The organism is Actinomadura sp. J1-007 (assembly GCF_009793335.1).
GTDB classification, from domain to species: Bacteria; Actinomycetota; Actinomycetes; order Streptosporangiales; family Streptosporangiaceae; genus Spirillospora; species Spirillospora yumaensis.
In genome coordinates this window covers 848,850-906,307 of record NZ_WING01000002.1, presented here as the reverse complement: position 1 = coordinate 906,307, position 57,458 = coordinate 848,850, and the positions used below count along the sequence as shown (strand labels likewise).

The 57,458-nt window shown below is 74.7% G+C and carries 48 protein-coding genes and 5 pseudogenes (2 of these 53 cut by a window edge); 21 read left to right on the top strand and 32 right to left on the bottom strand.

Annotation, left to right across the window (positions count from 1 at the left end):
* Both GEV43_RS38125 and GEV43_RS38120 read left to right on the top strand, forming a co-directional pair.
* Positions 1–471, top strand: the 3' portion of a protein-coding gene (locus GEV43_RS38125) for a hypothetical protein (protein ID WP_160825541.1). It extends 126 nt beyond the left edge of the window; 471 of the gene's 597 nt are visible here — the last part of the coding sequence; the start codon falls outside the window, past its left edge; the stop codon is at positions 469–471.
* An 88-nt stretch (positions 472–559) separates the two neighbouring features.
* The gene (locus tag GEV43_RS38120) at positions 560–1,453 is read left to right on the top strand and encodes an oxygenase MpaB family protein (RefSeq protein WP_160825540.1); all 894 of its coding nucleotides are present in this window, start codon (positions 560–562) and stop codon (positions 1,451–1,453) included.
* Positions 1,454–1,562: 109 nt separating this feature from the next.
* On the opposite strand, the gene mshC is transcribed toward GEV43_RS38120, so the two are convergent.
* The 11 genes and pseudogenes from mshC to GEV43_RS38070 form a co-directional block, all read right to left on the bottom strand.
* A complete protein-coding gene (mshC, locus tag GEV43_RS38115; protein ID WP_160825539.1) occupies positions 1,563–2,792 on the bottom strand; it encodes a cysteine--1-D-myo-inosityl 2-amino-2-deoxy-alpha-D-glucopyranoside ligase in 1,230 nt (409 codons plus the stop codon).
* 126 nt (positions 2,793–2,918) lie between these two features.
* A complete protein-coding gene (locus tag GEV43_RS38110) occupies positions 2,919–3,863 on the bottom strand; it encodes an ABC transporter permease (protein ID WP_160825538.1) in 945 nt (314 codons plus the stop codon).
* A gap of 6 nt (positions 3,864–3,869) precedes the next feature.
* Entirely contained in the window at positions 3,870–4,832 is a 963-nt protein-coding gene (locus GEV43_RS38105) for an ABC transporter permease (RefSeq protein WP_160826080.1), read from the bottom strand.
* Positions 4,829–5,907 (bottom strand): annotated as a pseudogene (locus GEV43_RS38100) (ABC transporter ATP-binding protein). Before GEV43_RS38100 ends, GEV43_RS38105 begins: the two are co-directional and overlap by 4 nt.
* Before the next feature lie 457 nt (positions 5,908–6,364).
* A pseudogene (locus GEV43_RS38095) lies at positions 6,365–7,258 on the bottom strand (ABC transporter ATP-binding protein); the annotation flags it as partial.
* Between the two features lie 109 nt (positions 7,259–7,367).
* Positions 7,368–8,951: an ABC transporter substrate-binding protein gene (locus GEV43_RS38090; RefSeq protein WP_241684196.1), complete on the bottom strand. Its 1,584-nt coding sequence runs from the start codon at positions 8,949–8,951 to the stop codon at positions 7,368–7,370.
* Positions 8,952–9,016: 65 nt separating this feature from the next.
* Positions 9,017–9,142, bottom strand: a complete 126-nt coding sequence (locus GEV43_RS54255) for a hypothetical protein (RefSeq protein ID WP_302931355.1) — start codon at positions 9,140–9,142, stop codon at positions 9,017–9,019.
* Positions 9,143–9,417: 275 nt separating this feature from the next.
* Complete coding sequence (locus tag GEV43_RS38085) at positions 9,418–10,188, bottom strand: NRDE family protein (RefSeq protein WP_160825537.1); 771 nt, start codon at positions 10,186–10,188, stop codon at positions 9,418–9,420.
* Positions 10,189–10,263: 75 nt separating this feature from the next.
* Positions 10,264–11,064: an SCO1664 family protein gene (locus GEV43_RS38080; RefSeq protein ID WP_160825536.1), complete on the bottom strand. Its 801-nt coding sequence runs from the start codon at positions 11,062–11,064 to the stop codon at positions 10,264–10,266.
* A gap of 48 nt (positions 11,065–11,112) precedes the next feature.
* Complete coding sequence (locus GEV43_RS38075) at positions 11,113–11,664, bottom strand: DUF3090 domain-containing protein (RefSeq protein ID WP_160825535.1); 552 nt, start codon at positions 11,662–11,664, stop codon at positions 11,113–11,115.
* 10 nt (positions 11,665–11,674) lie between these two features.
* Entirely contained in the window at positions 11,675–12,409 is a 735-nt protein-coding gene (locus tag GEV43_RS38070) for a histidine phosphatase family protein (protein WP_160825534.1), read from the bottom strand.
* Positions 12,410–12,493: 84 nt separating this feature from the next.
* Here GEV43_RS38070 and GEV43_RS38065 point away from each other — a divergent pair, with 84 nt between their 5' ends.
* A complete protein-coding gene (locus GEV43_RS38065; RefSeq protein WP_160825533.1) occupies positions 12,494–13,465 on the top strand; it encodes a magnesium and cobalt transport protein CorA in 972 nt (323 codons plus the stop codon).
* A gap of 58 nt (positions 13,466–13,523) precedes the next feature.
* On the opposite strand, the gene GEV43_RS38060 is transcribed toward GEV43_RS38065, so the two are convergent.
* Together GEV43_RS38060 and GEV43_RS38055 are read right to left on the bottom strand one after the other, a co-directional pair.
* On the bottom strand, positions 13,524–14,114 hold the full coding sequence (locus GEV43_RS38060; protein WP_206681572.1) for a hypothetical protein: 591 nt from the start codon (positions 14,112–14,114) through the stop codon (positions 13,524–13,526).
* A gap of 177 nt (positions 14,115–14,291) precedes the next feature.
* A complete protein-coding gene (locus tag GEV43_RS38055) occupies positions 14,292–15,107 on the bottom strand; it encodes an undecaprenyl-diphosphate phosphatase (RefSeq protein WP_160825531.1) in 816 nt (271 codons plus the stop codon).
* A 283-nt stretch (positions 15,108–15,390) separates the two neighbouring features.
* Here GEV43_RS38055 and GEV43_RS38050 point away from each other — a divergent pair, with 283 nt between their 5' ends.
* Entirely contained in the window at positions 15,391–16,344 is a 954-nt protein-coding gene (locus GEV43_RS38050; protein ID WP_160825530.1) for an aldo/keto reductase, read from the top strand.
* Between the two features lie 241 nt (positions 16,345–16,585).
* On the top strand, positions 16,586–18,298 hold the full coding sequence (locus GEV43_RS38045) for a helix-hairpin-helix domain-containing protein (protein WP_160826079.1): 1,713 nt from the start codon (positions 16,586–16,588) through the stop codon (positions 18,296–18,298).
* A 19-nt stretch (positions 18,299–18,317) separates the two neighbouring features.
* Here GEV43_RS38045 and GEV43_RS38040 read toward each other — a convergent pair whose 3' ends face one another.
* The gene (locus GEV43_RS38040) at positions 18,318–18,734 is read right to left on the bottom strand and encodes a hypothetical protein (RefSeq protein WP_160825529.1); all 417 of its coding nucleotides are present in this window, start codon (positions 18,732–18,734) and stop codon (positions 18,318–18,320) included.
* 99 nt (positions 18,735–18,833) lie between these two features.
* Here GEV43_RS38040 and GEV43_RS38035 point away from each other — a divergent pair, with 99 nt between their 5' ends.
* A complete protein-coding gene (locus GEV43_RS38035) occupies positions 18,834–19,052 on the top strand; it encodes a hypothetical protein (RefSeq protein WP_160825528.1) in 219 nt (72 codons plus the stop codon).
* 138 nt (positions 19,053–19,190) lie between these two features.
* Here GEV43_RS38035 and fabI read toward each other — a convergent pair whose 3' ends face one another.
* Positions 19,191–19,991: an enoyl-ACP reductase FabI gene (fabI, locus tag GEV43_RS38030; RefSeq protein ID WP_160825527.1), complete on the bottom strand. Its 801-nt coding sequence runs from the start codon at positions 19,989–19,991 to the stop codon at positions 19,191–19,193.
* Positions 19,992–19,996: 5 nt separating this feature from the next.
* The gene (locus tag GEV43_RS38025; protein WP_160825526.1) at positions 19,997–20,701 is read right to left on the bottom strand and encodes a beta-ketoacyl-ACP reductase; all 705 of its coding nucleotides are present in this window, start codon (positions 20,699–20,701) and stop codon (positions 19,997–19,999) included.
* Positions 20,702–20,844: 143 nt separating this feature from the next.
* Between GEV43_RS38025 and GEV43_RS38020 the strand changes: the two are divergent.
* Together GEV43_RS38020 and GEV43_RS38015 are read left to right on the top strand one after the other, a co-directional pair.
* Positions 20,845–22,343, top strand: a pseudogene (locus GEV43_RS38020) (TldD/PmbA family protein).
* A 5-nt stretch (positions 22,344–22,348) separates the two neighbouring features.
* Positions 22,349–23,749, top strand: a complete 1,401-nt coding sequence (locus tag GEV43_RS38015; protein WP_160826078.1) for a metallopeptidase TldD-related protein — start codon at positions 22,349–22,351, stop codon at positions 23,747–23,749.
* Positions 23,750–23,940: 191 nt separating this feature from the next.
* On the opposite strand, the gene GEV43_RS38010 is transcribed toward GEV43_RS38015, so the two are convergent.
* Positions 23,941–24,153 (bottom strand): dodecin, encoded by a 213-nt coding sequence (locus tag GEV43_RS38010; protein ID WP_160825525.1) that lies wholly within the window; start codon positions 24,151–24,153, stop codon positions 23,941–23,943.
* A gap of 66 nt (positions 24,154–24,219) precedes the next feature.
* Here GEV43_RS38010 and GEV43_RS38005 point away from each other — a divergent pair, with 66 nt between their 5' ends.
* The 3 genes from GEV43_RS38005 to fabG all read left to right on the top strand — a co-directional run bounded on the left by GEV43_RS38005 (position 24,220) and on the right by fabG (position 27,016).
* A complete protein-coding gene (locus GEV43_RS38005) occupies positions 24,220–24,552 on the top strand; it encodes a DUF3099 domain-containing protein (protein WP_175250984.1) in 333 nt (110 codons plus the stop codon).
* 550 nt (positions 24,553–25,102) lie between these two features.
* Positions 25,103–26,254, top strand: a complete 1,152-nt coding sequence (locus GEV43_RS38000; RefSeq protein WP_160825524.1) for an acyl-CoA dehydrogenase family protein — start codon at positions 25,103–25,105, stop codon at positions 26,252–26,254.
* Between the two features lie 3 nt (positions 26,255–26,257).
* Positions 26,258–27,016 (top strand): 3-oxoacyl-ACP reductase FabG, encoded by a 759-nt coding sequence (fabG, locus tag GEV43_RS37995; RefSeq protein WP_160825523.1) that lies wholly within the window; start codon positions 26,258–26,260, stop codon positions 27,014–27,016.
* Positions 27,017–27,063: 47 nt separating this feature from the next.
* Here the strand turns inward: fabG and GEV43_RS52210 are convergent, their stop codons facing one another.
* The 5 genes and pseudogenes from GEV43_RS52210 to GEV43_RS37975 all read right to left on the bottom strand — a co-directional run bounded on the left by GEV43_RS52210 (position 27,064) and on the right by GEV43_RS37975 (position 32,769).
* Positions 27,064–28,215: an acyl-CoA dehydrogenase family protein gene (locus tag GEV43_RS52210; protein WP_241684195.1), complete on the bottom strand. Its 1,152-nt coding sequence runs from the start codon at positions 28,213–28,215 to the stop codon at positions 27,064–27,066.
* A complete protein-coding gene (locus GEV43_RS52205) occupies positions 28,212–29,378 on the bottom strand; it encodes an acyl-CoA dehydrogenase family protein (protein ID WP_241684194.1) in 1,167 nt (388 codons plus the stop codon). Before GEV43_RS52205 ends, GEV43_RS52210 begins: the two co-directional genes overlap by 4 nt.
* A gap of 253 nt (positions 29,379–29,631) precedes the next feature.
* A pseudogene (locus tag GEV43_RS56685) lies at positions 29,632–30,624 on the bottom strand (MFS transporter); the annotation flags it as partial.
* Positions 30,625–30,784: 160 nt separating this feature from the next.
* Positions 30,785–31,942 (bottom strand): CaiB/BaiF CoA-transferase family protein, encoded by a 1,158-nt coding sequence (locus GEV43_RS37980; RefSeq protein ID WP_206681570.1) that lies wholly within the window; start codon positions 31,940–31,942, stop codon positions 30,785–30,787.
* A 5-nt stretch (positions 31,943–31,947) separates the two neighbouring features.
* Positions 31,948–32,769: an enoyl-CoA hydratase-related protein gene (locus GEV43_RS37975; protein ID WP_309240149.1), complete on the bottom strand. Its 822-nt coding sequence runs from the start codon at positions 32,767–32,769 to the stop codon at positions 31,948–31,950.
* Positions 32,770–32,860: 91 nt separating this feature from the next.
* On the opposite strand from GEV43_RS37975, the gene GEV43_RS55490 reads away from it, so the two are divergent.
* Positions 32,861–34,039, top strand: a complete 1,179-nt coding sequence (locus GEV43_RS55490) for a helix-turn-helix domain-containing protein (protein WP_160825521.1) — start codon at positions 32,861–32,863, stop codon at positions 34,037–34,039.
* 27 nt (positions 34,040–34,066) lie between these two features.
* Here the strand turns inward: GEV43_RS55490 and GEV43_RS37965 are convergent, their stop codons facing one another.
* On the bottom strand, positions 34,067–34,876 hold the full coding sequence (locus tag GEV43_RS37965) for a helical backbone metal receptor (RefSeq protein ID WP_309240148.1): 810 nt from the start codon (positions 34,874–34,876) through the stop codon (positions 34,067–34,069).
* Positions 34,873–38,118 carry a fused isobutyryl-CoA mutase/GTPase IcmF gene (gene icmF / locus GEV43_RS37960; RefSeq protein ID WP_309240147.1) on the bottom strand — a complete coding sequence of 1,082 codons (3,246 nt, stop codon included), beginning with the start codon at positions 38,116–38,118 and terminating at the stop codon, positions 34,873–34,875. Before icmF ends, GEV43_RS37965 begins: the two co-directional genes overlap by 4 nt.
* 57 nt (positions 38,119–38,175) lie before the next feature.
* On the opposite strand from icmF, the gene GEV43_RS37955 reads away from it, so the two are divergent.
* The gene (locus tag GEV43_RS37955) at positions 38,176–38,712 is read left to right on the top strand and encodes a MarR family transcriptional regulator (protein WP_309240146.1); all 537 of its coding nucleotides are present in this window, start codon (positions 38,176–38,178) and stop codon (positions 38,710–38,712) included.
* Positions 38,713–38,720: 8 nt separating this feature from the next.
* Here the strand turns inward: GEV43_RS37955 and GEV43_RS37950 are convergent, their stop codons facing one another.
* Complete coding sequence (locus tag GEV43_RS37950) at positions 38,721–40,193, bottom strand: methionine--tRNA ligase (RefSeq protein ID WP_160825520.1); 1,473 nt, start codon at positions 40,191–40,193, stop codon at positions 38,721–38,723.
* Between the two features lie 289 nt (positions 40,194–40,482).
* On the opposite strand from GEV43_RS37950, the gene GEV43_RS37945 reads away from it, so the two are divergent.
* Positions 40,483–41,316 (top strand): lysozyme, encoded by an 834-nt coding sequence (locus tag GEV43_RS37945; RefSeq protein ID WP_160825519.1) that lies wholly within the window; start codon positions 40,483–40,485, stop codon positions 41,314–41,316.
* 338 nt (positions 41,317–41,654) lie between these two features.
* Here GEV43_RS37945 and GEV43_RS37940 read toward each other — a convergent pair whose 3' ends face one another.
* Entirely contained in the window at positions 41,655–42,758 is a 1,104-nt protein-coding gene (locus tag GEV43_RS37940) for an alpha/beta hydrolase (RefSeq protein ID WP_160825518.1), read from the bottom strand.
* 150 nt (positions 42,759–42,908) lie between these two features.
* Between GEV43_RS37940 and GEV43_RS37935 the strand changes: the two genes are divergently transcribed.
* From GEV43_RS37935 to GEV43_RS37915, 5 genes are all read left to right on the top strand, one after another.
* Complete coding sequence (locus GEV43_RS37935; protein ID WP_160825517.1) at positions 42,909–43,472, top strand: VOC family protein; 564 nt, start codon at positions 42,909–42,911, stop codon at positions 43,470–43,472.
* Between the two features lie 4 nt (positions 43,473–43,476).
* Complete coding sequence (locus GEV43_RS37930) at positions 43,477–45,051, top strand: class I adenylate-forming enzyme family protein (protein ID WP_160825516.1); 1,575 nt, start codon at positions 43,477–43,479, stop codon at positions 45,049–45,051.
* 14 nt (positions 45,052–45,065) lie between these two features.
* Complete coding sequence (locus tag GEV43_RS37925; RefSeq protein WP_160825515.1) at positions 45,066–45,743, top strand: TetR/AcrR family transcriptional regulator; 678 nt, start codon at positions 45,066–45,068, stop codon at positions 45,741–45,743.
* A gap of 170 nt (positions 45,744–45,913) precedes the next feature.
* Entirely contained in the window at positions 45,914–46,714 is an 801-nt protein-coding gene (locus GEV43_RS37920) for a tryptophan 2,3-dioxygenase (RefSeq protein ID WP_160825514.1), read from the top strand.
* Entirely contained in the window at positions 46,704–48,227 is a 1,524-nt protein-coding gene (locus GEV43_RS37915) for an NAD(P)/FAD-dependent oxidoreductase (RefSeq protein ID WP_160825513.1), read from the top strand. Before GEV43_RS37920 ends, GEV43_RS37915 begins: the two co-directional genes overlap by 11 nt.
* Here the strand turns inward: GEV43_RS37915 and GEV43_RS37910 are convergent.
* Positions 48,149–49,954: an MFS transporter gene (locus GEV43_RS37910; protein WP_241684190.1), complete on the bottom strand. Its 1,806-nt coding sequence runs from the start codon at positions 49,952–49,954 to the stop codon at positions 48,149–48,151. The two genes, GEV43_RS37915 and GEV43_RS37910, sit on opposite strands and share 79 nt — an antisense overlap.
* A 71-nt stretch (positions 49,955–50,025) precedes the next feature.
* Here GEV43_RS37910 and GEV43_RS37905 point away from each other — a divergent pair, with 71 nt between their 5' ends.
* Entirely contained in the window at positions 50,026–50,268 is a 243-nt protein-coding gene (locus tag GEV43_RS37905) for a hypothetical protein (RefSeq protein WP_160825512.1), read from the top strand.
* Positions 50,269–50,315: 47 nt separating this feature from the next.
* Here the strand turns inward: GEV43_RS37905 and GEV43_RS56680 are convergent, their stop codons facing one another.
* Both GEV43_RS56680 and moaA read right to left on the bottom strand, forming a co-directional pair.
* Positions 50,316–51,239, bottom strand: coding sequence for an NTP transferase domain-containing protein (locus tag GEV43_RS56680; protein ID WP_160825511.1), 924 nt, complete (start codon positions 51,237–51,239; stop codon positions 50,316–50,318).
* Between the two features lie 5 nt (positions 51,240–51,244).
* Positions 51,245–52,233: pseudogene (gene moaA, locus GEV43_RS37895) on the bottom strand (GTP 3',8-cyclase MoaA).
* Between the two features lie 199 nt (positions 52,234–52,432).
* On the opposite strand from moaA, the gene GEV43_RS37890 reads away from it, so the two are divergent.
* Complete coding sequence (locus tag GEV43_RS37890) at positions 52,433–53,239, top strand: alpha/beta hydrolase (RefSeq protein ID WP_160825510.1); 807 nt, start codon at positions 52,433–52,435, stop codon at positions 53,237–53,239.
* Between the two features lie 214 nt (positions 53,240–53,453).
* On the opposite strand, the gene GEV43_RS37885 is transcribed toward GEV43_RS37890, so the two are convergent.
* The 3 genes from GEV43_RS37885 to selA all read right to left on the bottom strand — a co-directional run.
* Positions 53,454–54,650 (bottom strand): RtcB family protein, encoded by a 1,197-nt coding sequence (locus GEV43_RS37885; protein WP_160825509.1) that lies wholly within the window; start codon positions 54,648–54,650, stop codon positions 53,454–53,456.
* A gap of 131 nt (positions 54,651–54,781) precedes the next feature.
* Entirely contained in the window at positions 54,782–56,545 is a 1,764-nt protein-coding gene (gene selB / locus GEV43_RS37880; protein ID WP_160825508.1) for a selenocysteine-specific translation elongation factor, read from the bottom strand.
* Positions 56,545–57,458, bottom strand: partial view of an L-seryl-tRNA(Sec) selenium transferase gene (selA, locus tag GEV43_RS37875; RefSeq protein ID WP_309240145.1) — the 3' portion only. 466 nt of this gene lie beyond the right edge of the window; the window shows 914 of its 1,380 coding nt (coding positions 467–1,380); the start codon falls outside the window, past its right edge; its stop codon occupies positions 56,545–56,547. Before selA ends, selB begins: the two co-directional genes overlap by 1 nt.

Genomic DNA, 57,458 nt, shown 5'->3' with positions numbered 1-57,458 from the left:
GCGATGCTCGGCGGGTCCGAGGAGGACGGCCCGTCCACCGCCGTCCCGCCGCCGCCCGCTTCGCAGGTGCCGCCGTCCGCGTCGCCGTCCGCGTCCAGGCGGCACCACGGGACGGCCCGGCCGGGCGGCGAGCCGTCCTCGCCCGGCCGCGGGGAGGGCACGCCGACCCGCAACGCGCACGCGCCGGACGGCGGGACGCGCCCCGGCGGCGGGCGGCCGGACCCGACGGGCGGGCCGCCGCCGGCCTCGGTCGTGCTGGGCTCGCCCAGCCCGGCCCGGTACTGCGCGGAGCGCGACCGCAAGCCCGACTTCCGTTCCACCCAGTGGTACTGCGTGCCGGACGGCGGCATCGGCGTCGACACCTACATCACGATGGCGCAGGTCTGCGCGGAGCAGTACCCGGGCTCCAAGGCGCGCCTGAACGGGGACGCCGGGTCGCCGGGCGACTGGGACTGCTACGTCGTGAGGTGACGGAGCCCGGAAGCGGCGGCAGGGGTGTTGTGGTGGGACGGCGCCATGAGCAAGTATTCGCTTACCTCCCCCGACGGAAGGGTTGCCCGTGACCTCCGACGCCGACGCCCCCGCCCCGGCCGACGCCCCCGCCCCCGCCGCGCCTCCGCTCGCCGCCTCCCCGGCAGTGGACCGCCGGGTGCTGCGGCTGCTCGCGTCCGAGCCCGCCGTCATGCTCGCCGCCGGGCGCGCGCTGCTGCTCCAGGTCGCGCACCCCCGGATCGCGCAGGGCGTCGCCGACCACAGCGACCTGCGCAACCGGCCGCTTGACCGGCTGTTCGGGACACTGGACTTCCTCACCATCGTCGCGTTCGGCACCGAGGAGGAGGCCGAGCGGATGGGCCGCGCGATCCGCCGCATGCACGAGCGGATCACCGGCCCCGGCTACTCCGGCAACGACCCCGCCCTCCAGGTCTGGGTGAACGCGACGCTGATCGACGCGGCCCTGTTCGTCTACGAGGACGTCCTGCGCCGCCCGAGCGGCGACCTCGCGGCCGACTACATCGACCAGGCCCGGTTCGTCGCCGACGTGCTCGGCTGCCCGCCCGGCGCGCAGCCCGCCGACCTCGCCGCGTTCCGCGCGTACGTGGACGGCATGGTGGCGTCGCTGGACGTCACCGAAACCGGCCGGGAGGTCGCGCGGGCGGTGCTGTGGTCGCGCAAGCTGCGGTGGCTCGGGCCCGCGCTGTGGCTCAACCGGTTCATCACGACCGGCCTGCTGCCCGAACGGATCCGCGACCAGTACGGCCTGCCGTGGAGCGCCCGCAAGGACCGGATCCTGTGGTTCCTGCTCCGCACCGGCGCGTTCTTCTACCGGCTGGTGCCGGGCCGCCTGCGCCGCGCGGGCATCCCGCTGATGCTCTGGACATCGCGCCGCCGCGTCGCGCGGAGGGCGAGGAAGTTCGCCGCCCGCCCGGACGCGGGCACCGGCACCGGCACCTGACCGGCTAGCCTGACTCCACGGTCAAGTCACGCATCGGCACGGAGCCGTTACGGCGGTCCGTAACGACGCCGCGCCTGCGGCGAACCGGCACCCCGGACGGCGCGCGAGATCAGAGGGCCACGCCCAGCAGGGCGTCCGCCAGCGCGCGGATCTTGAGCGGAGCCCCCAGGTCGTCGCCCGGGAACGCCGCCCACGCGTCGACGGCCTCCAGCGCCTCGGGCGTGCGGAGGTCGTCCACGAGCGCCGCGCGGACGGCCGCGGCGACGGGGGCCGCGTCGGGGCCCGCCGGACGGTTCGCCGCCTCGCGCCACTTCGCCAGGCGCTCCTCCGCCGACGACAGCTCGGCCTTCGACCACTCCCAGTCGGAGCGGTAGTGGTGGGCCAGCAGCGCCAGCCGGATCGCCATCGGGTCGACGCCCTCCTGGCGCAGCCTCGACACGAACACGAGGTTCCCGCGCGACTTGGACATCTTCTCGCCGTCCAGCCCGACCATCCCCGCGTGGACGTACGCGCGGGCGTGCGGGCGCTCGCCGGTCGCGACCTGGGCGTGCGAGGCGCTCATCTCGTGGTGCGGGAACGCCAGGTCCGAGCCGCCGCCCTCCACGTCGAACGCCATCCCGAGGTACTCGATCGAGATCGCCGAGCACTCGACGTGCCAGCCGGGGCGGCCCTCCCCGAACGGGGAGTCCCAGCCGGGCTCGCCGGGACGCCGCGCGAGCCACAGCAGCGCGTCGAGCGGGTCGCGCTTGCCGGAACGGTCCGGGTCGCCTCCGCGCTCGGCGAACAGCGGCGCCATCGCGGAGCGGTCCAAGCGGCTCACCTCGCCGAAGTCGGGGTCGGCCGCGATCGGGAAGTACACGTCGCCGTCCACGAGGTACGCGGCGTCCTTGGCGCGCAGCTTCTCGATCATCTCGGTGACGAGCGGGATGGCCTCGACCGCGCCGACGTAGCGCTCCGGCGGCAGCACCCGGAGCGCGGTCATGTCGTCGCGGAAGAGCTGGATCTCGCGGTCGGCCAGCTCGCGCCAGTCCTCGCCGGTCTCGGCCGCGCGCTGGAGCAGCGGGTCGTCGACGTCGGTGGCGTTCTGGATGTAGTGCACCCGGTGCCCGAGATCGCGCCACACCCGGTTGACCAGGTCGAACGCCAAATAGGTGTTGGCGTGCCCGAGATGGGTCGCGTCGTAGGGGGTGATGCCGCACACGTACATCCGGGCCGTCTCGCCCGGATCGGTGGGCCGCACGCCGCCGCTCGCGGTGTCGTACAGGCGCAGCGGGCCGGCCGCGGCGGCCAGTCCTGCGTCGGTCAGTCTGGGGACTTCGGGAGCGGGCCACGATCGCATACCTGAGAGCTTATCCATGGCGGCTTGTCGTAATACGCGCAGGCTCGCACCGTTCCGCGAAGATCGTCCGCGGACCGGACGGGTGGTCGTCCGGGGCCCGCCGGGCACGGCCGCCCGGCGGGCCGGTCAGGCCAGGCGGACGCGCGGGTCCAGGAACGAGTAGCCGACGTCCACGACCAGGTTGGCCACGATCACGAACAGCGTCACCATCAGCGTCACCCCGATGATCACCGGGGTGTCGCCGAGCGCGATCGACTGGTAGACGAGCTGCCCGACGCCCTGGAGGCCGAACACCTTCTCGGTGACGATCGTGGAGCCGATCAGCGCGCCGAGGTCGATGCCGAACTGCGTCACGACCGGGGTCAGCGCCGACCGCAGCCCGTGCCGGTACACCACCCGCCGCTCGGTGACGCCCTTCGCGCGCGCGGTGCGGATGTAGTCCTCGCCGAGGACGTCCAGCATGGCCCCGCGGGTCAGCCGCGTGTACATCGCGACCATGAGGAACGCCAGCGCGGCCCACGGCAGGATCATCCGCTGGAAGAAGTGCTCCTGCAAGGGCGGCCCCGCCTCGAAGAACCGGAACCCCGCCTCGCTCAGCTTGGTCGAGAAGAGGAACAGCAGGATCAGCGCCATCACGAACGGCGGCGTGGACAGCCCGACGAGCACGAACACCGTCACGGCCCGGTCCCACAGGCTGCGGGCGCGGGTCGCGCTCAGCACGCCGGTCACGACGCCGCCGACGAACCACACCACCCCCGCGCCGAGCACCAGCCACAGCGTCGTCGGCAGCCGGTTGGCGATCAGGTCGGTGACCGGCGTCCCGTTGATGTAGGAGTCGCCCAGGTCGCCCTGGACGAGCCGCTTGAGGAAGTCCCAGTACTGGACGATCACCGGCTCGTCCAGGCCGAGGTTGCGGCGGATCTGCTCCAGGGTGTCGGTCGTGGCGCGGGGGCCGCCGATGACCCGTTCGACCGGGACCGGGGAGACGTGCAGGAAGACGAAGACCAGGGTCGACACCAGCCACAGCACGAGGATCGCGTACAGCAGCCTGCGGATGACGAAGCGCGTCATGGCGGTTCACTTCCTCCCGGCGACCCGGTCGCCGCGGGGGTCCAGGGCGTCCCGGATCCCGTCGCCGAGCAGGTTGAACGACAGCGTGGTCAGCAGCAGCAGGACGCCGGGCACGATGAGCAGCCACCACGCCGTCTGGAACACGTCGCTGCCCTCGCCGAGCATCGACCCCCAGCTCGGCATCGGCAGCCGCACCCCGACGCCGAGGAACGACAGCGTGGCCTCGAACACGATCGAGGTGGGGATCAGCAGCGAGGTCAGCACGGTGACCTGCGCGACCAGGTTGGGCAGCACGTCCACGAGCATGATCCGGACGTTGGAGGCGCCGAGCGACCTGGCCGCCTCGACGAACTCCTTCTGCTTCAGCGACATCACCTGCCCGCGGATGATGCGGCCGAACGCGGCGAACGAGAAGAACGCGATCACCAGGATCGTCATCGTCAGGCTCGCGCCGACCGAGGAGATCTGGAACGTGGTCGCCAGCATGATCGCGACCAGCAGGTACGGCAGCGCGAGCGTGATGTCCATCAGCCGGGCGAGCACCGTGTCCAGCACGCCGCCGACGAACCCGGCGAGCGTCCCGACCAGCACCCCGGCGATCGAGGCGAGCACGGCGGCGCAGACGCCGACGACCAGGGAGATCCGGGCGCCGTAGGCGGAGCGGACGAGCACGTCGCGGCCGAGCTGGTCGGCGCCGAGCCAGAAGTCGCCGCTCGGGCCCTTCGGCAGGCCGTCCGGGTCGAGGCCGGTCTTCGGGAACGTCTGGTCGTAGGGGTGCCCGGTCCAGCTCGCCCACACCGGCGCGAGCGCCGCGAACAGGACCATGAGGGCCAGCACGGCGATGGAGGCCACCGCCAGCCTGTCGCGCCGGAACCGGCTCCAGGCGAGCTGGAACGGGGTCCGGCCCTGCACCCGCACCGGCTCGGCGTCCGCCGGGATGATGTCGGGCTCCAGCTCGGAGTAGCTCATCGGTCGGCCTCCGGGAGGTCGGGCTCGGTGGAGACCTGGGCGATCACGGCCTGCCGGCCGGAGAGGCGCTCGCCCGGCTCCACCGGGAAGTGGCAGGCGGTGGGGTGGGACGGCGGGTCGCCCTCGCGGGGGACGAGCTCGGGGTCCTCGCTGACGCAGCGCTCGCGCGCCTTCGGGCAGCGGGGGTGGAAGCGGCAGCCCTTCGGGGGTCCACCGGGGACGGCACGTCGCCGATCAGCACGATCCGCTCGGCGCGCTCGGCCTCGTCGGGGTCGGCGACCGACGCGGCCGACAGCAGCGCCGCCGCGTACGGGTGCCGGGGCGCGCGGTAGAGGTCCTCGCCGTCCGCGGACTCCACGACCCGGCCGAGGTACATGACGGCGACGCGGTCGCTGACGTGCCGGACGACCGACAGGTCGTGCGCGATGAACACGTAGGTGAGGCCGAGCTCCCCCTGGAGGTCGTTCAGCAGGTTGATGACCTGCGCCTGGATGGACACGTCGAGCGCGGACACCGGCTCGTCGCACACGATCAGCTTCGGTCTCAGCGCGAGCGCGCGGGCGACGCCGATGCGCTGGCGCTGCCCGCCGGAGAACTCGGCGGGGAACCGGTTGTAGTGCTCGGGGTTCAGCCCGACGAGCTCCATCAGCTCCTGGACGCGGCGCTTGCGGTCGGCGCCGTCGGCGAGGCCGTGGATGGCGAACGGGTCGCCGATGATCGAGCCGACGCGGCGGCGCGGGTTCAGCGACCCGTACGGGTCCTGGAAGATCATCTGGACGTCCCGGCGGAACGCCTTGAGGCCCGCCTTCGACAGCCCGGTGATGTCGGCGCCCTCGAACAGGATCCGGCCCCGCGTCACCGGGTGCAGCCCCGTGATGCAGCGCGCGAGCGTGGACTTGCCGCAGCCGGACTCCCCCACGATCCCGAGGGTCTCGCCGCGCCGCACCTGGAGGTCGACGCCGTCGACCGCGTGGACGCGGGCGATCTCCCGCTTGAACACGATCCCCTGCCTGATGGGGAAGTGCTTGTAGACGCCCTCGACCGACACCAGAAGGTCGTCCTGCCCGCCGCTCACTCGCCGCCTCCGTCCGCGCGCGTCCAGCCCGTGCCGGGCTCCTCACCGGGTCCGCCGCCGCCGGGGCCGCCGGTCTCGCGGCCCCCGCCCCGCGGCCGCCGGCCTCCCTGCCGCCGCCCGGCTCGCGGCTCTGCGTGCGCCCGCCGGGCGCGCCGCCGGGCCCGCCGCCGCCCGGCTCCCAGCCGGGCCGCTCGCGCGGCTCGCCGCCGAGGCCGCCGGGCGCGCCCCGCGGCTCCTCGTACTCGGCGGGGACGCCGGTCTCGCCGAGGACGGTGGTGTCGGCCGCGCCGGTGTCGGACGTCCCCGGCGGGCGGGCGGCGGCGCCGGTGCGGCCGTCCTCGACCGCGCGGCGCCGCAGCGCCTCGGCGTCGTCGCCGCGGCCGAGCGCCTCGTCCGGCAGCCAGCACGCCGACACGTGCGCGGGGTCGTCGGCGACGGGGGCGAGCGGCGGGTCCTCGGTGCGGCAGCGGTCCATCACGTACGGGCAGCGGGGGTGGAACACGCAGCCGGACGGCAGGTTGATCAGGCTCGGCGGCTGGCCCGGGATCGGCTTGAGGCGCCGCCTGCCGCCCGCCGCGGACGGCACCGACTCCAGCAGGCCCTTGGTGTAGGGGTGGTGCTGCCGGTAGTAGGCGGAGCGGCGGCCCCCGCGCTCGGCGGGCCTGCCGCCGTACATGACCAGCACGTCGTCGGCCATGTCGGCGATCACCCCGAGATCGTGGGTGATCATGATGAGGGCGGTGTCGAACTCGCCCTGGAGCCGCCGCATCAGGTCGAGGATCTGCGCCTGGACGGTCGCGTCGAGCGCGGTGGTCGGCTCGTCCGCGATGATCAGCTTGGGGTTCAGCGCCAGCGCCATCGCGATCATCGCGCGCTGCCGCATCCCGCCGGAGAACTGGTGCGGGTACTCGTCGGCGCGGCGGGCCGGCTGGGGGATGCCGACGAGGCCGAGCATCTCGACGGCGCGCTTGCGGGCCTGCGTCCTGGAGGCGCCGCGGTCGTGCGCCCGGACCATCTCCTCGATCTGCCGGCCGACCTTGTAGAGGGGGTGCAGGCTGGACAGCGGGTCCTGGAAGATCATCCCGATCTCGGCGCCGCGCAGCGCGCGCATCGCGCGGTCGCCGAGGGTCAGCAGGTCGGCGCCCTCGAACAGGGCGGAGCCGCTCACCCGCGCGCCGGGCGTGAGCCGCATCAGGGTCTGGGTGGTGACGCTCTTGCCCGAGCCGGACTCGCCGACGATGCCGAGCGTGCGGCCCCGGTCCACCTCGAACGACACGCCGCGCACCGCGCGGACCACGCCGTCGGGGGTGGGGAAGGAGACCCGCAGGTCGGTCACTTCGAGAAGACTCATCGACGCCCCTTCGCGTCCGGGATGGGGTTCGTCCGGGCGCCTCGCCCCCGCGCGTGCGCGGCGTGCGGCCGCGCGGGTCCGTCCGCGCGGGGGACGAGGCGCCGCGCGGCTAGGAGACCTTGGCCTGGCTGAGGTCGTACGCCTGGTACGACGGCAGGTACAGCGCGTTCTTCACCCGGGACGAGTGGAAGATCGGGTACTTCTGGTTCATGAACGGCACCACGGCGGCGTCCTGCATGATCTTCTTGTCGGCCTGCGCCCAGAAGCCGGCCGCGGTGTTGACGTCCTTGGCCTTCAGCGCCTTGTCGATCAGACCGTTGACCGCCGGGTCGTCGTAGCCGCCGTAGTCGGTCGAGTTGGCGCCGTACTGCCGGCCGTCGAACAGCGGGACGATGTTGGTGCGGCCGTTGTTGCCGTACCAGTCGGGGATCCAGCCGGGCGCGGCGATGTCCCACTTGCCGGACTTGGCGTCGGCGGGCGTCACGAGGGTGGTGTTGTAGAACGTCCCGTTGGTGTCGGGCGTCGGGTTGGCGGTGATGCCGCACGACTTCAGGTTGGCCTGCACCGACTGCGCGATCTTGGAGTGGTTGCTGTTGGTGCGGTAGGGGAACTTCAGCGTGATCCCGTTCGGGTACCCGGCGGCGGCGAGCATCTGCTTGCACTTGGCGGGGTCCCCGCCGTTGTTCGGCGTCGGGTACAGGTTGAACGGCTGATGGCCGACGCTGCGCGGCGGGATCACCTGGTTGAGCGGCTCGGACACGTCCGGGCCGCCGTAGATCTGGATCAGCGCGGTCTTGTCGATCGCGTAGTTGACCGCCTGCCGCACCGCGGCCTTGCCGAGCGCCCCGCCGTTGTTGGGGCTGAGGGTGTTGAAGACCAGGTACGGGTTGTTGGTCGACCCGTCCATGATCTTGAAGTTGGGGTTGGACTTCAGGCTGGGGATCTTGGCGGTCGGGACGGTCTGGTCCCACGCCAGGTCGGCGGTGCCCTGCTCCATCTGCTGCTGGACCACGTCGGGCGAGTCCTGGCCCATCGTGATCTGGATGCGGTCGGGGTTCTGCGCCCGGAGCTGGTCGGTCTCCTGCTTCCAGGCGGGGTTCTTGTCGAGCACGTACTCCTTGTTGGGCGTGTACGAGGTGATCTGGTACGGCCCGTCGGAGATGGTGTGCCGCCGGAAGTCGGGGCTGTCGGGGATGTACCGGTCGTACTCCGCGGGCGCCGCCGCCGCGAACTGCATGCCGAGGATGTTGGTGAAATCGCTGGCGGGCTGCTTGAGCTTGACGACGAGCGTCTTGGCGTCCTTGGCCTGGAGGCCGGCGACCTGGTTGTCGTTCTGGTAGCGGGCGATCGCGGCGGCGCTCTTGGCGTCGGCCTTGTCGAAGCCCTTGCAGAACGCGTCCATCCCGACGATGGTCTCGCTGTAGTACGCCTTGCCGCCGGACGGCTTGGCGGGGTTGCAGACGCGCTTGATGCCGCGGACGTAGTCGGCGGCGGTGACCTCCCGGGGCGGTTGGGTGTTCCACTGGACGCCCTGCCGGATCTTGATGGTGTAGGTCCGGCCGTCCTTGCTGAGCCCGCCGTTGCCGGTCGTCGGGATCTCGGCGGCGGCGTCCGGCCGCACCTTGATCGCCTCGTCGAAACTGTCGGCGCCCTTGAAGCTGAACAGCGTGCGCGCGAAGTTGCGGCTCAGCATGCTACTGATCGTGGTGTAGCCGCTCGCGGTGTCGAGGTGGTCGACGTCGGCCGAGCCGACGACCTTCAGCGTCCCGCCGCGTCCGCCGCCGCCTCCCCGCCGCCGTCGTCCCCGCCGCCGCAGCCGGCCAGCGCGAGCGCCACCGCGCCCAGCCCGGCCGCCAGCGCCGCGCCCCGTCCTGCCACCGTCATCCCCATCTCCCCGGTTCCCCCGTCCGACGACCGATTCCTCGGGCGGTCCCGTGGCGCCGCCCGCGGCGCTCCACGAAGATCGCACTAGGTAGTCAAATTAGCACTCAGAGTCAGAGGCGCGTGCGCGGCGGCCCTCAAAGTGCCGGACGGATGTCAGGCGGCGATGCCGGGGCTCCCCCGGTCCGCGGACCGAGGGAGCCGGTGCGGTGACCGGTGCGGTGACCGGTGCGGTGACCGGTGCGGCGGCCGGTTCAGCGGCCGGTGCGGCGGCCGGTTCAGAGGACGCGGGTCCAGGCGTCCGCCGCGCCGGGGTCGGCGGAGAAGTCGTAGCGCGCCTCGGACGGCGACAGGGCGACCAGGCTGACCGAGGTGGTGCCCCACACGCGCCCGCCGCCGAGGTCGAGCTGGGGCAGCAGCGCGCGGTGGTCGAAGCGGGGCACGCCGCCGCCGTTCACGAGCGGCAGCCACTCGCCCCACGCCTCCGCGACGCCGTCCTCGCCGCCGGGGACGGGCAGGGGCCGGACGGCGCGCTCGAACCGGGGCCTGAAGTGCTCCAGGCGCGCCGCCATGTAGGCGTCCTCGGTCTGGCCGACCTGCTGGTCCTCGCCCTCCAGGCCGCTGTTGACGACGGCGTGCAGGCCGGGGCCGAGGTCGCGCTGGACGAGGGCCCCGCCGTTCCAGCTCCACAGCCGCACCCGGTCGGGCTCGGCGCCGATCAGGTGGAACGGGTCGTAGCGCGGCAGGTCGATCTCGCCGAGCTTGCCCTCCGCCGCCGTCAGCAGCGGCAGGCCGCCGCGGGAGAGGCGCTCGGGTTCGGGGGCCATCCGGCCGCGGCCGTTCAGCACGGTGGCGACGCGCGGCGCGACGGGGTCGACGGCCAGCCACGTCCCTCCGGCGCGCAGGTCGCGCCCGGCGACCAGGCCGGGGCGGTCGGGCCAGTGGTGGCCGGGGGGCTCCCACGAGCGGGCGAGGAACTCGTCCCGCACGCCGACGAGCAGGACGGGCACCGGGGAGGCGGGGTCGACGCTGACGATCGCCGTACACATGCCCCTTATTTGAGCATCATTCACAATCCGGGCGGACGGCGGGGGTGCCGCGAGGCCGGGCGGGCCCGAGCCCCGCTACAGCGGCGGCCACGGGATCGCGGGCCAGTCCTCCGGGGGGTACGGGTGGACGCGGTGCTTCAGCATCAGCTCGACGCGGCGGCGCGTCGCGTCGACCTCCTCGGCGGTGAGCAGCCCGCCGAGCCGCTCGCCGAGCGGACCCGCGCGCAGCCCCGCCTCGACCCGGCCGAGCGCCTCCACCGACTCGGCGGTCAGCGGCTTGCCGCGCCACTGCCACAGGACGGTGCGCAGCTTGTACTCCACCGAGAAGCACACGCCGTGGTCGCAGCCGTACACGTGGCCGTCGCCGGGGGGCAGCAGGTGCCCGATCTTGCGGTCGGCGTTGTTGACGACCGCGTCGAACACCGCCATCCGGCGCACCGCCTCGTCGTCCGAGCGCGACAGCGCGACCAGGTCGACGTCGGGGTCGGGCTCCACCCAGAGCTGCACCATGCCGGGCCCGTACGGGCCGTCGCGGTGCACCGTCGGCGGGACGACCCGTACGCCCATCGCCTCCGACACCAGGTAGGCGGCGACCTCGCGCTCGGCGAGGGTGCCGTCCGGGAAGTCCCACAGCGGGCGCTCGCCCGCGACCGGCTTGTAGACGCACGCGGCGCGCCTGCCGTCGTGCTCGATCGCGCAGTAGAGCGTCGCGTTGGACGCCTGGACGAGCCGTCCCTCCACGGTCAGGCGCCCGTTCAGCAGCAGCCGCTCGGCCGCCGCGACGTCGTGCGGGGGGACGGCGGGCGCGCCGCCCGCGCCGGAGCGCCCGGCGGGACCGTCGCCGGCGGGGGTGCGATCCCGGGAGGACTGCGTCATGCGCCCATTCTCCCGGTCCGCGCGTCCATGATCCAGCACGCCGCCATCTCAGCCCAGGTACCCGTTCTGGCGCGGGCACACGTGGCCCTCCTCGCCGAGCGGCAGTCCGCACAGCGGGCACGGCGGGCGGCCCGCCGCGACCACCTTCAGGGCCCGTTCGGCGAACGCGCGGGCCTGCGCGGCGGTGACCCGCACCCGCAGCACCGCGATCGCCGGGTCGTCGTCGCCGACCTCGGCGTCGTCGTCCTCGCCCTCGGTGACCTCCTGCGCCTCGATCACGACCCGCTCGTCCTCGGGGTCCCAGGCGAGCGCCATCGTGCCGACCTTGAACTCCTCCTCGACCGGCTGGTCGAGCGGCTCGTCGTCGTGCAGCTCCGACGGCGTCACCGCGGGGACCGGCGCGCTGCCGCCGCTGCGGCGCAGCACCTCGTCCAGGAGCTCCTCAAGGCGTTCGGCCAGCAGCGTCACCTGGAACTTCTCCAGTCCGACGCTGGTCACTCGGCGCCCGGACCTGGCCTGGAGGTAGAAGGCGCGGTCCCCGGGCCGCCCGACGGCGCCGGCGACGAACCGGTCCGGCAGTTCATAGGAGATGACGGGCATGACCACGACCCTACGCGCCGCCGCCGACCGGCGCGTCACTGCTCCCGCCGCCCGCGGGCGGCGCGTCCGCGCCGCCGTCCCCGGCGGCCGGGTCGGCGGGCTTCGGCAGCAGGCCCTCGGCGCCGCCGCCGGTGTCGTTCGTCCGGACGACGAACGGGCGCAGCTCGGTGTAGCGGATCGCGGTCAGCGACGCGGGGTCGGCCTGGATCCGCTGGAACTGGTCCAGGTGCAGGCCGAGGGCGTCGGCGACGACCGCCTTGATGATGTCGCCGTGGCTGCACACCAGGTAGGCGGCGTCCGGGCCGTGCTCGGCGGCGATCCGCGCGTTCCAGTCGCGGACGGCCCGGACCGCGCGGTGCTGCGCCTCGGCGAGCGACTCGCCCTCCTCGCCGGGGAACCGCGCCGCGCTCGGGTGCGCCTGGACGACCCGCCACAGCGGCTCCTCGGCGAGCTCCTTGAGGGGACGTCCCGTCCAGTCGCCGTAGCGGACCTCGCCGAACCGCTCGTCCACCTCGATCCCGCCGACCGGCTCGGCGTGTCCCGCCGCGACGGCCTCGGCGGTCTCCAGGCAGCGGTCCAGCGGGCTGGACACCACGGCGGCGAGCGGCACGGCGGCGATCCGCTCGGCGAGCGCGCGGACCTGCGCCCGGCCGCGGTCGTCCAGGCCCAGCCCGGGGGTCCAGCCGGCCAGCACGGGCCCGGTCATGGCGGTCAGGCCGTGCCGGACCAGCAGAAGCGTCGTCACGGCACGCACTCTACGAGATCCCCGCGCCCGCGGAGATCTTGGAGTCCGTCGTCCGCGCGGCCCGGATGTACGACAATGCTGGGTGTGATCGTGGACAAGGCCATTTACTCCGGTGCCAAGCGCCGCGACATCGACGGCGACATCAGCGACGCCTTCGACCTCGCCCGCGAGGACGGCGACTGCTTCGTGTGGATCGGCCTGTTCGAGCCGGACGAGGCGGAGTTCGAGCTGGTCCGCGACGAGCTGGAGCTGCACCCGCTCGCCGCCGAGGACGCGGTGTCGGCGCACCAGCGCCCCAAGCTGGAGCGCTACGACGACACCGTGTTCGTGGTGCTGAAGACCCTGTCCTACCTCGACGAGACCTCCGACATCGAGGTCGGCGAGATCATGGTGTTCCTCGGCCCGGACTTCGTGGTCACCGTCCGGCACGGCACGGGCAACCCGCTCGGGCCCGTCCGCAAGCGGCTGGAGCACGACCCCGCGCTGCTGGAGCACGGGCCCGCCGCCGTCCTGTACGCGGTGTGCGACGAGGTCGTCGACCGCTACGGGATCGTCGCGCACGAGGTCGAGATCGACATCATCGAGCTGGAGCGGGCCGTGTTCGACCCGTCCGGGCGCGACGTCACCGAGGACATCTACTCGCTGAAGCGCGAGGTGCTGGAGTTCCGCGGCGCCGAGGACCCGCTCGTCCCGGTCATGCAGGGCATCGTGCGGGGGCAGGTGTCCGCGTGCGAGGGCGTCCGCGACTACTTCCGCGACGTCCTCGACCACCTGCTGCGCGTGGACGGCCAGGTCGACGCGCACAACGAGCTGCTCAACAGCGCCCTCACCGCGCACCTGGCGCTGCTCGGCAAGCGGCAGAACGAGGACATGCGCAAGATCTCCGCCTGGGCCGCGATCATCGCCGTGCCGACCGCGCTGGCGGGCATCTACGGGATGAACTTCGACCACATGCCCGAGACCCACTGGGTGTGGGCCTACCCGGCGGCGCTGGCGGTCATGGTCGTGCTGTGCGCGGTGATCTTCCACCGGCTCCGCAAGAGCGGCTGGCTCTGAGGCCCCGTCCGGGCTCCCGGGGCCGTGGTTCCAGGGGCCGGGGTTCCAGGGGCCGGGGTCAGGCGTCGCCCGCGGAACGGCGCGGCGGGGCGGGCGCGAGCAGCGCGGGCCACAGGAGCGACTCGGCTCCCCCGGCCTCCAGGCGGCGCCGGATCCGTTCGACGCCTCCCCGCGTGGGCAGCGCCAGCCGCACCAGCAGCGGGTAGCCGACCGCGAACCCGGCCGCGAACACCAGCTCGCTGTGCCCGACCATCGCGAGCGGCAGCCCGACGAGGATGACCGCCTCGGTCAGCGCGAACCGCAGCAGGACCGCCGACCGGAACTGGAGCAGCGACGCCCGCGCGACGAGCACGCGCGGCGGCGCGGGCGGGCCGGCGGGACGCGGCAGCGCCCGCGGCGCGCGGGGCCCGACCAGCACGGCGGCGAGCGCGACGACGGCGAGCGGCGCGTAGATCCAGGGCGGCGCGCCGCCGAGCCGACCGTCCCCGTCCCGGACGATGAACGGCGAGATCGCGAGGATCGCGACCGGCGCGGCGAGGAGCACGAGCATCATGGCGCGCATCCGCCCGAGCACCGTCCCGGTCCGCAGCGAGCGCAGGTAGCCGGGGTCGTCGCCCGGCCCCGCGCCGAACACCGGCGCCACGTCCATCGCCCCGTGGTCCCGGGCGGACCGCGGATGCATCGGGAACGGGGGTTGCGCCATGGCTGCGCACTTTAGCCCCGTGACCGGGCACGGCAATAGAAGTCAGGCGATAACCCTTGTTGCGGACATTGCGCTTCCGCACACTGGCCGGACGCGCGCGGAACGGGTATGCGCGCCGCCGGGCTACGCCGAGATCGCGCCCGCGGCGAGCAGGCCCATGAGCATCCCGCCGACCGCGACCCGGTAGTAGACGAACACCATCATCGAGTGCTTGGTGAGGAACTTCAGCAGCCAGGCGATGCACGCGTAGCCGACGACGAACGACACGACCGTCGCGACCGTCGCGGGCATGACGGCCAGCCCGCCGTCGCCGACGTGCCGCATCTCGAACGCGCCCGACAGCACCACCGCCGGCACCGACAGCAGGAACGAGTAGCGGGCGGCGGCCTCGCGCGTGTAGCCGAGGAACAGCGCGCCGGTCATCGTCGAGCCCGACCGCGAGGACCCCGGGATCAGCGCGAGCGTCTGGAAGCCGCCGATGATCAGGCCGTCGCGCATGTTGAGGTCGCCCACCTCGCGCTTCCTGGCGCCCGCCCACTCGGCGACCATGAGCAGCAGGCCCATCCCGATCAGCGTGCCGGCGTTCAGCCACAGGTTGCGGGCCTGGCCCTCGATGAAGTCCTTGCCCGCGAGGCCGACCACGCCGACCGGGATCGTGCCGAGGCCGATGTACCAGCCCATCCGGGCGTCCTGGTGGCGGCGCAGCGCGGGCGTCCACAGGCTCCTGGTCCAGGTCGCCGCGATGTTGACCAGGTCGCGCCAGAAGTAGATGAGCACCGCGGCCATCGTGCCGAGCTGGATCACGGCCGTGAACGGGGCGCCCGGATCGTCCCAGCCGAGCAGCTCGGGCACGAACAGCAGGTGGCCCGAGCTGGAGATCGGCAGGAACTCGGTGAGCCCCTGGACGATCCCGAGCACGGTCGCTTCCACGACGTTCACAGGCGGCCGATCCCCTCACGCACGGGCCGCGCGGCGATGCGCGGCGCCCTACGAAGGGTAGCGGCCGGGCGCCCCGGGACGGCCGGAACCGGGCGCAACCGGAACGTCGCGCACGCCGCTGACCGGCGGCGACGCCGGGACCGGCCACCCGCGCGCCCGCGTCCCGCCGTCCCCCGGCCACGTCCCGGCCATCTTTCGGACACCTTCCGGCAACGCGACGGCGCGGGCACGGGCGGTGACGGCCGGACGGGTCCGCTCCGGCGGAACGCTACTGTGAGCCCTCATGAAGGAGCGTCACCTCGGGCGGAGCGGGCTGCTGGTGTCCCGGCTGGCCCTCGGCACGATGACCTGGGGCCACGACACCGATCCGGACGAGGCGGCGGCCCAGCTCGCCGCGTTCGTGACCGCCGGCGGCACGCTGGTGGACACCGCCGACGTCTACAGCGACGGCGACAGCGAGCGGATCCTCGGGCACCTGCTGCGCGAGACGGCCGACCGCGACGGCCTGGTCATCGCGACCAAGGCCGCGATCCGCCCGAACGGCCGCTACGACGGGTCCCGCAGGCACCTGCTCCGCGCCCTGGACGCCTCGCTCGACCGCCTCGGCCTCGACCACGTCGACCTGTGGCAGCTGCACGTGTACGACCCGGCGACGCCGCTGGAGGAGACGCTGTCGGCGCTGGACGAGGCCGTGCTGTCGGGCCGCACCCGCTACGTCGGCGTGTCGAACTACGCGGGCTGGCAGGTCGCGAAGGCCGCCGCGTGGCAGCGGGCGTGGCCGGGCCGCGCGCCCGTGGTGTCGGCGCAGCTGGAGTACTCGCTGCTGCGCCGCGACATCGAGCGCGAGGTCGTCCCGGCCGTGCTGGACGCGGACGCGGGGCTGCTGCCGTGGTCGCCGCTCGGCCGCGGGGTGCTGACCGGCAAGTACCGGACGGGCATCCCCGCCGGGTCGCGGGCCGCCGCGCCGCACTTCTCCGAGTTCGTCCAGCCGTACCTCGACGAGGAGTGCGGGCGGATCGTGGAGTCGGTGGTGACGGCCGCCGAGGGGCTCGGCGTGTCGCCGCTCAGCGTCGCGCTGAGCTGGGTCCGGGACCGGCCCGGCGTCGCCGCGCCGATCGTCGGCGCGCGGACCGCCGCGCAGCTCGCCCAGGCGCTGGAGAGCGAGACGCTGACCCTGCCGCAGGAGATCCGGGACGCGCTCGACGACGTCTCCGACATGTCCGCCGCCCATCCGTGACCGTCCGGGCCGTCCGTGGCACCCTCGGGACGGTCCGCGCACCTTCGAGCACCGAACCCGCCAGCACTGGACCAGCCGTACGGGAAGCCCGTGACCGACTCGAACCCTGACACCGTCCCCCAGACCGACCCGGCCCCCGCCCCGCCCCGGAGCCCCAGGCCGGACCGCCCCCGCCGGACCGCCCGCGGCCGGACCGCCGCCCACCGCAGCGCCCGCGGCGCCGGCGTCGCCGCTCGCCGAGCTGTTCGCCTCCGCGGGCGTGCCCGAGTCGTTCACCGCCCGCGCGGCGGCGCGGCTCGGGCCGGACGCGGCGGCGCGGCTGCGCGCCGACCCCTGGCGGCTGCTGCTCGTGCCGGGCGTCGGGCCGCGGCAGGCCGACCACTTCGCGCGGCGGGTGCTCGGCGAGGCCGCCCGCCCGGACGATCCGCGCCGCGGCGCGGCGCTCGTGACGCACCTGCTGACCGCCGCCGCGCGCGAGGGCCACACGGTGACGCCCGCCGCGGAGGTGCTGACCGCGCTCGAACGGGTCCAGGTGCCCGAGCCGCAGCGGGCGGTGGAGGCGGCGCTGGACGCGGGCGACGCGCTCGTGCTGACCGAGGAGCCCGAGTTCGACGAGGCGGCGTTCGAGGAGGACGCCGAGCCGCCCGAGCCGGAGGAGACGCTCGGGCTCGCGCGGTGGGCGATGGCGGAGGAGGCGGCGGCCGAGGGGTTCCAGCGGCTGACGCTGACCGCCGTGCCGCTGCTGGACGACGCGGCGGTCAAGGAGCTGCGGTCCGGGCTGCCCGAGGACCGGTCGCTGGCGTTCACCGCCGCCCTGCGCACCGGCGTGACCGTCCTGCGCGGCGTCCCGGACGACGTGGAGGACACCGCGCTCGCGATCGCGTCGGCCGCGGCGGCGCGGGGCCTGCGGGCCGCGCTCGTCCCGCCGACCGAGCGGGCCGCCGCCGCGCTCGCGGCGAAGGCGGGCGAGGGCGCGCCGCCCGTGGTCGCGCTGCACCGCGCGCTCGACCCGCGCGACGACCCGTCCGCCGCGCCGGGCGCGGTGGTGTTCGGGCGCGGCGAGCAGCGCCCGTTCGAGCTGGACCTGGTGATCGTGCCCGACGCGTCCGGCCTGGACGTCGAGCTGTGCGCGGTGCTGGTGGAGGCGTGCCCGGACGGCGCGCACCTGGTCCTCGGCGGCGGGCCCGGCGCGCCGCCGCCGGCCGGCCCGGGACGGCCGCTGGACGACCTGGAGGCGTCCGAGACCGTCCCGGTCGTGGAGCTGGACGCCGCGCCGCCCTCCGGGCCGCTCGGCACGCTCACGGCGGCCGTGCGGTCGGGCGAGCTCGTCGCGGTGGACGCGCCGGACCGCGAGGTCGTGATCGTCCCGGCGGCGAACGCGGGCGAGGCGGTGCACCGCGCCGTCCAGCTCGTCGCCGACTCCATCCCGCGCGCGCTCGGGATCGCGGTGGAGGACGTCCAGGTGGTCGCCCCGGCCGCGGGCGGCGAGGCGGGGACCGCGGCGCTGAACGCGGCGCTGAAGGCCCGCCTGAACCCCGGGCCGGGCCGGTACGCGGGGCTGGACCCGGGCGACCGCGTGGTGGTCGCCGCCCCGCTGCGCCAGGCCGCCGTGGGCGAGACCGGCGTGGTGACCGGCGCGGGCCCGCACGGGCTGGACGTGGCGTTCCCGAACGGCCCGGCGGTCGTCGCCCCCGCGGACGCGGCGCGGCTGCGGCACGGGTGGGCGGTGACCGTCGCGCTCGGCCGGGGCGCGCGCCGTCCGGCGGTGGTGGCCGTCATGTCGGAGCCCGGGGACGGGACCGTCCTGACCCGTCCGCTGGTGGCCACGGCGTTCGGGCTGGCGGAACGGCACCTGTCGGTGGTGCAGGCCGCGGGGCCCGCGCTGGCCCGGGGCGTGCGGGAGAACGGAGCGCCGGAGCGTCGCACCAGGCTGGCGCGCTTGGTGGTGCCTTGAGAAATCGGTGTGGCGCTGTTTACGGTTGACTCCCGGTGAGGCACGATGATCGTTGGCGCGACGTCAATAGGTTCATCGCCGGCAAGAGGAGTGAAATGCCCCAGCAGCGACGCTTCAGGCGGCTCGGTTCGGCCACGACGGTGTCGGCGGGCGCTCTGGCACTGCTGTTCCTCGGCGCCCCCGCCGCGTCGGCCTCCGTCGCGGGCGCGAGCGGCCAGAAGCCCTGCAAGAAGGGCACCGACCCCGCGAGCACCATCGACAACTGGAAGTGCCAGCTCGGCAACTGGCGCGACAGCCTCACGCCGAAGAAGCCCTCGACGTCCCCGTCGCCGTCCAAGAAGAAGCCGTCGGTGAAGCCGGGCACCAGCGGCAAGAAGAAGTCGTCGGCGCCCAGGCACAAGGCGAAGGCCCCGTCGCACGCGGCGCCGAGCGGCACCGTGGCGTCGGGAGGCGGGGCGGCCCCGCAGACCGCGCCCGGCGGGCTGCGCCCCTACTCCCCGGCGCCGCGCCGAGCGCCTCCGCGACTCCGCCGGGCGTGCTGCCGACGCCGGAGATCGCCGCCGACCCGCGCGGCTACCTGCCCGCGTCCGGCAACGGCGCCGTGCCGCAGACGCGGCTGATCTCGCCGATGGCCGCGTCGCAGCACGAGCAGGGAACCACGCTGTGGGTCGCCGCGGCGGCGGGCGCGGCCGGAGCCGTGGGCGCGCTCCAGCTCAGCGTGGTCACGCGCCGCGGACGCCGCGTCCGCCGCTGAACGACACGCGACACGCGGCACGCGTCGCGTCCAGGCGATGAGACGTGAAAGGCCCCTCCCCGGGATCGTTCTCCGGGGAGGGGCCTTCGCGTTCGCCCGCCGCGTTCGCCCGCCGCGTCCGGGCGGACGGTCAGCGCGTCACTCGGCGGTCTCGGCGGACGCGGCGCCGATCGCGTGCAGGCCGCCGTCCACGTGCAGGATCTCGCCCGTCGTCGCGGGGAACCAGTCGGATAGCAGCGCCGCGCAGGCGCGCGCGGTGGGCTCGCTGTTCTGGATGTCCCAGCCGAGGGGAGCCACCTCCGGCCACATCTCCGTCAGCCCGGCGAAGCCCGGGATGCTCTTCGCGGCCATCGTCGCGAGCGGCCCCGCGGCGACGAGGTTGACGCGGATGCCCTGCGGCCCGAGGTACTTGGCCAGGTAGCGGGCGCACGACTCCAGCCCCGCCTTCGCCACGCCCATCCAGTCGTACACCGGCCACGCCTTGGTCGCGTCGAAGTCGAGCCCGACGACCGACCCGCCGTCCTTCATCAGCGGCAGGCACGCCATCGTCAGCGACTTCAGCGAGTACACCGACGCGTGCATCGCCGTCGCGACGTCCTCCCACGACGTTTCGAGGAAGTTGCCGCCGAGCGCCTCCTGCGGGGCGAACGCGATCGCGTGCATGATGCCGTCGAGGCTGTCGAAGCCGTGGCCGCGCAGCGTCTCGGCGAGGCCGCCGAGCTGCTCGGCGTTGGTCACGTCCAGCTCCACGACCGGCGGCGGGGCGTCCGGCCCGGACGGGAGCCGCTTGGCGGTCCGCTGCGTCAGCGTCGGGCGCGGGTAGGCGGTGAGGACGACCTCCGCGCCCTGCTCCTGCGCGACCCGCGCCACGTGGAACCCGATCGAGGCGTCGGTGAGGACGCCGGTGACCAGGATGCGCTTGCCTTCGAGGATTCCCATGCCGTTCAGTGCCCCATTCCCAGACCGCCGTCGACGGGGATCACGGCCCCGGTGATGTAGGAGGCGTCGTCGCTCGCCACGAACGCGACCGCCTTGGCGACCTCCTCCGGCCGCGCGATGCGGCCGAGCGGGACGGCCGCGGTGATGCCCTGCTGCTGCTCCTCGGTCAGCGCGCGGGTCATGTCGGTGTCGACGAACCCGGGCGAGACCACGTTGACGGTGATGTTGCGCGACCCGAGCTCGCGGGCCAGCGACCGCGCGAACCCGACCATGCCCGCCTTGGACGCCGCGTAGTTGGTCTGGCCGGGTGAGCCCGACAGCCCCACCACCGACGACACCAGCACGATGCGGCCCTTCCGCTTGCGCATCATGCCCTTGACACCGCGCTTGGCGACGCGGAACGCGCCGCTCAGGTTGGTGTCGAGGACGGAGGTGAAGGTGTCCTCGCTCATGATCGCCAGCAGCGTGTCCTTGGTGATCCCGGCGTTGGCCACCACGACCTCGACCGGGCCCTGCTCCGCCTCGACCTTGCCGAACGCGGCGTCGACGTCCTCCATGCTCGTCACGTCGCACCGGACGCCGAACAGCCCCTCGGGCGGCTCACCGGAGCGGTAGGTGACGGCGACCGCGTCGCCGGCGGCGGCCAGCTCGCGCGCGATGGCCAGGCCGATGCCCCGGTTACCGCCGGTCACGAGGACAGAGCGACTCATCGTGTACCTCTCGTTGGGTTACCTCATAACAGCGACCGAGATTATCGGTCCCCGGCGTGCGGGAAGATGTGCCGAACCGACAAGATCCGTCGTCCCCGCTTTGTTCCGCGGGCGGCGCGCCGCCACGCGGTAGGTTCCGGAATGTGCATGACATCGATCCCGCCTTCACCGCGCTGCCGCTGCGGGCGCTCGCCGACGCGGCGCTGAGCCGGGCCCGCGAGCTCGGCGCCGAGCACGCCGACTTCCGGCTGGAGCGCGTCCGCAGCCAGACCCTGCGCCTGCACGACGCGGCGCTCGAGACCGCCTTGGACGACGACGACGTGGGCCTGTCGGTCCGGGTCGTCAAGGACGGCACCTGGGGCTTCGCCGCCGGCATCGACCTGACGCCGGACGGCGCGGCGGCCGTCGCCGCGCGGGCCGTCGAGGTCGCCGTCGTCGCCTCCGCCGTCAACCGCGAGCCGATCGAGCTGGCGCCCGAGCCCGCGCACGGCGAGCGGACGTGGGTGTCGGCGTACGAGACCGACCCGTTCGACGTGCCGACCGCCGACAAGGTCGCGCTGCTGGCCGGGTGGAGCCGCCGGCTGCTCGGCGACCACCGCGTCGACCACGTCGACGCGCACCTCCTCCAGGTCCGCGAGAACAAGTTCTTCGCCGACCTCGCCGGCAACGCGACCACCCAGCAGCGGGTCCGGCTGCACCCGGTGCTGAACGCCGTCGCCATCGGCGACGGGCTGTTCGACACGATGCGCACGCTCGCGCCGCCCGCCGGGCGCGGCTTCGAGTGGCTGACCGGCCCGCACTGGGACTGGGACGGCGAGCTGGCGCGCATCCCCGAGCTGCTCGCCGAGAAGCTCGCCGCGCCGACCGTCGAGGCCGGGACGTACGACCTGGTGGTCGACCCGTCGAACCTGTGGCTGACGATCCACGAGTCGGTCGGGCACGCGACCGAGCTGGACCGCGCGCTCGGCTACGAGGCCGCGTACGCGGGCACCTCGTTCGCGACGCCCGACCTGCTCGGCGAGCTGCGGTACGGGTCGGAGGCGATGAACGTGACCGGCGACCGCACCGCCGAGCACGGCCTCGCCACGATCGGGTACGACGACGAGGGCGTGCGGGCGCAGTCGTTCGACATCATCAGCGGGGGCTGTTCACCGGCTACCAGACCGACCGGCGCATCGCCCGGCTCACCGGCGCCGAGCGGTCCAACGGCTGCGCGTTCGCCGACTCGGCGTCGAGCATGCCGATCCAGCGGATGGCGAACGTGTCGCTGCGGCCCGCCGAGGGCGGCCCGTCCACCGAGGAGCTGATCTCCGGGGTGGACCGCGGCATCTACGTGATGGGCGACAAGAGCTGGTCGATCGACATGCAGCGGTACAACTTCCAGTTCACCGGGCAGCGGTTCTACCGCATCGAGAACGGCCGGCTCGCCGGGCAGCTCCGCGACGTCGCCTACCAGGCCACCACCACCGAGTTCTGGAACTCGATGGAGGCCGTCGGGGGGCCGCAGACGTACGTGCTGGGCGGCGCGTTCAACTGCGGCAAGGGCCAGCCGGGGCAGGTCGCGCCGGTCAGCCACGGCTGCCCGTCCGCGCTGTTCCGCGGCGTCAACATCCTCAACGCGCTGAAGGAGGCCGGCCAGTGAGCACGATCGGGCCGCAGGAGGCGGTCGAGCGGGCGCTGTCGCTGTCGCGCGCGGACGGCTGCGTCGTCATCGCCGAGGAGTCCGCCAACGCGAACCTGCGGTGGGCGGGCAACACCCTCACCACCAACGGCGTGTCGAACACCAGCCGGCTCACCGTCGTGGCGCTGCGCGGCACCGCCGACGGCGTCGCCGCGGGCGTGGTCTCGCGCACCGCGGTCGGGGCCGACGGCTTGGAGGACCTGGTCCGCGCCGCCGAGGCCGACGCGGCGGGCAACGAGCCCGCCGAGGACGCCGCGCCGCTCGTCGGCGCGTCCGGGGCGCCCGGGGCGGGTTCGGGCGCCGCGTGGGACGACGACCCGGCCGAGACCGGCATCGGCGTCTTCGGGGCGTTCGCTCCGGCGCTGGGCGAGGCGTTCGGCGAGGCGGCGAGCCGGGGCGGGAAGCTGTACGGGTTCGCCAACCACACCGTGACGTCCACGTTCGTCGGCACCTCCGAGGGCCTGCGGGCGCGGTACGACCAGCCGACCGGCCTCGTCGAGCTGAACGCCAAGCGCGGCGGCGGGTCGGCGTGGTCGGGCGCGGCCACCCGCGACTTCGCCGACGTGGACGCGGCCGCCCTCGCCGGGGGCCTCGCGCGGCGGCTGGACTGGAGCGAGCGCCGGGTCGAGCTGCCCGCCGGGCGGTACGAGACGATCCTGCCGCCGAGCGCGGTGGCCGACCTGATGATCTACCTGTACTGGTCGGCGGGCGCGCGGGACGCGCACGACGGCCGCACGGTGTTCAGCGCGCCGGGCGGCGGCACCCGGGTCGGCGACAAGCTCGCGAGCCTGCCGGTCACGCTGTCCAGCGACCCCGGCGCGGCCGGGCTGGAGTGCGCGCCGTTCGTCGTCGCGCGGCTCTCGGACCGCGAGTCGTCGGTGTTCGACAACGGCCTCGGCCTCGGCCGGACCGAGTGGATCTCCGGCGGCACCCTCGCGGCGCTCACCCAGACGCGGCACTCGGCCGCGATGACGGGGCTGCCGGTCACCCCGGCGATCGACAACCTCACGCTGGCCGGCCCGTCCGGCGGGGCGGGGGGCGCGTCGCTGGAGGACATGGTGGCGCGCACCGGGCGCGGGCTGCTGCTGACCTGCCTGTGGTACATCCGGGAGGTCGACTCGCAGCGGCTGCTGCTGACCGGCCTCACCCGCGACGGGGTCTACCTCGTCGAGGACGGCGAGGTCGTCGGGGCGGTCAACAACTTCCGCTTCAACGAGAGCCCGGTCGACCTGCTGTCGCGGCTCGCGGAGGTCGGCGGGACCGTGCCGACGCTGCCGCGCGAGTGGTCCGACTACTTCACCCGGACCGCGATGCCGGCGGTCCGGGTGCCGGACTTCAACATGTCCACGGTGTCCAAGGCGTCCTGAACGCCCCGGAACAGGCGGAGACGGACGGAGACGGACGGGGATCGGCGCGGGCCATCCGATGTGTCGCCGGCGCCTCCCGGGCCGTCTCCGCCACGCTCAGGGCCGCCCGCGCGCCGTCCAGGACGGCCGGGGCCCGCGGACCCGCCCGGCGGCGGGGACGCGGGCCCCTTCCGGCGCCCGGCTCCCGGCGCTCAGCCGTCCTCCAGGCGGAAGCCGACCTTCATGCCCACCTGGTAGTGCCCCACCTCCCCGTCGGTGATCTGGCCGCGGACCTCGGTCACCTCGAACCAGTCCAGGTGGCGCAGGGTCTGCCCCGCGCGCCTGATCCCGTTGCGGATCGCGCTCTCCACCGACTCCGGCGACGTGCCGACGATCTCGGTCACCCGGTACGTGCGATCGGTCATGACGCCCCTTCCCGAAACATTGCCCAACCTGGTGTCGCCTGCCGCATGCCATGGGCTTACCGTTGAATGGTGAAGGTCAATCCCCGCCGGCGGCCCGAGATCCACACGGTCACCGACGCGCCCCGGCCGATGTCCGAGGACATCGGGCACCGCCAGCGGCGCTACCTGATGTCCATGGCCATCCGCACGGGCTGCTTCGTCGGCGCGGTGGTGGCGGGGATGGCGGGCGCGCCGCTGTGGTGCGTCGGCATCCTCGTGGTGGGCGCCTTGTTCCTGCCGTACGTCGCGGTGATCGTCGCCAACGGCGGCCGGGAGCCGACGGCGTCCGCGCGGTTCGCCGAGCCGGTTAGCCCGCAACACAAGCCGATTTCCGGACAGCGACCGGAAATCGGGTCGTGACATTCTCTTGACTAACACCGGGGTGTTTCGGTGTACGATTTGTACCGGCGCTCTGGTCCCCCGTCGGAGCGCCCGTGCCGGTGTTCCGGGCCCCCGTCGGAACACCGATGATGCGGCGCCGGGTGGATTGCCCCCGTATCCACCCGGCGCCGCTTTTCATGTCCGCGGCCCCCGCGTTGCCCGCCCTTGCCGGACCGCCCGCCGCCACCAGCACATTCTCCGGGAAGCGCAAGGCCCAACGCTGGCCTGCTCCGGCCACGCGCCGAAATAACTCTTCACCGAACTTTCCGGGACGATTCACCGTCCCGCCGGCCGGGCCGGCCACCCGCCCGCCGGCCGGGCCGCGACGGGGTCCGACCACCGGGCGCCGGCCGCGCCCCCTCCCGCACGCCGCGCGGCGCCGCACAGCGCGCGGCCGGGCCGGGCCGGGTCCCGGGGACGCCGGGCGGGCCGATGCCCTCGACGTTGATTCTAGAATCGGATTCGAAGTAGCGTGGCGACCGCCGCCGGCGGCGGGAGCAGCAGGGACAGCAGCGAAAGGGGCCAGGCCGTGCGCCGTACCGTGTTCAACGAGGACCATGAGGCGTTCCGCTCGACGATCCGCGACTTCATCGCGGCCGAGGTCGTGCCCGTCTTCCCCTCCTGGGAGGAGGAGGGCCACCCGCCCCGGGACTTCTACAACAAGCTCGGCGAGCTCGGCGTCTTCGGCATCACCGTGCCCGAGGAGTACGGCGGCGCGGGCGAGACCAGCTTCAAGTACGCGGCGGTGATCTCCGAGGAGACCGCGCGGGCCGGGGTGAGCTTCGGGTCGTTCACCGTGCACGTCAACCTGGTGCTGCCGTACCTGCTGAAGTACGGGAGCGAGGAGCAGAAGAAGCGGTGGCTGCCGGGCTTCATGGCGGGCGACATGATGACCGCGATCGCGATGACCGAGCCGGGCACCGGGTCGGACCTCGCCGGGATGCAGACCACCGCGAGGCTCGACGGCGACCACTACGTGCTGAACGGCGCGAAGACGTTCATCACCGGCGGCGTCCTCGCCGACCTGATGCTGGTGGTCGCCCGCACCTCCCCCGCGACGCCGGAGAACCGCCGGGCCGGGCTGTCGATCCTGTGCGTGGACACCAGGAGCGAGGGCTACCGGGTCGGGCGCAAGCTCCAGAAGATCGGGCTGCGCACGTCCGACACGGCCGAGCTGTCGTTCAGCGACGTGCGCGTGCCCGTGGAGAACCTGCTCGGCGAGGAGGGCCGCGGGTTCGAGTACCTGACCCACAACCTCGCCGAGGAGCGGCTCGCGATCGCCGTGCAGTCGTACGCCTCGGCCGCCGCGGCGGTCGGGTTCGCCACCGCCTACGTCAAGGACCGCGTGGTCTTCGGCAAGAGCGTCGCCTCGTTCCAGAACACCAAGTTCGTCCTCGCCGAGTGCGAGACCGAGGTGGAGGCCGCCCGCTCGCTGGTGGACCGCGCGATGGACGCCCACGACCTCGGGGAGCTGACGCCCGCCGACGCCGCCAAGACCAAGCTGTTCTGCACCGAGGTCCAGGCCCGGGTGGTGGACAAGTGCCTCCAGCTCCACGGCGGCTACGGCTACATCCTGGAGTACCCGATCGCGCGGCTCTACACCGACGCGCGCGTGACGCGGATCTACGGCGGCACCAGCGAGGTCCTCAAGACGATCATCTCCAAGCAGATGGGGGTCTGAGCCGTGGCCGCGAGCGCGCGGGTCGCGATCGTCACCGGGGCGGCGCGGGGCATCGGCGCCGCGACCGCCGTCCGCCTCGCCCGGGAGGGCTTCGCGGTCGCCGTCTGCGACCTGGACGAGGCGGCCTGCGCCGGCACCGTCCGGGCGGTCGAGGAGAACGGCGGGCGGGCCCTCGCGGTCGGCGTGGACGTCGCCGACGCCGGCCTGGTGAAGGCCGCCGTCGCCCGCGTCGCCGCGGAGCTGGGGCCGCCGCTGGTCCTGGTCAACAACGCGGGGATCCTGCGCGACAACCTGCTGTTCAAGATGTCCGAGGATGACTGGGACGCGGTCATGTCCGTGCACCTGCGCGGCGCGTTCCTGATGAGCCGGGCCGCGCAGGCCCACATGACCGAGGCCGGGTGGGGGCGGATCGTCAACCTGTCGTCGGTGTCGGCGCTCGGCAACCGGGGCCAGGCCAACTACTCGGCGGCCAAGGCGGGCCTCCAGGGCTTCACCAAGACCCTGGCGATCGAGCTCGGCAGGTTCGGCGTCACCGCCAACGCGATCGCGCCCGGGTTCATCGCGACGGAGATGACCGCCGCGACCGCCACGCGGGTCGGCGCCGACTTCGAGGAGTTCAAGCGGGCGGCGGCCCGGCAGATCCCGGTACGGCGCGTCGGGGTCCCCGAGGACATCGCGGGCGTCGTGGCGTTCCTGGTCAGCGACGACGCCTCGTTCGTGTCGGGGCAGGTCCTCTACGTCGCCGGAGGGCCCCGCGCCTGACCGCCACGCGCCGCGCCGCGCCGGGCGGGGCGGGGCGGCCGGGCGGGTCAGCGGGGGAGGCCGAGGACGCGTTCGGCGATGATGTTGCGCTGCACCTGGTTGGTGCCGCGGGCGATGCGGCGGCCCCGGCTCTCCAGCATGACCCGCTGGAACGCGTCGATCCGGTAGCCGTCCCCCTCGGGGCGGACCAGGCCGGCCGGGCCCTGCGCGTCCAGCGCGAGGGCGCCGAAGTCGCAGTGGTGCTCCGACCAGTTGATCTTGTCGATGGCGAGCAGCGCGGCGGCGTCCCCGCCCGCCCGCAGTTCGTCGGCCGCCCGGCGGCCGGTGCACCGCATGAGCAGGACCCGGACGTACGCCTCGGCGAGGGCGCGGCGGACGCCGGGATCGGCGAGGCGGCCCTGCGAGCGGAGGCGTCCGAGCAGCGCGTCGAACTCGCGGCGGTAGCCGAAGTACTGGCTGGTGATCTCCCCGGCCCGTTCGGCGCCGAGGGTCGTCATCGCCACCCGCCAGCCGTTGTTCAGGCCGCCGATCACGTTGTCCAGCGGCGCGCACGCCCCGTCGATGAACTCCTCGCAGAAGCCGTGCCCGCCGGTGATCTGCCGGATCGGCCGCACGTCCACGCCGTCGCCGTCCAGCGGCAGCAGGACGTACGACAGGCCCTGGTGGCGGGGCGCGTCGGGGTCGGTGCGGCACAGGACGAACATCATGTTCGCGAGGCGGCCGTACGAGGTCCAGATCTTGTGGCCGGTGATCCGGACGGTGCCGCCCTCGACCACGCCGCGGGTGCGCAGCCTGGCCAGGTCCGAGCCGGTCTCCGGCTCGGAGAACCCCTGGCAGTAGACGTCGCGGCCGGACAGGATGCGCGGCAGGAGGCGGTCCTTCTGCTCGGGGGTGCCGTGCGCGAGGATCGCCGGGGCGACGAGCGTCTCGCTCATCCCGAGGCGGGGCCGCTCGACCCCGGCGCGGGCGAACTCCTCGTTCACCGCGATCACCTCCGTCTCCGACAGCGCCCGGCCGCCGTACCGCTCCGGCCACGACAGGCACAGCCAGCGGCCGTCGCGCAGGGCGTCCAGCCAGCGCCGGTCGTGCTCGTCCGGCGTGTGGTCGTGCGGGACGTGGGCGCCGCGCGCGGGCACGGCGGCGTCGCGGTGCGCGGCGATCCAGGCGCGGGCCTCGGCGCGGAGCGCGGCGGTGCTCATCGTTCGTCCTCCCCGAATCCGGCGCGGGCGGCCAGCGCGTCCAGGTGGCGGCCGGTCTCGCCGAACAGGAGCTGTCCGGACTTCGCGCGCTTGTAGTGCAGGTGCAGCTCGTGCTCCCAGGAGAAGCCGAGCGCGCCGTGGATCTGGATCGCCTCGCAGGCCGCCGCGAAGTACACCTCCGGGCAGTGCGCCTTGACGAGCGCGGCGAGTTCCGGGACCTCGTCCGCTCCCCCGGGCTCCGCGGCGGCCGCGGCAGCCGCGGCGGCATAGCGGACGGCGGAGCGGGCGGGCTCGACGGCGCGCAGCATGTCGGCGCACAGGTGCTTGACCGCCTGGAACGACCCGATCGGCCGCCCGTACTGCTCGCGCGTCCTCGCGTGCTCCACGCTGAGGTCCAGGCAGCGCTGCGCCCCGCCGACCTGCTCGGCGCCGAGCGCGACCAGCGCGAGGTCGAGTGCGCGGGCCAGCCCTGCGGCGGCCCCGGCGGCGACGGGCCGTCCCGGCGTGCCGCGGAACTCCAGGCGCGCCATCGGCCGGGTCAGGTCGAGCGCGGGCAGCGTCGTGCGCTCGGCGCGCGCGGCGTCCGCCTCGTAGACGGCGGTCCGGCCGTCCGGGCCGCGCGCGGTGACGAGGACCGCGTCGGCGATGTGGCCGTCCAGGACGTACGACGCCCAGCCGGTGAGGCTCCCGGACGCGGAGGCCGTCACGTCGCCGTACCCGCCGCCCCAGCGGGACGGGTCGTCGCCGAGCGCGACGGCCGTGATCGTCTCGCCGGCCGCGATCGCCGCGAGCCGTTCGCCCGCCGGGCCGTGCGCGTACGTACCGTGCGCGTACGTGCCGTGCGCCTCCGGGCGGGCGGTCTCCAGCAGGAGCAGCGGGGCGAGGACGGCGGTGGAGAACGACGGGACGCAGGGCAGCACCCGGCCCAGCTCCTCCTGGACGACGGCCAGTTCGGGCATGCCGAGCCCCGCGCCTCCGTGCTCCTCGGGGACGAGCAGGCCGGGCAGCCCGAGCTTGACGGTCAGCGAGGCCCACAGGTCGGGGTCGGTGCCGTCCGGGGTCTCCATCGCCGCGAGCACGGCGGGCGGCGGGCTGGACGCGGCGAGCAGGTCCCGCAGGGCCTCGCGCAGCGCCGCGCGTTCGCCGGTGACCGCGAGGTTCATCGGCCTTCTCCTTCCGTGCCGGGCGCGGGCGCCGCGCCGGCCGCGTCCGCGATCCTGCGGGCGTCGCGTTCGGGTTGACGAACGGGAGCGCGGCGAGCGCCCCGACGAGCATGATCACGCCGGTGGCGAGGAACCCGTGGCCGTACCCCTCGGCCTTGGTCGCGGCCGAGCCGACGAACGAGCCGAGCATGATCGGGGCCAGCACGCCGCCCATGCTGTAGACCGCGACGAACGCGCCGAGCGCCGTGCCGCGCTGGGCGCGCGGGACCACGTCCGACAGCGCGGACACGACCACGCCCCACGCGGCGGTGTTGAGCGAGAACGCCAGCGTCAGCACCGCCATCTGGAGCGGTCCCTTGCCGATCTGGGTGAACAGGACCATGCACGCCCCGGCCGCCGCGATGAGGCCGCCCGACAGCAGGCCGCGCGCGATCCGGCTGGACACGCCGCGGCGGACCAGCCGCCCCGAGTACCAGCCGACCGCGAGGGTGAGCGCGACCGCCGCCCCGTACGGCAGGGTGACCAGGAGGCTCGCGGTGCCGGACCGGTAGCCGAGGCCCTCCTTGAGGTAGAGCGGCAGCCAGCTCACCTTCAGCGTCGTGCTCATGTACGAGCAGAACGACATCGCCATCAGGCCGAGCACGGTCCCGGACGTGAAGATCATGCGGTACGGCACGCGGGCGGGCAGCGTCACCGCCGCCGCGGTCGCCTCGCCCGTCCCGGGCGCCCCCTCCGGGCCCTCCCCGCCGAGCGTCAGCCACAGCACCAGCCACAGCAGGCCGACGGCCGCGAGGACGAGGAACGCGGTGTGCCAGGAGTAGGCGTCGATCAGCCGGCTCAGCGTGGGGGCGGCGATCAGCGGGCCGAGCGACGCGCCGGTGATGACGACCGAGCTCGGCAGGCCGCGCTCGCGCGCCGGGAACCAGGTGTGCACGATCCGGTTGGCGAGGGCGGGCGCGGGGCCCTCGGCGAAGCCGAGCGTGGCGCGGCACGCGATGAGCACGACCAGGCCGACGCTCCCGGCGAGCGGCACCAGGCTGAGGCACCACAGCAGCATGAGCCCGGCGACGAGCCAGCGGGCGCGGATCCGGTCGCTGAGCCCGCCGACGGTGATCGCGCCGACCGCGAACAGCCAGAAGAAGCTGCTCTGGACGAGCCCGAACTCCTGCTCGCCGAGGCCGAGGTCGCGTTTGATCTCGACGCCCGCGAGCCCGGTGACGGCCTTGTCCGCGAAGTTGATCAGCATGAAGAGCAGGAACAGGACGGTGACCGTCCAGCCGCGCCTGCGCGTCGCCCGGACGTCGCGGCGGGCGCCGGGGCCGCGCGCCGGGGCGGCCTGGCTTTCCAGTGCCATGGGGCCTCCGAGGGGGTGGGGGTGAGGACCGGGGCGGGGGGCGGAGCGGGATCTACGCGGGGGCGCCGGGCTCGGGAGTGCCCAGCTCGGCGAGGACGGCGTCGTGGTGCTCGCCCAGGGCGGGGACGTGGTCGTTCGCGGCGGGACGTCCGTAGCGGGCCGACCGGTAGGGCAGCCCGGGGATCTCGTAGCCGGTGCCGTCGGCGGCGGTCGCGGTGACGAAGACGCCGGACGCGACGACGTCGGGGGCGTTCCTGACCTGGCCGTAGCCGCGGACGGCGCCCGCGACGATCCCGGCGCCGGCGAGCGCGGCCACGGCGCGGTCGGAGGTCAGGCGGCCGAACGCCTCGGACAGCGCGGCCAGCAGCGCCGGGCGGTTCGCGACGCGGGCGGGGTTGTCGGCGAAGCGGGGGTCGGCGGCCATCTCCGGCCGCCCGATCAGCTCGCACAGCGCGGCGAACTTCTCCTGGGTGTAGGCCGAGATGACGATGCCCCCGTCGGAGGTCGCGACGACGTCGGCGGCGGGCGCGGCGGTCGGCTGGCCGTTGCCCTTGCGAACCGGCTCGGCGCCGGTGATGCCGTACTCGCCCCAGTTGACCATCTGCATGTGGACGGCGACGTCCAGCAGCGACACCTCGATCTCGTCGCCCTCGCCGGTGCGGTGCCTGCGCAGCAGCGCGGCGAGGACCGCCTGCGCGACGACCAGGGACGTCGCGTGGTCGACGACGGGGAACCCGACGCGCTGCGGCTCGCCGCCGCCCTCGCCGGTGACCGTCATGATCCCGCTCTCGGCCTGCGCGGCGATGTCCAGGCCGGGCCGGGCGCGGGACGGGCCGTCCAGCCCGAAGCCGGAGACGGTGAGGTAGACGATGCCGGGGTTGACCGCGCGGACGTCGGCGGGCCCGAGCCCGAACCCGGCGAGCACGCCGGGCCGCAGGTTCTGCGTGACGACGTCGGCGGACGCGGCGAGCCGCAGCGCGGTCGCGCGGCCGGCCGGGTCCCGCAGGTCGAGCACCACGGCGCGCTTGCCGCGGTTGTAGCCGCGCATGATCGCCTCGCCGTAGGCGCCGATCGAGCGGGCCTGGTCGCCCGCCGGCGGTTCCACCTTGACCACGTCCGCGCCGAGGTCGGCGAGGGTCTGGGTGCCGCCGGGCACGGCGATGTACTGGCCGAAGTCGACGACCCTGATCCCTTCGAGGGGCGCGCTCACGCCGGTCACCGCCCCTCGAAGCGCGGGGCGCGCTTGGCGAGGAACGCGGCGGCGGCCTCGCGGGCGTCGGCGCTGTGCGCGCACCGGACCATCCGGTCGGCCTCCGACCTGAGGTAGTCGCCGAGCGGCAGGGCCTGCGCGTCGAGCAGGTCGCGCTTGGCGTCGGCGACGGCGAGCGGCGCCTTGGCGGCGAGCCGTCCGGCGATCCCGGCGGCGTGCGCGGCGAGGCCGCCCGCCGGGACGACGCCGTGGACGAGCCCGGCCGCCGCGGCGGCGTCCGCGCGCATCCTCCCGGGCAGCAGGAGCAGCTCGCGGGCGCGGGCGGGGCCGACCGCGCGGGTCAGGAACCACGCCATCCCGAGGTCGCCGGGCAGCGCGGCGTCCACGAACGCGGTGTTGAGCACGGCGGTGTCGGCGGCGTACCGCAGGTCGCAGGCCATCGCGAGCGACAGCCCGGCGCCCGCGCACGCGCCCGGGATCGCGGCGACGACCGGCTTCGGCATCTCGTGCAGCAGCACGGCGGCGCGGGTGCCCGCGATCAGCCGGGTCCGGTCGCCGTCCGCCGACGTTCCGGTCAGGGCGCGGGTCTCGGGGGCGCCCGCGAGGTCGGCGCCGACGCAGAACGCTCCGCCCGCCCCGGTGAGCACGGCGGCCCGGACGGCGCCGTCGCCCGCGGCGGCCTCGACCGCGTCGGCGAGGGCGCGCGACAGCTCGCGGGACAGGGCGTTGCGGCGCTCGGGTCGGTTCAGGGTGATCGTGGCGACGCCGCCGGCCACCTCGTACAGCACGGTCTCGGGCAAGGACGTGACCTCCTTCTGCGTGGTCACCAGGCTCGCGACGCGCGCCGCCCCCGGCCAGCAGGATCTGGCACAGCCGAACCCTCAATATGCTGTGACGACTCACAGAAACGGAGGGCGCGTGACCGAGCGCTACGCCGACGTCGTCCGGCGGCTGGAACCCCGGGTGCCCGCGCTGGCGCGCGCCGTGGTCGCGGGCTACGCCGAGGAGTCCCCGCTGTACGGCGGCCGGATCCCGCTCCAGTTGCAGACGGTCATGGCGAGCACGTGCCGGATGGCGCTGCGGCTGATGCTCGGCTCGCTGCTCGGCCAGGACCCGCCGGACGCCGACCTGCGGCTGATCCGCGAGCGCGCCCGCGAGCGCGCGGCCGAGGAGCTGCCGTTCCAGGAGTACGTGCGGGCGTTCCACGGCTGCCTCTACCTGCTGTGGGACGAGCTGGGCCGCGCCCTCGCCGGCGATCCGGGCGCGCTCGGGCCCGCGATGCGCCGCGCCCACGGCGTCTACGACTCGATCCAGGAGGCGGGCGCCGCCGGGTACGACGAGCACGCCCGCACCGCCGCCGTCGAGTACGACCGCAGCGGCGCCCGCGCCGTCTCCGCCCTCCTCGCCGGCGACCCGTCCCGCGTCGTCGCCCACTTCCAGGGCGAGGTGCCCGCCGTCCTCACCCTGGTCGTGCTCGAACTCCCCCCGTCCGGCGGCGCGGAGCCGGCCACCCGGCGCGTCGCGGCGCACCGGCGGGCGCGGCGCATCCTGGACGAGCTGGAGCGGCTCTACGGGGACGCGCCGCCCGCCGACCTGCGCTCGTCCGGCGGGGTGCTGCTGCTCACCGGCACGGTCGACCTCGCCGTGCTCGCGGCGCGGGTCGAGAGCGCGGCGGGCGGCCCCGTCACGCTCGCCGCCGAGACGGTCCGCTCGCCCGCGGACGCGCCGGAGGCGGCGTCGGCGGCGCGCCGCGTCCTCGGGATCGTGCGCGGGACGGGCCGCCCGCCCGGACCGTACCGGCTGGAGGACGTGGCGCTGGACTACCACCTCGGCGCCGACTCGCCCGCCGCGCCGGTCCTGCTCGGCGCGATGGCGCCGCTGCGCGGGCGCGGCGAGCTGTGGGACACGCTGCTCGCCTACTTCGCGCACGACTTCGACCGCCGCCGCGCCGCCCGCGCGCTCGCCGTCCACCCGAACACCGTCGACAACCGGCTGGCCCGCGTCCACGCGCTGACCGGCGTGGACGTGACCACGGCGGACGGGCTGCTGACGGCCGCCGTGGCCGTCGCCCACCGCAGGCGCTCCGCGGCCCCCTGACCGGTCCCGGGCCACCCGCCTCAGGCGTCAGACGGCGCCCGCGGGCCCCGTCCGGTGCGTGACGAGGTTCGCCGGGGCGAGCCGTTCGGCGAGGGCGCGGGGGGCGTCCGCCAGGGACGGGCCGTACCAGGTGAGGAGGCGGCCGTCGACGAGCGCGGCGGGGACGCCCGGGAACGCCTCGGGGCCGTCGTCGGCGGTGAACCGGTACGGCTCGTCCGGCAGCACGACCAGGTCGGCGCCGGACGCGTTCAGCTCGGGCAGCGGGATCTTCGGGTAGCGCTCCGCGTGGCCGGAGTACACGTTGGCGACGCCGAGCCGCGCCAGCACGTCCCCGGCGAACGTGTCGCGGCCGACGACCATCCAGGGCCGCCGCCAGACCGGGATGACGGCGGCGCGGCGGCGCGCGGGCGGCCCGACCGCCGCCCAGGCCCGCTCCGCCTCGTCCAGCCACGGCGGGGGCGGGACGCGGCACGCCTCGGCGAGCATCCGGCGCAGCGACTCCAGGGCCCCGTCCACGGTGCGGACGTCGGTCATCCAGACGGGGACGCCCGCCGCCCGCAGCGCCTCGACGTCCGGCGCGCGGTTCTCCTCGGCGTTGCCGAGGACGACGTCCGGGCGCAGCGCGGCGACGCGTTCGAGGTCGGGGTTCTTCGTGCCGCGCACCCGCGGGACGTCGAGCCCCTCCGGGTGCGTGCACCAGTCGGTCGCCCCGGCGAGCAGGCCGGGCGCGGACGCCGCGACGGTCTCGGTCAGCGACGGGACGAGCGAGACGACGCGGCGCACCCGTTCCGGGACCGGGACGGGCGCGCCGGTGTCGTCGCGGGGGACGGGCGTCACACGTTCCGCCGGTACTGCCCGCCGACCTCGAAGAACGCGTCGGTGATCTGCTGGAGGCTGCACACCCGGGCCGCGTCCATCAGCACCGCGAACACGTTCTCGCCGGAACGGGCGGCGTCCTTGAGCGCGGCGAGCGCGCCGAGCGCCTCCTCGCGGTGGGCGGCCTGGAAGGCGCGCACCCGGTCGAGCTGCGAGCGCTTCTCTCCCTCGGTCGCGCGGGCCAGCTCGATCGCCCCGCCCGCCTCCGCGCCGTCCTCCGGCCCGCGGAACGTGTTGACGCCGATGATCGGCAGCGACCCGTCGTGCTTGCGCCGCTCGTACAGCATCGACTCGTCCTGGATGCGGCCGCGCTGGTAGCCGGTCTCCATCGCGCCGAGCACGCCGCCGCGCTCGCTGATCCGGTCGAACTCGGTGAGCACCGCCTCCTCGACCAGGTCGGTCAGCTCGTCGATGACGAACGAGCCCTGGAGCGGGTTCTCGTTCATCGCCAGGCCCCACTCCCGGTTGATGATCATCTGGATGGCCAGGGCGCGGCGCACCGACGCGGCCGTCGGGGTGGTGACCGCCTCGTCGTAGGCGTTGGTGTGCAGGCTGTTGCAGTTGTCGTAGATCGCGATGAGCGCCTGGAGCGTCGTGCGGATGTCGTTGAAGTGCATCTCCTGGGCGTGCAGCGACCGGCCCGACGTCTGCACGTGGTACTTCAGCTTCTGGCTGCGCTCGTTCGCGCCGTACCGGTCGCGCATCGCGACGGCCCAGATCCGGCGGGCGACGCGGCCGAGCACGCTGTACTCGGGGTCCATCCCGTTGGAGAAGAAGAACGACAGGTTGGGCGCGAAGTCGTCCACGTCCATCCCGCGCGCGAGGTACGACTCGACGTAGGTGAACCCGTTGGCGAGCGTGAACGCGAGCTGGCTGATCGGGTTCGCCCCGGCCTCGGCGATGTGGTAGCCGGAGATCGAGACCGAGTAGAAGTTGCGGACCCCGTTGTCGATGAACCACTGCTGGATGTCGCCCATCATCCGCAGCGAGAACTCGGTGGAGAAGATGCAGGTGTTCTGGCCCTGGTCCTCCTTGAGGATGTCGGCCTGCACGGTGCCGCGCACGGTCGCCAGCACCCGCGCCCTGATCCGCGCCGCCTCCGCGCCGTCCGGCTCGCGGCCGTGCTCCTCGCGGAACGCGTCCAGGCCCTGGTCGATCGCGGTGTTGAGGAAGTACGCCAGGATCGTCGGCGCGGGCCCGTTGATCGTCATCGACACCGAGGTCGTGGGCGCGGCGAGGTCGAACCCGTCGTAGAGCGCCTTCATGTCGTCCAGCGTCGCGATGGACACGCCGGACGTGCCGACCTTGCCGTACACGTCGGGCCGCTCGTCGGGGTCGCGGCCGTACAGCGTGACCGAGTCGAACGCGGTGGACAGCCGCGTCGCGGGCTGCCCCTCGGCGAGCAGCTTGAAGCGCCGGTTGGTGCGGAACGGGTCGCCCTCCCCCGCGAACATGCGCGCGGGGTCCTCGTTGTCGCGCTTGAACGGGAACACCCCGCCGGTGAACGGGAACCGCCCCGGGAGGTTCTCGGCCCGCAGGAAGCGCAGCAGCTCGCCGTGGTCGGTGTAGCGGGGCAGCGCGACGCGCGGGATCCGGCTGCCCGACAGCGACTCGCGCGTCAGGGCCGTCCGCAGCTCCCTGTCGCGGACGCGCACGACCTGCTCGTCCCCGGAGTACGCCTCGACGACGGCGGGCCATTCCGCGATGAGCTCGGCGTTCGCCGGGTCCACGTCGCGGCGCGCCTTGTCGAGCAGGTCCCCGACCTCGCGCGCGGCGGCGTCCGACAGCTCGGCGCGGACCTCGTCCAGCCGCTGGACGCGCCGTACGGCCTCGGCCTGCTTCGCGGTCTCGGCGTGGTAGCCGCGCACGGTCGCGGCGATGTCGGACAGGTACCGCACGCGCGCGGGCGGGACGACCTGCGCCGCGCCCGTGGACACCTTGGTCCGCGCCTCGGGCAGCGTGCCCGGCTCCAGCGGCAGGCCGTGCTCGCGGAGGATCCCGGCGAGGTGCTGGTAGAGCGCGGTGACGCCGTCGTCGTCGAACGTCGCGGCGCTCGTCCCGAACACCGGCATGTCCTCGGGCCGCGCCCCGAACGCCTCGCGGTTGCGGAGGAGCTGCCGCGACACGTCCCGCAGCGCGTCCTCCGCCCCGCGCCGCTCGAACTTGTTGATCGCGACGACGTCCGCGAAGTCCAGCATGTCGATCTTCTCCAGCTGGGACGCGGCGCCGAACTCGGGCGTCATCACGTACAGCGAGGCGTCCGCCAGCGGGACGATCGCGGCGTCGCCCTGCCCGATCCCGGGCGTCTCCAGGATCACCAGGTCGTACCCGGCTGCCTTGCAGGCGGCGACGATGTCCTCGATGTGCTCGGGCAGCTCGCGGGCGCCGCGGGTGGCGAGCGACCGGAAGTAGACGTGGTCGCCGTCCAGGGCGTTCATGCGGATGCGGTCGCCGAGCAGCGCACCGCCGCCGCGCCGCCGCGTCGGGTCGACGGCGAGGACCGCGACGCGCAGCTTGTCCTGCTGGTCCACGCGCAGCCGCCGGACCAGCTCGTCGGTGAGCGACGACTTGCCCGACCCGCCGGTGCCGGTGATGCCGAGGACCGGCACCCGGCGCGCGGCGGCGGCCCCGGCGAGGGCCGCGCGGTCGGCCTCCGGCAGCCTCCCGGCCTGGAGCGCGGTGATCGTGCGGGCGAGGGCCCGGCGCTCCCCGGCGAGGACGGCCTCGGAGGGCGCGGGCTCGGCGGCGAGGTCCACGTCGCACTCGCGGACCAGCTCGTTGATCATGCCGGGGAGGCCGAGCCGCTGGCCGTCCTCCGGCGAGAAGATCCGCACGTTCGCCGCCGCGAGCCGGGCGATCTCCTCGTGCACGATCACGCCGCCGCCCCCGCCGAACACGCGCACGTGCTCGGCCCCGGCCTCCTTCAGGCTGCGCGCGAGGAACTCGAAGTACTCCACGTGGCCGCCCTGGTAGGAGCTGATCGCCACGCCGTGGGCGTCCTCCTCCAGCACCGCGTCCACGACCTCGCGCACGGACCGGTCGTGCCCCAGGTGGACGACCTCCGCGCCCTGGGACTGGAGGATCCGGCGCATGATGTTGATGGCCGCGTCGTGCCCGTCGAACAGCGCCGCCGCGGTCACGAACCGCACCGGGTGCTCCGGCGCGTGCAGCGGCGTCTCCCCCGGGCGTTCCGAGCTCGTCACGGGCGACCTCCGAAAAGACTCTTGGACATCCAATATTTGGAAGCTAAAGTAATTGCCGTGCGCGACCAGGTCAAGGGCCCCCAGTACGGTGGGGCCGTGCCCAGCCCCGACCCCCGCGATCCCATCGCCGAGGCGCGCCGCCAGTGGAGCGCCCGGTGGCCCGAGCACGCCGACCACATGGCCGCCGTGACCTCGGTGATGCGCGCCCAGCAGCTCCTGCTCAGCCGGGTCGAGGCCGTGCTCAAGCCGTACGGGCTCACGTTCGCCGCCTACGAGGCCCTGCGGCTGCTCGCGTTCGCCCGGACCGGCACGCTGCCGATGGGCAAGATGGGCGTGCGCCTCATGGTGCACCCCGCCTCGGTCACCAACGTGATCGGCCGCCTGGAGCAGCGCGGCCTGGTCGGCCGCGCCCCCTCCCCCGACGACCGCCGCGTCGTCCTCGCCTCCATCACCCCGGCGGGCCGCGAGCTGGCCGAGGAGGCGACGGCCGCCCTGCACGACGCCGACTTCGGCCTGCCCGGCCTCACCCGCTCCGAGGCCGCCGAGATCACCGGCGTCCTGCGCACCGTCCGCCACTCCGCCGGGGACCTCTGACCCCTGGGTCAGAGGTGGCGGCCGAACAGGGACTCCGGGGGCGGGAGCGCGCCGCCGCCGCGGTCGTCGAGCGCGGCGCGGGCGCGCGCCGCCCCGTCCGGCAGGAACGGCTCCAGCCGGACGGCCAACCCGCGGCACACCCCGATGAGCGTCGCCAGCGCCTCGTCGAGGTCGCGGCCCGCGCCCCGCCGCCCGGCCAGGTCCCAGGGCCGGACGCGCTCGATGTGGCGGTTGGCCTCCACGACCACGTTCCACAACGCGCCGGTCGCCGCCCGGAAGTCGGCGTCATGGAGCGCCGCCGCGACCGACTCGTCCACGCCCGCGAAGAACGGCGCGGCGTCGCCGTCCGCCGGGACGCGGCCGTCCCGGTGCCGGTGGACGAGCGTCACCACGCGCTTGACGAGGTTGCCGATGCCGTGGGCCAGCTCCCGGTCGGCGCGGGCGGCCAGGCGTCCGGCGGTGAAGTCGGTCTCGCCGACGCGCGCCACGTCGCGCAGCAGCCACCACCGCACCGCGTCCGTGCCGTACGCGCGGACCAGCTCCACCGGGTCGACCGCGGGACCGCCCGACTTGCTGATCTTGCGGCCGTCCACCGTCAGGTGGTCGTGGACGAGCACGTCGGTCGGCGGCGCCTCGCCCGCCGACAGCAGGATCGCCGGCCAGTGCACGGCGTGGAACCGCAGCACGTCCTTGCCCACCACGTGGACGCGCCGCCCGGCGTCCGTCCACCAGCGGCCGCGGTCGTCGCCGAGCGCGGTCAGGTAGTTGGCGAGGGCGTCCCACCACACGTACACCACCTGCCCGGGATCGCCGGGGACGGGGATCCCCCACCCGCGCGCCCGCGCCGCCGGGCGCGACACCGAGAAGTCCTCCAGCCCGCCGGCCACGAGGCCGAGGACCTCGCGGCGCCGTTCGGCGGGCTCGATCCTGAGCGCGCCGCTCGCGATCAGGTCGTGCAGCCGGCCGGTATGGCGGGAGAGCCGGAAGAACCAGTTCTCCTCCGAGACCCGTTCCAGCTCTGTGCCGTGCTCGGCGCAGCGCCCGCCCTTGGCGTGGAACGCCTCGCAGCCGACGCAGTACAGGCCCTCGTACCGCCGCCGGTACAGGTCGTGCGCGCACGCGCGCCACAGCCGCTCGACCCCGGCGCGGTGGCGCGGCTCGCTGGTGCGGACCACGTCGTCGGCCGAGACCGACAGGGGACCGTGCAGGTCCAGGAACGCCCGCGCGTTGCGGTCGACGAAGTCGCGCACCGGGACGCCGGCGGCCTCGGCCGCGAGGACGTTCTTCAGGGAGTTCTCGTCGGTGCCGGTCTGGAGCCTGACCGGCCCGCGTCCCGCGAGCCGGGCGTGCCGCGCGAGGACGTCGGCCTGCACCAGTTCCAGCGCGAACCCGAGGTGGGGACGGGCGTTGACGTACGGGATGGTCGTCGTCAGATAGGTCGGCGAGTCGTTCCCGGCGATGCCGGTCGGATCGGTCGTCATCGGAACCTCCGCTCCCCGGGGCTCCGGCACGGGCCCCGTCGTCAGGGCCTCGTGGACATGCGGCGTCAGCGACCCGGCGGGCCGCCCATCACCGCGAATCCGTTCATGCGGACGACCGTAGCAACGGGGAGCACGCCGCCTCCACCGGTTTTCCGTGCGATTCCCGGCAGGTGTCCGCAAGCCGTCTAAAGGATTTTGCCGATCCTTTTCCCAACATCCCCGAGTCAAAGCCGGGAAACGGAGATTTCGCGATGCAAGATCACCCCATTCGGCCAACGAGGGAGGGAACTTGTCTCGTTCACGAAATGTCGCGCTCGCCCTGACCGCGGTCATCGCCGCGACCGCGTTCACGGCGCTCGCGCCGGGCGCCGCGAGCGCGGCCCCGGGCACGGACCTGAGTCCGGGCGAGGGCTACGCAGGGTCGGGCGGCGCCGCCGGCCAAGGACGGCGTCCAGCGCACACCACCCGCATCCCGGCGGGCCACCTGGGCGGGCTCGACGTCAGCAGCTGGCAGGGCAACGTCGACTGGAAGAGGGCGCGCGGCCTCGGAGCCCGCTTCGCGGTGGTGAAGGCCACCGAGAGCACCGGCTACAAGAACCCGTATTTCGCCCAGCAGTACCGCGGCTCCCGCAGGGCCGGGCTGATCCGGGGCGCGTACCATTTCGCCCTGCCCAACAAGTCGTCCGGAAAGGTGCAGGCCGACCATTTCCTGGCCAATGGCGGAAAGTGGAGGCCCGACGGGCGGACGCTTCCCGGCGCGCTCGACATCGAGAACAACCCGTACCGGAACGGCCTGAACCGCTGCTTCGGCCTCTCCGCCAGGTCCATGGTCAAGTGGATCGGCGGCTTCACCGCCCGCTACCGCGCCCGGACGGGACGCCGCCCGCTCATCTACACCAACTACCACTGGTGGAAGGACTGCACCGGCGACACGAAGGCGTTCAGATCGCATCCGCTCTGGATGGCGCGGTGGCGCACCGACCTGCCGAGCCCGCTGCCGGGCGGCTGGAGGAAGGCCACCATCTGGCAGTACGACGACGCGGGCCGTTTCGTCGGCGACCAGAACGCCTACAAGGGCACCCCGAAAAGCCTCACCGCGTTCGCCACCCACCCCACCCGCTGATCCCCAGCACCGCGCAGCATGGCAATCGCTCGTGCGCCTGGGTCTTGGGTGGCGGGAAGACCTATCGCGTCGAGCATGTCCTCAGGCGTCCGGACGGCACGGTCGCCGCGGAGGTGAGTCACGTGAGCGGCCTCATCGACCTGGAGTCGCGCCGCCTCGTCGCCGACCCCGCGCGGCGCTGGCGCGAGCGGGTCTTGCGGCCCGGTCTTCTGGGGTTCGCGTCTTGAGGTGCGGGGGCCGAGACGGGGTGGGTTTGCGGGTCCGGCTCGGCGTCACCGCGCGGACGGGACTCGGCGCCCCGCCGCGGGGCTTGGCCGCGCGGCGGGGCGGGGGGCGGGTCAGTGCTCGGCGACCCAGGCGGCGATCATGTCGGCCACCTGGGGGCGGCTGTCGAGGACGTAGTGGCCGTCCTTGACGAACTCCAGCCGCTTGTCCTCGGCCGCGATCGCGCCGAAGACCGCGCGGGCGTCGCTGTCGTACACGCACTCGTCCGCCGTGGCGTGGATGACCAGCGACGGGACGGTGATGCGCGCCAGGTGCGGCGCGGCGATGCACTGGGACGTGCGCAGGCTCCACATCGACAGCCACGTGCGCAGCGTGCACAGCGCCCCGATGCCGAAGACGCCGTAGTTGGCCTTGGCGGGCTCGCCCTGGTAGCACCAGTTCGGCCTGCGGTCGGAGGGCTCGATCGTCGGGTCGATCATCCGCAGGTCCGCCCACGTCCGGTTGAGGGTGAAGACCCGGTCGCGGGCGCGCGTGCCCTTGAGCGCGTCGAGCCGTTCGAGCGCCCAGTCGGTGATGCGTTCGTTGCGCGCGCGCTGTGCTGCGCGGTAGCGGGCCTGGAACTCGGGGCTGTAGGGCGGGCCGTGCTCCGGGTTGAACGGGTCGAGGTCCGGGTCGACCGAGAGCACGTCGTTCTCGTCGGTGACGGACGGGTCCATCCAGGCGGTGAGCACCTCGGGACGGCCCGAGTGCGCGGCGAGCGCCACGTACAGGTCGGCGGCGGGCAGGTCCTCGATCGCGGCGACGGGGCGCATCCCGGCGACCGGCGTGACGTTCGGCTCGACGGCCTGGGACTGGTAGGCCGACATGAGCGAGCCCCCGCCGGAGTTGCCCAGAAGGACCACGCGCTCGACCCCGGCGTGCTCCTTCAGCCAGCGGACGCCGACGCCGATCTCGGCGAGCGCGTGGTCGAGCAGGAAGTACGCCTCCGCGCCGCGGAAGCGGGTGTTCCAGCCGAGGAAGCCGTAGCCGCGGGCGGCGAGGTGCTCGGCGAGGTAGTGCTCGGAGAAGTCGATGTTGTAGTGGGCGGCGATGAACGCCGTCTTCGGCGGGTTCCCCGCCGGGCGGTGGTAGACGCCCTGGCACGGGTGGCCGCCCGCGCCGGCCCTGCCGATCAGGGGCGACGGCAGCCCCACGAACTCCCTGACGACCTCGGTCATCGCGGCCTCCTCAGTCTCTGCGACGGGCGCACGCCGGCCCTGGACGGCCCCTCGACGGTACGCCGACCGAATCCGGTTCGCTTCGCAGGCTAGCGTAAATCAGAAACTGAGTTTAGATTCAGTTATAGCGATCCGACTGGGAGGTACGGCATGGCGTGGAGCAACCGGGAGTTCGAGCTCGGCGGGGTGAACCACCTCGCCCTGGTCTGCTCGGACATGAAGCGCACGGTGGAGTTCTACACCGGGGTGCTGGGGATGCGCCTGGTGAAGACGATCGACCTGCCGGACGGCGGGCAGCACTTCTTCCTCGACATGGGCGGCGGCAACCTGCTGGCGTTCTTCTGGTTCCCGGAGGCGCCCGACGCCGTCCCCGGCCTGACGACCGCGCAGACCTCGCCCGGCATCGGCGAGTTCACCACGGCGGTCGGCACGATGAACCACGTCGCGATCAGCGTCCCCGAGGAGCGGTTCCTGGAGTACCGGGCGAAGCTGAAGGCCAAGGGCGTCAAGGTCGCGCCGGTGATCGACCACGACGACAGCCCCCTCGGGTACGCGACCGAGTTCCACGACAAGGTCTACATCCGGTCCTTCTACTTCCAGGACCCCGATGGCATCCTGCTGGAGTTCGCCTGCTGGCGCCGCGAGCTCGCGCAGCCGGAGGACCTCGGGGTCGAACCGCGCACGGCGGCCGACCGTCGCGTCGCGAAGGTGTGATCGATTGCTGTCCCTGACGCACGTCCTGGAGTGGCGCGCCTCCGTCACCCGCGACCACGCCGCGCTCGGCGACCACCGCGGCGCCGTGCTGACCTTCGGCGAGCTGGCCGCGGCGGCGGAGCGCGCCGCCGCCGGGTACGCCGCCGCGGGCGTCCGCGAGGGCGACGTGGTCCCGATCGTCGCGCGCAACTCGGTCCGGTGGGCGGTGGCGTTCTTCGGGCTGATCCGCGCGGGCGCCCTGCCCGCCGCGGTCAACTGGCGGCTCGCCGCGCCCGAGCTGGGCGGCCTGCTGGACCTCGCCCGGCCCGCGGCGGTCGTCACCGACGAGGCGTGCGCCCCGCTGGTCGAGGCCGCCCTGTCCGCGAGCGCGGCCGGAGCCGCTGCCAGGGACGCGGGCGCGCCGGGAGCCGCGGGCGCTGCCGGGGACGCGGGCGTGACGGTCCTGCGGCTGGAGGACGAGCCCGCCGCCGGTCCCCCGCCCGAACGGCCCGTCGCGCGGCTGCGCGGCCCCGAGCCCGCCCTGCTGCTGCACACGAGCGGCACGACCGGGCGGCCCAAGCTGGTGCCGGTCACGCACGAGCAGCTCATCGGCGCGGTGACGTTCCTCAAGCTGGAGGTGCCCGAGGCGGTGCCGGGCGCGCGGCACCTGAGCGCGCTGCCGCTGTTCCACGTCGCCGGGCTCGCCAACCTCGTCTACACCGTGTTCACGGGCGGGCATCTGCACGTGCTCGGCGGGTTCGACACGGCCGCGTTCGTGGACGAGCTCGCCGCCCGCCGGATCCAGCTCACCCAGCTCGTCCCGACGCTGATCCGCGCGGTCACCGAGGAGGTGCGGAGCCGCGCCACGCCGCCCGACCTCGGCGACCTGGTCGAGGTCGTGTACGGGGCGTCGCCGATCGACCCGGCCCTGCTCGGGCTCGCGGTGGAGACGCTCGGCTGCCGGTTCCGGCAGAACTACGCCTCGACCGAGACCGGGCCGCTCCCGGTCACGACGCTGCCGCCCGAGGACCACGACCCGGCGCGCGGGCTGCTCGGCACGGCGGGGCGGCCCTCGCTCGGCTGGGAGGTCAGGCTCGGCGAGTTCGGGGAGGTCCAGGTGCGGGGCGCCGCCCCGTTCCTCGGCTACTGGAACGACCCGGACGCGACCCGCGAGGTGATGACCGGCGACGGCTTCTACCGCACCGGCGACATCGGGACGATCGGCGCCGGCGGCCACCTCACGATCGTCGACCGGCTCAAGGACATGATCGTGACCGGCGGGGAGAACGTGTACCCGGCGGAGGTCGAGTCCGTCCTCGCCGCGCACCCGGGCGTACGGGAGGCGGCGGTGTTCGGCGTCCCGGACGAGCGGTGGGGCGAGACCGTCCACGCGGCCGTCGTCCGCGCGGGCGAGTCGCCGGACGCCGGGCCGCTGGACGCCCCGTCGCTGACGGCGTGGGCGCGCGAGCGGCTGGCGGGGTTCAAGTGCCCGACGGGGATCACGTTCGTCCCCGAGCTGCCCCGCAACGCGACCGGGAAGATCGTGAAAACGGCCCTGCGGGAGCGGCACTGGGCCGGGCGGGGCCGCCGGGTGTCGTAGCCTGGTCGTCCGTCATGAAGAAGCACACGATCGTCAAGTCGCGCCCGAGCGGCGGCGCCGACCGCCCGGCCAAGTCGACCCGCAAGGGGCGGGAGACCGACCGGGCGTTCCGGGACGCGGCCCGCGCGGTGTTCGCCCGCGAGGGCTACTTCAACGCCAAGATCAGCGACATCGCGGCCGAGGCGGGCAAGTCGGTCGCCTCCTTCTACAACTACTACGAGACCAAGGCCGACCTGCTGATCGCCCTGGCCGAGGAGTTCCACGAGGAGGCGACCGAGCTCGCCGTGCTGCCGTTCCGGCGCGGCCTGTCGCCCGAGGACGCGCTGCGCGAGTCGGTGGCGGCGTTCTGGCGCACCTACGCGCGGCGGCGCGGGGAGCTGATCGGCGTGTTCCAGGCGTCGATGCTGGAGGAGCAGTTCCGCGACCGGTGGCTGGCGATCCGCGCCGAGGCCATCGAACGCATCGCGGGCGAGGTGCGGCGCGCCCAGCGGCACGGCTACTGCCCCGGCCTCGACCCCGTCCTCACCGCCTCCGCGCTGTCGGCGATGCTGGAGCACTTCTGCTACATCTGGCAGGCGCAGGGCGGCGAGCGCACCGAGACCGAGTTCGACGACGAGCGCGCCGTCGACACGCTCGCCACGATCTGGGTCAAGTCGATCTACTGGCGCGGCGACCCGCCCGAGCAGACCTGACGCCGCGCTCCCCCTCCCGCCCGTACCGCCGGGTCGCGGCGCTCCCGCGTGCCGCCGCGCCCCGCCCCCGCGCGACCGCTCGGCGCATCGGCCGGCCTCCGGCTCTGACGGAACGATCCAGCGATCAAATATGCTGCGGGCCACATCCGTTATGTCGCAAGGAGGCGGTGATGGCGGATTCGCCGACGATGACGTACGGCGGCTACCTGCGGCTGGACGACCTGCTGTCCTGCCAGCGGCCCCGCACCGGGGCGCACGACGAGCTGCTGTTCGTGATCATCCATCAGGTGTACGAGCTGTGGTTCAAGCAGCTCCTGCACGAGGCCGACCTGCTCCAGCGGCGGCTGGAGGAGGGCAACAGCGCCGGGTCGCTGCACACCGCCCGCCGGATCGCCAAGATCCTCAAGACCGTGGTGGGGCAGCTCGACGTCCTGGAGACGATGACGCCGCGCCAGTTCGCGTCGTTCCGGGACGAGCTCGGCACCTCCAGCGGGTTCCAGTCCGCGCAGTTCCGCGAGCTGGAGGCGGTGCTCGGACGGCGCTCGTTCCCGGCCTCGGACCTGCGCGAGGACGAGCGGCTGCGCGCCGCCGTCCGCCGCCGGTCGCTGTACGGCTCGCTGCTGGTCTACCTCGCCGGGCTCGGCCACCCGGTCCCCGCCGCCGCGCTGGAGCGCGACCCGTCCGCCCCGCAGGGCCCCGACCCGGAGGTGCAGCGGGCGCTGCTGCACGTCTACGCCGACGAGAACGGGCCCGCCGTCGAGGTGTGCGAGGCGCTCGTGGACGTGGACGAGGGCGTCCAGGAGTGGCGGTACCGGCACGTCAAGATGGTCGAGCGCACGATCGGCGCCAAGCTCGGCACCGGCGGGTCCGCCGGGGCGGACTACCTGCGCTCCACCCTGTTCACCCCGGCCTTCCCCGACCTGTGGGAGGTCCGCTCGGAGATCGAGGAGGGCGGCCCCGATGGCCGGTGACGGGACGCGGGCCGGCGACGGGGCGCGCGGCGAGCGGGTCGCGATCGTCGGCGCGGGCCTCGCGGGCTGCCTGCTCGCGGTGCTGCTCGGCCGGCGCGGGATCGGGGTGACGGTGTACGAGCGGCGGCCCGACCCGCGCGTCGCCGGGGCCGAGCGGGGCCGTTCGATCAACCTGGCGATCTCGGCGCGCGGGCTCGCGGCGCTGGAGCAGGTCGGCCTACGCGACCAGGCGCTCAAGCGGGCGCTGCCCATGCACGGGCGGATGGTGCACCCGCTCGGCGGCGCGCGCAACTTCCAGCCGTACAGCGCCGACGGCGAGCGCGCCATCAACTCCATCAGCCGCGCCGAGCTGAACGGCGCGCTGCTCGACACGGCCGAGGCCACGCCCGGCGTGACGCTGCGCTTCTCGCAGCGCGTCACCGGCGTGGACCCGGCCGCCGGCACGATCACCCTGCTGGAGAACGCCCCCGACGCGAACGGCGAGCCCGGCGCGGAGGCCCCGGACGGCGACCAGGGGCGGACCGTCACCGAACGCGCCGACGTCGTCCTCGCGGGCGACGGCGCCTACAGCGCCATCCGGCGGTCGCTCGGCCTCGACGGCGACACCGACTTCCTGGAGCACGGCTACAAGGAGCTGACCGTCCCGCCGCGCGACGGCGACTTCGCCCTGGACCCCGACGCGCTGCACATCTGGCCGCGCGGCTCCGCCATGATGATCGCGCTGCCGAACCTGGACCGCTCGTTCACCTGCACGCTGTTCTGGCCGAAGGAGGACTTCGCGGCGCTCGACACGCCCGCGAAGGTGACCGCGTTCTTCGCCGAGCGCTATCCGGACGTCGCGGGGCTCATGCCGGACCTCACCGAGGACTTCGCGCGCAACCCGGTCGGCTCGCTCGTCACCGTCCGCGCGTGGCCCTGGACGCGGTACGGCGACGGCGCGATCGTGGCGCTGCTCGGGGACGCCGCGCACGCGATCGTGCCGTTCTTCGGGCAGGGCGCCAACTGCGCGTTCGAGGACTGCGTCGAGATCGACCGCTGCCTGACCGAGACCGGCGGCCGGTGGGAGCGGGCGCTGTCGCTCTACCAGGAGCGCCGCAAGGCCAACACCGACGCGATCGCCGAGATGGCCCTCGACAACTTCGTGGAGATGCGCGACCGGGTCTCCTCGCCCGTCTACCGGACGGTCAAGGCCGCGCAGCACGCGCTGGAACGCCGGCTCGCCGGACGGTACGTGTCGCGGTACGAGCTGGTGTCGTTCTCCACGCTCCCGTACGCCGAGATCCCCGCCCGGCTGAGGCGCCAGAACGCGGCACTGGCGGCCGCCCTGGCGGCGGCCGCACTGACCGCCGCGGGCCTCGCCCGAACCCTGCGAAACCGCACCCGCCGCCCCGTACCTAGCCTCCCGCGGACGCCTCCCGCGGCGACCGGCGCCCGCTACCGCCCGTGCCGCCGCCCATGCGACCCGCGGGCGGCGTGCGCACCCTGCCCATCACGACCCGCGTGCCCACGGTGACCGCCGTCGGCCGCGTGCGCCCCCTTGCCGTCACTGGCCCCGTGCGCCCCCTTGCCGTCACTGGCCCCGTGCGCCCCCTTGCCGCCGTCGGCCGCGTGCGCCCCCTTGCCGCCGCTGGCCCCGTGCGCCCCCTTGCCGCCGCCGGCCGCGTGCGCCCCCTTGCCGCCGCCGGCCGCGTGCGCGCCGTTGCCGCCGCTGCCGGTGCGGTCGGCGTGCGCGCCTCGGCCGTCGCGCGCCTCGTGTCCGCCCTTGCCGCCGCGGGACGCGCGGGAGGCGTTGCCGGTGGTCAGGTCGTAGATGGCGGCGGCGAGGGCGGCCAGGACGAACGCCAGGATCACGATGAGGCCGTGGCGGAACGCCGTCGCCCAGTCGCCGTGCGTTCCGGCGACGGTCGCGAAGAACACCGCGCCGACGGCGGCGATGCCGACGGCCGTGCCGACCCGCTGGCCGGTCTGGAGGACCCCGGCCGCGCTGCCGCCCTCGGCGGAGGGCACCTCGGACAGCGTGATCGTCTGGTTGGGCGAGATGACCAGGCCGCTGCCGAGCCCGGCGAGCAGGAGCGGCGCCGCCGTCGCCCACGCGACCCCGGAGCCGGGCTCCAACTCGACCGCCGTCCAGGCGGCGCCGAGGCCGACCGCCACGAGCGCCAGGCCGATCGCGACGAGCGGGCGGCCGTAACGCGCCACGATCCGTCCGCCGACGGCCGCGGCGACGCCCGACCCGACCGCGAACGGCGTGATGGAGAGGCCGGCGGCGAGCGCGCTGTAGTGCAGCCCGTTCTGGAGGTAGAGGGTGAAGATGAAGAAGACCGCGGTGAACCCGGCGAAGTAGAGCAGCGCGATCGCGGCCCCGAGGGCGTACGACCGCTTCCGGAACAGCGCGAGGTTGACCAGCGGCGCCTTCGCGCGCCGCTCCCAGGCCACGAACAGCGCGAGCAGCGCCGCGCCGAAGAGGACCAGGAGCCATTTGGCCCAGCCGTGCCACTGCTGCTCCTGGACGAACGGCAGCATGACGCTCACCACGCCGGCGCCGAGCAGCAGCACGCCGAGCGGGTCGAGCCCCTGCTTCTCGCCGTACACCGGCGCGGGCAGCAGCCGCCACGCGAGCAGCAGGGCGAGGATGCCGACGGGGATGTTGACGTAGAAGACCCAGCGCCAGCCCTCGTCGGGCCCGGCGAGCGCGATCAGCCCGCCGCCGAGCAGCGGGCCGGCGGCCGTCGCGATGCCGATGGTGGCGCCGAGCGCGCCGAACGCCTTGCCGCGTTCGGCGCCCTGGAAGAGCTGCTGGATGAGACCGGCGACCTGCGGGTTGAGCACGCCGCCCGCGACGCCCTGGACGAGCCGCGCGCCGATCAGGAACCCGATCGTCGGCGACAGCCCCGCCGCGGCGCTCGCGAGCGTGAACAGCGCGAGGCCCGCCATGAACACCGCGCGGCGGCTGCGGGCGTCGCCGAGCCGCCCGGACGGCACCAGCACGAGCCCGAACGTCAGCGCGTACCCGGACAGGATCCACTGGAGGCCCGCCTCTGAGGCGTGCAGGCCCTCCCGGATCGAGGGCAGCGCCACGTTGACGATGCTGACGTCCAGCAGGGTCATGAACGCGGCGACCAGGCAGACCGACACGGCCTGCCAGCGGCGGCGGCCGGTGAGCGCCTCGCCGCCGCGGCCGGACGCCGGGTCGGCCTCGGAGCGCATGTGGCTGGTCTTCTCCGCCTGATCGCCGGTCAAACACCCCGCGCCCCGGACCGGCGCGGGCCCCCGGGCGGACCGCCGCCGCGCCGTTGTGCCAGGCTGGCCGGGTGAGCGACTCCGCCCCCGGGCCCGCCCCCGACGATCTCCAGTGCTCCGCCAAGGGCTGCCGCGCCGACGCCGTCTGGGCCCTCCGCTGGAACAACCCCAAGATCCACACTCCGGACCGGCGGAAGATCTGGCTGGCGTGCGGCGAGCACCGGGAGAGCCTGTCGGCCTTCCTGGACCGGCGGAGCTTCCTGCGCGACGTCGTCCCGGTCGCCGACCGCGACGTACCGCCCACGGAGACCTGACCTCCGGAGCCCGCCCCGCCGCGCGCGGGAGTCCTCAGCCCTCGGGGTCATCCACCCCCGGCGGGGGCCTGCCCGGGGCGGTCGGGCCAGGCTTCGGCCATCTCGGTGAGCCGGGCGGCGGCGTCGCGGGCCGCGGCGCCCCGGCCGACCGCGAGGCCGAGCAGGAACGCGGTCAGCGGCGCGCCCGGCCGGGCCACGCCGTGCGCGACGTCGCGGGCCAGGTCGAGCACCAGGTCGCGGTCGATCTCCGCGCGGTCGAGACCGAGTTCGAGGCAGGCCGCCTCGATCCACTCCTCCAGCACGTCGTCCCCCTCGCCGTTCGCGGTCGCGGGGACCACTCTCGCACGGTCAGGGGCCGGGCCGCGCGGCGAGGTCCTCGGCGCGGGCCAGCGCCTCGGGGTGTCGCAGTCGTACCAGGGCGGGCGGACGTCCCCGGCGAGCGCGACCCGGACGGGGCCGAGCGGGCCGAGCAGGCCCCGCAGGGACGCGCCGCCGTAGCCGTCGAGGGCGGCGCGGAGCGCGCCGGTCCGCCAGCATCCGGCGAGCCACTGCTCGCGGCCGTCGCCGTCGACCAGGACGGCGCCCGGCGCCCCGGCGCGGCGCGCCTCGTCCAGCAGCCGGTCGAGGTGGGCGGGGCGCAGGAACGGCAGGTCGGCGGCCAGCAGCGCCAGCCACGGCGCCCGCGCCAGGGGCAGCCCGGTGCGCAGCGCGGGGACGGGCCCGGCGCCGGGCGGGTCCTCCCGGACGAACGTCGCGCCGTCCGGCAGCCCGGTGCGCGGCGGGCCGACGACGACGAGGCGCCCGGCGCGCGCGGCGGCTCCGGCCACCCACGTGATCAGGGGCCGCCCGCCGACCTCGGCGCCCGGCTTGTCGCCGCCGCCGAACCGGCGCGCGCGCCCGCCCGCGAGGACGACCGCGTCGAAGCCGTCCGCCGCCTCCGCCGCGTCCGGCGCTTCCGGGGCCCCGGCCACGGGCCTCAGCCGCCGATCGCGGACATGGGCCGGGCGGGCTGGAGGAACGCCGGGTCGTCGATGCCGTGCCCGGCGCGCTTGCCGAGGACGGCCTTGCGCCAGCGTTCGGCGAGGTCGGAGTCGGACGCCCCGGCGCGCATCGCGTCGCGCAGGTTGGACTCCTCGGTCGCGAACAGGCAGTTGCGGACCTGCCCGTCGGCGGTCAGCCGGACGCGGTCGCAGGCCCGCAGAACGGCCGCGTCACCGACCCGATCACGCCGACCCGGTCGGGCCCGCCGTCGACCAGGAACGACTCGGCGGGGGCGCTGCCGCGCGCGTCGGGCTCGTCCGGCGCGAGGGTGAACGCCTCGCCGAGCCGGGCCAGGATCTCGTCGGCGGTGATCATGCCGTCGCGGGTCCAGCCGTGCTGGGCGTCCAGCGGCATCTGCTCGATGAACCGCAGCCGGTAGCCGTGCGCCAGGCTGAAGCGCAGCAGCGGGACGGCCTCGTCCTCGTTCACGCCGCGCAGCAGCACCGTGTTGATCTTGACGGGGCGGAGCCGGGACGCGTGCGCGGCGGCGAGGCCCTCCAGCACGTCGGCGAGGCGGTCGCGGTGCGCGAGCCGCTTGAACACCTCCCGGTCGAGGGTGTCGAGCGACACGTTCACCCGGTCGAGGCCGGCGTCCGCGAGGGGCGCGGCGAGCCGGGCGAGGCCGATGCCGTTGGTGGTGAGCGAGATCTCGGGGCGGGGGGACAGCGCGGCGGTGCGCTCCACGATGCCGGCGATGCCGCGCCTCAGCAGCGGCTCCCCGCCGGTGTAGCGGACCTCGGTGACGCCGAGCTTCTCGACGGCGATCCGGACGAGCCGCACGACCTCGTCGTCGGTGAGCAGCTCGGGCTTCGGCAGCCAGTCGAGCCCCTCGGGCGGCATGCAGTACGAGCACCGCAGATTGCACCGGTCCGTCAGGGAGACCCGCAGGTCGGTCGCGGTACGACCGAAGGTGTCGACCAGCACGGATACCCCTCTCCTGCCGCCGGGCGGCGGCGCCGCCCCACATGGGCGTGAACCCCCAGCCTATTGCGGCATCGCGGTGACCGGAGCGGCGCGGGCGACGAGATCGGGCCGTCCGTCGGCCCCGGGCTTAGGATGATCGTCCAAACGGCGGGCCGCCGGGGACCGCGGCCCGGACACGACGGCGACGCGGGAGGCGCGTGTGACCACGCCACGGGAGTGGGAGTTCGCTGGGGTGCGCGGTGCGGTCACCGCGCGGATCTGGCCGAACGGCGGGGCGCGCTACGTGGCGCTGCTCTCGCACGGGTACGGCGAGCACCTCGGCCGCTACCGGTACGCCGCCGACGCGCTCGTCCGGCACGGCGCGGTCGTCTGCGGCCCCGACCACGCCGGGCACGGCCGTTCGGCGGGCGAACGCGTCCTGGTCGACGACGTGGACGCCTGGGTCGCCGACCTGCGCACGGTCGCCGAGTCGGCCAGGCTGGACCATCCGGGGCTGCCCACCGTGCTCATCGGGCACTCGATGGGCGGGCTCATCGCGACCCGCTACGCGCAGCGGTACGGCGCGGAGCTGGCGGCGCTCGTGCTCTCGGGCCCCGTCCTCGGCCGCTGGGACGCCCTGACCGAGCTGCTCAAGCTGGACGAGATGCCCGACGTGCCGATCGACCCGTCCACGCTGTCGCGCGACCCGGAGGTCGGCCGCGCGTACGTCGAGGACCCGCTGGTCTGGCACGGGCCGTTCAAGCGGCCGACCGTCCAGGCGTTGCAGGACGCCATCGACCTGGCCAACGAGCACGGGTCGCTGGGGGCCCTGCCGACGCTGTGGGCGCACGGCGAGGACGACCGGCTCGTGCCCCTGGCCGGCACCCGGGCGGGCATCGAGGCGGTGCGCGGCGACGACCTCACCGAGCGGATCTACCCGGGCGCCCGGCACGAGATCCTGAACGAGACCAACCGCGACGAGGTCCTCGCGGACATCACCGCGTTCATCGACCGCGCCCTCGGCTGAGCCGGTGCCGCGCGCCCGCCGCCCGTCCCCGCGGCGGCTCTCGCTGCGCGCCCGGCTGCTGCTGATCACGCCGGCGCTCGCGCTGGGCGGGCCGGCCCGCCGCCGGAGCTGACCCCGCCCGGCGCGCCGCACGCCCGCCCTTCCGGCGCGGGGAGGCGGGCGCTTCGGCGGCGGTGGTGGCGGCGGCCCGCTCGTCCGCGGGCCGCCGGCGGCCTCAGCCGCCCTTGACGCAGACGAGCTGGCGCAGGTGCGCGACGACCTCGACCAGGTCGGACTGCGCCTCGATCACCGTCTCCAGGTCCTTGTAGGCGCCCGGGATCTCGTCGAGGACGCCGCCGTCCTTGCGGCACTCGACGCCCCTGGTCTGCTCCTCCAGGTCGTCCAGGGTGAACGCCTTGCGGGCCTTGTTGCGGCTCATCCGGCGCCCCGCCCCGTGCGAGGCCGAGTTGAACGCGGTCTCGTTGCCGAGGCCCCGCACGATGTACGTGCCGGTGGCCATCGAGCCCGGGATGATGCCGAGGTCGCCCCGGCCCGCGCGGATCGCGCCCTTGCGGGTGACCAGCAGCTCGACGCCGCCGTACCGCTCCTCCGCGACGTAGTTGTGGTGGCAGGAGATGACCTCGCCCCACCGGCAGAGCTTCTCGCCGAACCTGCGGGTCAGCACGTCCTGCGCGAGCGCGAGCATGACCGCGCGGTTGCGGCGCGCGTACTCCTGCGCCCAGAACAGGTCGCGGCGGTACTCGTCCATCTTGACGGTGCCCGCGAGGAAGACCGCGAGGTCCCGGTCCGGGAGGTCCTGGTTGTGCGGGAGCTTGCGGGCCGCCTCGACGTGGTGCTCGGCGAGCTCCTTGCCGATGTTGCGCGACCCCGAGTGCAGGACGAGCCAGACCGCGCCCTCGTCGTCGGCGCACAGCTCCAGGAAGTGGTTGCCGCCGCCGAGCGTGCCCATCTGGGAACGGGCCCGGCCGAGGCGCCCGCGGACCGCCGGGTGCAGGTCCTCGAACTCCTTCCAGAAGTCGTACCAGCCGCGTTCCCTGAGGCCCGGGAGCGCGGACGGGTCGACCGGGTTCCGGTGCGAGCCCCGGCCCACCGGCACCGCCTTCTCCAGCTTGTGCCGGATCACCGCGAGGTCGTCGGGCAGGTCCTTCACCGTGAGCGTGGACCTGACCGCGGTCATGCCGCAGCCGATGTCGACGCCGACCGCGGCGGGCGACACCGCGTCGCGCATCGCGATCACGGACCCGACCGTCGCGCCCTTGCCGTAGTGCACGTCGGGCATCACCGCGAGGCCCTCCACCCACGGCAGCCCCGACACGTTCCTGAGCTGCTCCAGGGCGACGTCCTCGACCTCGGCGGGGTCGGTCCACATCCGGATCGGAACGCGGCCGCCCTTGAGCGTCTGGTACGGCATCACCTGCTCCTCTCCGTGGATCCGAGGGATGCGAACCGTGATCTATAACGCCAGAGCCGCGAACCGGATTCAACCGGTTTTCCGGGCGTACGGCCGTCCGCCGCTCCCTCTCACCGTACGTAACGGGCCGTTCAGGACTCCTCGTCGGGGACCCGGCGGCCGTCGCCGACGCGGGTCGTCAGGCCCTTCCGGTCGAGGTGCTCCAGCAGCGCGATCACGACGCGGCGCGAGGTCGACAGCGCCTCGCGCGCCTGCGACGGCGTGAACGGCTGCGGCAGCGCCGACAGCACGCGCAGCGCCTCGGCGTCCGCGCCGGGCAGCAGGACGACGCCGTCGCCGAGGCGCAGCACCGCGCCGAGCCGTTCGGCGGCGGCGAGCGCCCGGCCCGTCAGCCCGATCTCGGCGAGCCGTTCCGCGGACGGCGCGTCGAACGGGGCGGGCGCCAGGTGCTCGCGGAGCCGTTCCAGCGCGGCGGACAGCTCGGGCGGGAACGCGGGCGCGGGCCCGTACACCCGGCCCTGCTCCAGCCGCAGCGGCGGGCGGACGAGCGCGGTGACGAGCCGCCGCGCGGGCAGGCCCAGCCGCAGCCGCGCCGCCTCCAGGGGCACGCCGGGCGCGAGGGGCCGGTCGGCGGCGTGCCTGACGGCCTCCTCGGCGAGGCGGCGGTGCAGGTCCTCCCAGTGGCCCGGGTCGGCGAGCCACCCGCCGTCCAGGCTGACCGCGCCGGGCGGCGGGGCGCAGCCCATGACCGCGAGCTCGGACCGGCGCAGCACGCCGTGGCGGCGCAGGACGACCGAGCCGTCCGGGCGGTCGGGCCACGACGCCAGCTCGCGGGCGCGGGCGGCCCCGGCGCCGCGCCGCACGAGCGTCGGCGGCCGGACGTCCAGGACGCTGACGCCCGCGACGGCGCGCCGCCCCGGGTCGCGCAGCAGCGCGGTGTCGCCGACGTGCAGCGGCAGCCGCGAGTTCAGGGTCAGCCGGGCGGTGTCGGGGCCGAGCGGCCGGAGCCGCACGGGGACGGCGGCGGACCCGATGTGCAGGATCATCTGCCGCGCCAGCCGCCCGGACGCCTCGCCGAACCGGGTCCGCACGTCCACGCACGTGGTGTGGGTCCAGCTGTCGGGCGTCACGAGGGCCATGCCGCGCCCGACGCGGTCGCGGTCCAGGCCGCGCAGGTTGAGGGCCACGCGCGCGACGCCGCGCACGGCCTCGTGCGGGCGCTTGGTCGACTCGACCGCGCGGACCCGGACCCGTTCGCCCGTCGGCAGCAGGACCAGCTCGTCCCCGGCGCGGACCGTCCCGGCGGCGAGGGTGCCGGTGACGACGGTGCCGCTGCCCGCGACCGTGAACGCCCGGTCGACCCACAGCCGGACCGGGCTGGACGCGGGCGGGACGGGCAGCCGGGCCGCGAGCCGGTCGAGCGCGGCGACCAGCTCGCCGAGGCCCGCGCCCGTGACGGAGCTGACCGCGACGGCCTCGGCGCCGCGCAGGCCGGTCGTGGCGAGCCGTTCGCGGGCCTGGCGCAGCGCGAGCTTCGGGTCGGCGAGGTCGGAGCGGGTGACGGCGAGGACGCCGTGCCGGACGCCGAGCGCGTCCACGGCGGCGAGGTGCTCCTCCGACTGCGGCATCCAGCCCTCGTCGGCGGCGACGGCGAGCAGCACGGCGGGCACCGGGCCCGCCCCGGCGAGCATGGTCGTCACGAACCGCTCGTGCCCGGGGACGTCCACGAACGCCATCCGCTCGCCCGACGGCAGGTCCGTCCAGGCGAACCCGAGGTCGAGGGTGAGGCCGCGGCGGCGCTCCTCGGCGAGCCGGTCGGGCTCCATCCCCGTCAGCGCGCGCACGAGCGCGGACTTCCCGTGGTCGACGTGCCCCGCTGTGGCGACGACCTGCATCAGTTCCCTTCCCGGGCGGCGCGGACGGCGGCGAGGACGGCGGCGCGCAGCCGGGCGTCGTCGGCGGGGTCCACCGAACGCAGGTCGAGCAGCAGCCGCCCGTCCTCGACACGCCCGACGACGCGCTGGGCGCGCAGCGCCGGAGCCAGCCCGTCCGGCAGCGACACCGCGGCACTCGCCAGCTCCACCCCGGGCGCGCCGCCTCCCCCCACGACCGCGACACAGTCCACGACCCCTACGTCGACCGCCCGCCCAGCCGCGTCCGCCGTACGGTCGGCGGTCAGGTCGGCGGTCAGGTCGGCGGCGAGGCGTTCGGCGCGGGCGCGCAGGTCGCGCACGTCAGCGCGCAGCATCCGCGGCACGGGCGGGCGCGGGCCGCGCAGGGTCGCCTCCAGCGCGGCGAGGGTCAGCTTGTCGACGCGCAGCGCGCGGTAGAGGGGATGGCGGCGGAGCCGTCCGACCACGTCGGCGTCGCCGAGCAGCAGCCCGGCCTGCGGGCCGCCGAGCAGCTTGTCGCCGCTCGCCGTGACGAGCGCGGCGCCCGCGGCGAGCGCGGACGCGGCGTCGGGCTCGTCCGGCAGGGACGGGTCGGGGGCGAGCAGCCCGGAGCCGACGTCCGCGACCACCGGGACGCCGAGCGCCGCGAGGTCGGCCACGCGCGCCTCCGCGGTGAACCCCTCGATCCGGAAGTTGGACGGGTGGACCTTCAGCACGAACCCGGTGTCCGGTCCGATCGCGGCGGCGTAGTCGGCGGCGGTCGTGCGGTTGGTGGTGCCGACCTCGCGGAGCCGCGCGCCGGTCGAGGCGAGCAGGTCCGGCAGCCGGAACCCGTCGCCGATCTCCACCAGCTCGCCCCGTCCGACGACGATCTCGCGCCCGGCGGCGAGGGCGGTCGCGGCGAGTACGAGCGCGG

Coding starts and splice junctions, on each gene's coding strand:
- GEV43_RS38050 (WP_160825530.1), top strand. CDS start 15,391: ATGAAGGAGCGTCACCTCGGGCGGAGCGGGCTGCTGGTGTCCCGGCTG.
- GEV43_RS37885 (WP_160825509.1), bottom strand. CDS start 54,650: ATGCCGTACCAGACGCTCAAGGGCGGCCGCGTTCCGATCCGGATGTGG.
- GEV43_RS37940 (WP_160825518.1), bottom strand. CDS start 42,758: ATGACCGAGGTCGTCAGGGAGTTCGTGGGGCTGCCGTCGCCCCTGATC.
- GEV43_RS38075 (WP_160825535.1), bottom strand. CDS start 11,664: ATGCCCGTCATCTCCTATGAACTGCCGGACCGGTTCGTCGCCGGCGCC.
- GEV43_RS52210 (WP_241684195.1), bottom strand. CDS start 28,215: ATGAGCACCGCCGCGCTCCGCGCCGAGGCCCGCGCCTGGATCGCCGCG.
- selB (WP_160825508.1), bottom strand. CDS start 56,545: ATGCAGGTCGTCGCCACAGCGGGGCACGTCGACCACGGGAAGTCCGCG.
- GEV43_RS38090 (WP_241684196.1), bottom strand. CDS start 8,951: ATGCTGAGCCGCAACTTCGCGCGCACGCTGTTCAGCTTCAAGGGCGCC.
- GEV43_RS38110 (WP_160825538.1), bottom strand. CDS start 3,863: ATGACGCGCTTCGTCATCCGCAGGCTGCTGTACGCGATCCTCGTGCTG.
- GEV43_RS37935 (WP_160825517.1), top strand. CDS start 42,909: ATGGCGTGGAGCAACCGGGAGTTCGAGCTCGGCGGGGTGAACCACCTC.
- mshC (WP_160825539.1), bottom strand. CDS start 2,792: ATGCGATCGTGGCCCGCTCCCGAAGTCCCCAGACTGACCGACGCAGGA.
- GEV43_RS52205 (WP_241684194.1), bottom strand. CDS start 29,378: ATGAACCTCGCGGTCACCGGCGAACGCGCGGCGCTGCGCGAGGCCCTG.
- GEV43_RS38005 (WP_175250984.1), top strand. CDS start 24,220: ATGGTGAAGGTCAATCCCCGCCGGCGGCCCGAGATCCACACGGTCACC.
- GEV43_RS37950 (WP_160825520.1), bottom strand. CDS start 40,193: ATGACGACCGATCCGACCGGCATCGCCGGGAACGACTCGCCGACCTAT.
- GEV43_RS37915 (WP_160825513.1), top strand. CDS start 46,704: ATGGCCGGTGACGGGACGCGGGCCGGCGACGGGGCGCGCGGCGAGCGG.
- GEV43_RS37925 (WP_160825515.1), top strand. CDS start 45,066: ATGAAGAAGCACACGATCGTCAAGTCGCGCCCGAGCGGCGGCGCCGAC.
- fabI (WP_160825527.1), bottom strand. CDS start 19,991: ATGGGAATCCTCGAAGGCAAGCGCATCCTGGTCACCGGCGTCCTCACC.
- GEV43_RS38085 (WP_160825537.1), bottom strand. CDS start 10,188: ATGTGTACGGCGATCGTCAGCGTCGACCCCGCCTCCCCGGTGCCCGTC.
- GEV43_RS54255 (WP_302931355.1), bottom strand. CDS start 9,142: ATGACGGTGGCAGGACGGGGCGCGGCGCTGGCGGCCGGGCTGGGCGCG.
- GEV43_RS37920 (WP_160825514.1), top strand. CDS start 45,914: ATGGCGGATTCGCCGACGATGACGTACGGCGGCTACCTGCGGCTGGAC.
- GEV43_RS38010 (WP_160825525.1), bottom strand. CDS start 24,153: ATGACCGATCGCACGTACCGGGTGACCGAGATCGTCGGCACGTCGCCG.
- GEV43_RS38060 (WP_206681572.1), bottom strand. CDS start 14,114: ATGGACGTGGCGCCGGTGTTCGGCGCGGGGCCGGGCGACGACCCCGGC.
- GEV43_RS38105 (WP_160826080.1), bottom strand. CDS start 4,832: ATGAGCTACTCCGAGCTGGAGCCCGACATCATCCCGGCGGACGCCGAG.
- GEV43_RS38025 (WP_160825526.1), bottom strand. CDS start 20,701: ATGAGTCGCTCTGTCCTCGTGACCGGCGGTAACCGGGGCATCGGCCTG.
- GEV43_RS38080 (WP_160825536.1), bottom strand. CDS start 11,064: ATGACGCAGTCCTCCCGGGATCGCACCCCCGCCGGCGACGGTCCCGCC.